The following is a 50,622-nucleotide window of genomic DNA, read 5'->3' as shown; positions in this document are numbered from 1 at the left end:
ATAAAATAAGTTAAACTAAAATGCTGCGGAATTTAGGGTAAGTAAAAAACAATGTAAAATATAACAAATAAGTGTAACTACTAGCAATATAGATGTAGATATGTCTTTGACCAGAATGCATTAATGGAGCGAAGTCGATTGCTTTATGAAATTGTAAAAGTAATATGGGAGGTTTCGTAATTTTTCGAATCTTCCCGTTTCCCTATCGAAGGTTGGAAAGGCGCTGTAAAATTCTTATGATAGAGGCTCCTTTAGCTTCACTTATATTTTGATAATTAAAAGATTACTATAATGTTTTGTTTAAAATCTTTGGAGATTTTCGGTAGTAAAGCGGAACTCGCCTCGCTGCCAGAGGGCAAATTGCTCATTAATACGATTAATGCTCATTCCTATAATACGGCTCGGAAGGACTCGCTCTTTGCTGAGGCGCTGACGAATGGGGATGTGCTGCTTCCGGATGGAGTGAGCATTGTGATGGCGTGTAAGTGGATTAAGGCAAAGAGCCTGCCGAAGGAACGTATCGCGGGATGGGATTTGTTTGCTTTCGAGATGGAAAAACTTGAAAGAGAAAGTGAAGAGTTAAGAACGAAGAGTGAAGAATCCAAGATTGTGATGTTTATGGGTAGTTCACAGAAGGTGCTTGACCTGATTGTGAAGCGTGCTGCTGAGGTGTATCCTCACTTGAAGGTGGTGACGTATTCGCCTCCGTATAAGCCGGAGTTCTCGGATGAGGATAACAAGGCGATTATTGATGCCATCCATGCTGCCAACCCAGATCTCCTCTGGATTGGTATGACGGCTCCTAAGCAGGAGAAGTGGACTTATTCTCATTGGAAGGAGTTGAATATTCATTGCCATGTGGGGAGTATTGGAGCTGTGTTTGACTTCTTTGCCGGTACCATGAAGCGTGCTCCAATGTGGTGGCAGGAGCATGGCTTGGAATGGCTCTATAGATTGCTCAAAGAACCGAAGCGCATGTGGAGGAGATATATTATTGGCAATGCACTGTTCCTTTGGAATATGGTGAAAGAGAAATGTTGAATGAAGAAAATCAAACTTCTTTATTTCCTATTTTTTCTGAATGTAATAAAAGAAAAGGAGTAAATTTCTTTTTTTGCATCATCTATTTCTTTATGCTGTTCTTTGTCTATTATTTCCCAGTTTTCTGAATTGATAGAAGGGAAATATGTGTCTGCTTTTGGCATTTTTTTATCTACTATCGTGAGATACAGATTATCGGCAAGATGCATACATTGCTTATAAATACTTTCACCTCCTATGATGAATATGATGTCGTCTGTACATTTTTCAAGCGCATCTGTCAATGAGTGATACACCTCACAGTTTTCCAGTTGTATTTCCTGTTGTGTTATCACTATGTTCCGTCTCAAAGGGAGTGCGCCATGGGGGAGAGATTCGTATGTTTTCCTCCCCATGACTATGGTATGATTCAATGTAAGTTGCTTAAATCTTTCCATGTCCTTTCTGATATGGAAGAGCAGTCGGTTCTTGTAGCCTATCGCACCGTTTTGGTCCAGGCATGCTATGATATTGATTTGCATTTCAGAATATGATTATCACCCTCTGGTATGTGAGAACTTTTAATCTTCCATTCCTGTGGGTACAGATTATTGGCACGATTGCCTATATTTTTCATCCAACCTAATGGGACATTCTGATAAGTTACTATCATGTATCCTTTAGGTGTTGTTGGAGGCAAAGTAATCGCTTCTTTACGAAGATAGTTGATTGCATCTTCGTATGAGAGTTCTACTTGTGGAATATCAGTCTTATCCAATTCTGTCGATAAGGCAAGTGACTGTGCTGGGATCAGATCCTTACCTTTTATACTTCCGATTTTGATTCCTTCGTGAAGTACTCTTAGTGATTGGTTTGCTTCTTTTACAGCCTCTGTCCATTTCTTGCTGATAGCATATACATCATTTTCTGTTAATGTATAATTCCATTCATCCTTATTTCTTAACCAGTTATTTTTTAATGTGAAAGGTTCTTTGGTCTTTCCTTTAGCGTTCTTCTTGCCAAGATTCTTTTTCTTTTTATCGCCTTCATATATGCCATTTTTGCGTAATACGGCAATAAACAATCCTTCTCCACGGCTTATACCAGGGAAGAAATGATACATGGCTTCATCATTGATAAGACTCTTGGTAATATTCCAACTTTTTTCGATATTCAGAGGAAGAATTTCTGCTCCAAGTTCCTCTTTTATCCATTCTACGTTTTCCTCATCTTCATGGGCATTAAAGGTGCAGGTAGAATAAATCAGTATTCCACCAGGCTTCAAGCAGTTCCAAATGTCACTTACGATTTCCCGTTGAAGTTTCCAACAATTATTTACATTGGCTTTACTCCATTCATTGATGGCTTCTTCATCTTTTCTAAACATGCCTTCACCCGAACAAGGGACATCGGCAAGTATCACATCAAATTTCAATTTTGATTTTTTGTAATCTTTTGGATAATTGTTGGTGACAACAACGTCCGGATGCCCAAACTTTTGAATGTTTTCTGATAAAATTTGAGCCCTTGTCTTCATGGGTTCATTGCTGAAAAGAAGACTTCCTGCTGGAAGAGCAGCTCTTACGCATGTAGATTTGCCACCTGGTGCAGCACAGAGATCCAGCATGGTGACAGGTTCTTTGACATATTGTCGGATGGCTAAATCAACAATCATGGATGAGGCTTCCTGTACGTAGTATAGACCCGCATGGAAAAGAGGATCGAAAGTGAAGTTCTTTCGTTCCGATAAATATTTGCCTGTTGAAGGGCACCAAGGAATTATTTCAGAGGTAGTTCCTTCGTTTAAAACCGTCTCTTCAGAACATTTGAATGGATTGAGACGAATGCTGACAGTTGCATTCTCATCAATTCCTTTCATCAGTTGATTGAAGAGGTTTTCCCCCATAAGTTCTTTGGTATAAGTTTTGAAATCCTCTGGTAATTTTGTGCTTCTATCTGTTGTCATCTTGCCATTTATTTTCTTGTTAATTCAAAATCATTTGCAAATTTAAAAAATATTTTGTTTCTTTGCAACCAGTTAGCTTCATTCTTATTCAAATATAAACAAATCTTCCTCTTCTTTGGAAATCTCCTGCTTCTTAGGCTTAGGAGGATTTTTTAAGTTGCCTTTTTCATCAAATAACCCATAAGTCGTTCTGAGTACGATAAACTCTGTGCGACGGTTCATTTGATTGCAGATTTCCTGATTTCCTTTATTCTGTTTCAGAATGAAATCCGTTGTCAGTTTATCGCCTTCCTTGAGCCATGGATATTTAGCAGCCATCTTTTTGCTGATAGTCTTAGGTTGCTCTTTTCCATAGCCTACTGGTGTAAGTCTGTCTTTGGCAATTCCGTGCAGGATCAGATAGTTGACTACCGATTGTGCTCTCTGTTGAGAAAGGTGTTTATTATATTCAGCACTTCCTTTATAATCACAATGCGCACTAAGTTCGATGGTGACATTTGGATTTTCTTTCAATAAGTTTACCAATTCATCCAGTGCTTTTGTACTGTTGGCAGTAAGGGTAGCCTTATCAAAATCATAGAAGATATTATCTATTAATACCGGTGCCGTGATGGAAGCCAATGGGAATTGTAAGGTATATTCCTTACTTTCCTTAGCAGAATCTACTCGAATTTCTTCTTTGTGATTGAGGAATCCTTTGCAAGAAGCCATCAGGAGATAATCTACCTGTGGTTTGATGACCATACTGAATGAGCCATCACCTTTGACTGGTAGTTTCTTATATGTTCCATCGTTTCCGACAACCATTACTTGGGAAGCCGGTAACTCATAACCACCCATTTCGTAAACCCAGCCTTTGATGGTTGTTACAATTTCCGGGTTTTCAAAAGAATAGATGTGGTCGAAACCTCTTCCGTCCTTTCTGTTGGAAGAGAAATAGCCTCTGTTGTGTGGACCTTCGAAAGTCATTCCAAAGTCGTCACCTTCCGAGTTGAGAGGGTAGCCAGGATGGAAAACCTTATATTTTTTAGTTTTTGGGTCCACTTTGGCAATATAGATGTCCAATCCACCCATTCCAACATGTCCATCGCTACTAAAGTAAAGGTCTCCGTTGGGTCTGAATGTAGGGAAAGATTCATTTCCTGGAGTATTGATAGGTTCCCCCAAATTCTCAACACCTCCCAAGCCTGCAGCTGTAATTCTTACTCGCCAGATATCCAATCCTCCCATTCCTCCAGGCATGTCTGAAGTAAAGTACAACCATTCTCCATCAGGAGAGATGGCAGGGTGTGCCAAACTGCTGAGGGTATCTTTGGTAATTTCCAGTTTTGTGGCTTTTCCCCAAGCCGCATCGGAACGTGGGGAGGTTACTATTTGTGCATATCTTGGAGAAGACGGGTCGGTAGTGCATTGTGTAAGATACATTTCCCGTCCATCAGGTGTAAAGCAGCAAGCTCCTTCATCATATTCCGTATTCAGCCCCGTACTGATGGCTTCTGGTTTGCTCCATTTTCCTTTGTCATCTTTTTCAGATATGAAAATATCGCCGTTTTTTGTTCCTGTAATACCACTCAGTTCATCTCCAAGCGCTTCATTTCTGGTAGATGTAAAATAGAGTTGGTCAAATTCATCACCCAAGAGCATTGGTGAATAGTCTGCTCTTCTGGAATTGAAAATATCCATTTTCTTCACCGTATATCTGCTCCCTTTTTTCTTCCATTCTGGTGCAGCTTGTGCTGATTTCAGTCCGTTTCGTGCTAAAATATCATAGCCACTTTTGCTCATTTCTTCATTTGGGAGAGAATCTAATATGGATTTAAATTCTGTTTGAGCAAGTTTGTAATCGCCGTTTTTTAGAAGTTGCCGAGCATAATTTAAGCGATTCAGGATATTGGCTTGTCCATATCTGATAGCATTTCTATAGGCTGCTACAGCTTTAGGAGTAGCATTGATTTTCTCATAGCAGAGCGCCATTTTTAAGGCTCGCTGCCCTCTTTTTTCTCTTTCTTTTGTCGGCGTTTTTGTATATGCCTGCTTAAATTGGTCGGCAGCATCATAATACTCACCTAAAGCAAGATACTTTTCTCCCTTTTTGATATTCTTATCAATACCGCATGCGGTCAATAGTAAGCTACTTACTAATATTGACAAAAATGCTAAGCCGATATGAGATTTATTCTTCTGTTCCATGTTTTTAAATAAACTCCAGTTGTTATTGCTGACTGAATGGTAATCTGAACTGACAACCGCCTTTCCAGTTGCTGCAACCATATGCCGTTTTTCCTTTGATAATGGTTCCTTGCCCACAGATAGGGCAAGTTTTTCCGATGATACTGTCATCTGCAGGAAGATTTGGAGATTTTGCCTCTGTTTTTTCTGCCGTATTACCCTGTTTGGGTGATTTCTTTGGAGCGGTTTTCTTTCTTGGCTCTTTTTTCTTGAGGTCCTCTTCCGTTGTAATCGTCACATGGCGAGCACTGTTGTCAGACAATACGTCATTGACGATTTGGGTGATTTGTTCTTTCAGACCATTGATAAAGTCGGCTGGGTCATAGGTCTTATGCTCGATGTCTCGGAGCTTTTTCTCCCAAATACCAGTCAACTCACAACTTTTCAACAGTTCCTCGTGGATGGTGTCGATGAGTTCGATTCCAGTAGGAGTAGCCATCAAGTTTTTTCGTTGGCGCTTGATATAGTGGCGCTTGAAAAGCGTCTCTATAATGCCGGCGCGTGAGGAAGGGCGTCCAATTCCGTTCTCCTTTAATGCCGCACGCAGTTCTTCGTCTTCGACGAATTTTCCTGCGGTCTCCATTGCTCGGAGCAAGGTTGCTTCTGTATAATACTTAGGTGGAGTGGTCCATTTCTCTGTGAGAGTTGGTGTATGTTCACCCGATTCGCCTTTTACGAAAGAAGGGAGCGTTCTTTCTTCTACCACTTCCTTCTTGGCGTTATTTCCGCCATCGTTTCCGTTGGCATTATCAGTTGCATCATCGTCATCGGCATTTTTCGCATCCTTCGCATAGACAACTCGCCATCCTGGTTCCAGAATTTCCTTGCCGCTTACCTTGAATTCGATTTTCTCTGGTTTAGGTCCATCTTCATTGATGACTTCGCCCAATACGGTGGTCGTAGAGAATTTACAATCCGGATAGAACACACTGATAAAACGTTTGGCGATAAGGTCATAGACATTTGCCTCCATATCGGTGAGTCCTGTAGGTGGAACACCTGTTGGGATGATGGCATGGTGGTCGGTCACCTTACTATTATCAAATACCTTCTTGCTTTTTGGCAACTTTTTGCCGGTAGCGGCGAGCTGCTGGACAAGCGGGAGGTACTTTTGCTGGCTCATGATCTTGGCCTGACTTACTCCGTTGAGTATTTGTGGGCATTTCGGATAGATGTCATCTGTCAGAAACTGTGTATCTACACGAGGATAAGTCGTGTATTTCTTCTCGTATAGACTCTGGATGAGTTTCAGCGTAATATCAGCAGAGTAAGCAAATTTCTTGTTGCAATCCACTTGAAGTGAGGTGAGGTCGTAGAGGTGAGGTGGAGCTTCATTTCCCTTTTTCTTGCTCACGTCTGTAACGGTGAAAGGTTTTCCTGCGATGGTGCTGAATGCTTTTTCACCTTCCTCCTTGCTGGTAAACTTGCCGCTGGTAGCCGTAAACTGAGTATCGCGATAGATGGTAGCAAGTACCCAGTATGGTTCGGAAACGAAATTGTCGATTTCCTTCTGTCGGTTTACGATGAGGGCAAGGGTAGGGGTCTGTACTCGACCGATGCTGAGCACCTGTCGATTCTGACCATATTTCAAAGTATAAAGTCGGGTGGCGTTCATGCCGAGAATCCAGTCTCCAATGGCACGTGAAAGGCCTGCGAGGTAGAGCGACTGATATTCGGTCTGGTCTTTCAGTTCCTGGAAACCCTGCTTGATGGCTTCATCAGTCATGGATGAAATCCACAATCTCTTGACCGGGCATTTGGCTTGTGCCTTTTGCATCACCCATCTTTGGATGAGTTCACCTTCCTGTCCGGCGTCACCACAGTTGATGATACTGTCAGCGGCTTGCATAAGCCTTTCGATTGTATTGAATTGCTTGCGGATTCCTTCGTCGTTAATCAGTTTTATTCCAAAACGCTGGGGAATCATAGGCAATGCGGACAGGCTCCAGCGTTTCCACATTGGAGTATAATCATCCGGTTCTTTCAGCTCACAAAGGTGGCCGAAAGTCCAGGTTACTTGGTAACCATTACCTTCCATATAACCGTCGCGCGCAGTTGTTGCTCCAATAATCCGGGCAATATCTTTAGCTACGCTTGGTTTCTCTGCAATACAAACTATCATTCTTTATTATTTCCTTTTCTGTTTGCAAAGGTACAATAAAATAATGAGAAAGCCATCATTTCGGCTTCTTTTTCTCATGGCAGAGAATAAAAAAGCCCCGTAAGGCTTGGGCACAATCTGGAACTTGTGCCTTGCCTTACAGGGCGTATTTTATAAATATCTGCGTAATCTGCGTGAGAAAAATTAATCCCGCGTGAGATTACTCGTACTCCTGCCAACTCTTAATCTGCAACTGATCCTGACTCAATGTGCAGAATGCCTCGATGAAGGCTGAAGCTAAGCGGGCATTGGTGAACAGAGGAATGTTGTGGTCGATAGCGCCACGACGGATTCTGTAACCATTGGTGAGCTCACGCTTGGTGTGATTCTTAGGAATGTTGACGATGAGGTCGAACTTGTGATTAGCAATCATCTCCATCACGTTAGGAATATCCTTGTGCTCCTCATCAGGCCATCCTACGGCTGTAGCCTTCACGTTGTTCTCGTTCAGGAACTTCGCTGTACCGGCTGTAGCATAGATGGTGTAACCGTTCTTCACCAGCGCCTGGGCAGCATCGAGCAGGGAAGCCTTTTCCTTTGCACCACCGCTTGAAAGCATGATGCCCTTATCCTTAGAAGGAATCTTGTAGCCGGTGGCAATCAATGAGTTGAGCAATGCCTCCTCGAAAGTATCACCCATACAACCTACCTCACCGGTAGAGCTCATATCCACACCGAGAACAGGGTCTGCGTTCTGCAAACGGGCGAATGAGAACTGTGAAGCCTTCACACCCATGCGGTCGATATCGAAAGCAGACTTGTCTGGCTTCTGATATGGAGCGTCGAGCATGATGCGGGTAGCAGTCTCGATGAAGTTGCGCTTCAATACCTTGCTCACGAATGGGAATGAACGGGATGCACGGAGATTACACTCGATCACCTTCACATCACGACCCTTAGCCAGGTACTGGATATTGAAAGGACCCGAGATGTTGAGCTCCTTGGCAATGGCACGTGAAATCTTCTTGATCTGACGGGCTGTAGCGAAGGAAATCTGCTGAGCAGGGAAGGTCATGGTAGCGTCACCGGAGTGAACACCCGCATACTCTACGTGCTCTGAAATACCATACTCTACAATCTCACCGTTCTGAGCCACACCGTCGAACTCGATTTCATTGGTCTCTGTCATGAACTGAGAGATAACCACTGGGTACTCCTTGGAAACCTCAGAAGCTGCCTCCAGGAAGCGACGCAACTCGTCATCGTTGTGGCAAACGTTCATGGCTGCACCGGAAAGGACGTAAGATGGACGAACGAGAACAGGATAGCCTACCTCGTCGATGAACTTCTGAACATCCTCCATAGATGTGAGGGCGCTCCACTTAGGCTGGTCGATGCCGAGCTTATCGAGCATGGCAGAGAACTTACCGCGGTTCTCGGCACGGTCGATGTTGACAGGAGATGTACCTAAGATTGGCACAGACTGGCGATGGAGCTTCATAGCCAGGTTGTTTGGAATCTGACCACCTACAGAAACAATCACACCACGTGGTGACTCCAGGTCGATGACATCGAGTACACGCTCGAATGAAAGCTCATCGAAGTAGAGACGGTCGCACATATCGTAGTCGGTAGATACGGTCTCTGGGTTGTAGTTGATCATGATTGACTTGTAACCCAACTTGCGGGCTGTATTGATGGCGTTTACTGAACACCAGTCGAACTCTACAGAAGAACCGATGCGGTAAGCACCCGAACCGAGAACGATGACAGACTTCTCGTTCTTGTAGTAGTTGACGTCGTAACCCTCTACGGCGTAAGTCATGTAGAGATAGTTGGTAAGGTCAGGATGCTCGCTTGCCACAGTAGGGATGCGCTTTACGGCAGGAAGAATGTTCAGCTTCTTACGCAGAGCACGAACTGCGAGAACTTCCTTCTCCATGTTGGTATCCTTGGTCTTCAATACGAAGCGGCCAATCTGGAAGTCAGAGAAGCCCAATACCTTAGCCTCGCGCAATACCTCTGCAGGAATCTCCTCCAAAGTATTATATTCAGAAAGCTTATGCTTGTAATCTACGATATTCTTCATGCGCTCGATGAACCAAGGATCAATTTTGGTTAACTCCTCGATGCGCTCGATGGTGTAGCCTTCCTCCAAAGCCTGAGCGATGGCGAAGATACGGAGGTCTGTAGGGTTGGAAAGCTCCTCATCCAAGTTGTCGAACTTGGTGTGGTCGTTGCCAACGAAACCGTGCATTCCCTGACCAATCATGCGGAGACCCTTCTGGAGCATTTCCTCGAATGAGCGGCCGATAGACATGATTTCGCCTACAGACTTCATGGAAGAACCGATCTTGCGGCTTACGCCGGCAAACTTGGTAAGGTCCCAACGAGGAATCTTACAGATCATATAGTCGAGTGATGGAGCCACATAAGCTGAGTTTGGAGTACCCATCTCGCCAATCTGGTCGAGTGTATAACCGAGCGCAATCTTAGCAGCAACGAAAGCCAAAGGATAACCTGTAGCCTTAGAAGCAAGGGCAGAAGAACGGCTCAAACGAGCGTTGATCTCGATGATACGATAATCGTTGGTCTCAGCGTTGAAAGCATACTGGATGTTGCACTCACCCACGATGTTGAGGTGGCGAACGCACTTCACGGCGATGTCCTGCAACATCTTCACCTGCTCGTCGGTAAGAGAACAGGTAGGAGCCACCACGATAGACTCACCAGTGTGAATACCTAATGGGTCGAAGTTTTCCATAGAGGCAACGGTGAAGCAACGGTCGTTGGCATCACGGATGCACTCAAACTCAATCTCCTTCCATCCCTTCAAGCTCTCCTCAACGAGAACCTGAGGCGCAAAAGTGAAGGCAGATTCAGCGATTTCCTTGAATTCCTCTTCAGTCTTGCAGACACCAGAACCGAGACCACCCAAAGCATAGGCAGAACGGATCATGATAGGGTAGCCGATATTGCGTGCCGCAGTCACAGCTTCTTCCATGTTCTCGCAAGCATGGCTTACAGGAACCTTGAGGTCAACCTTGTTGAGCTCCTTCACGAAGAGATCACGGTCTTCAGTATTCATGATAGCCTCTACAGAGGTACCTAACACATCTACACCGTACTCCTTGAGCACACCGCTGAGGTAAAGTTCTGTACCAACGTTCAAACCAGTCTGTCCACCCCAAGCGAGCATGATGCCGTCTGGGCGTTCCTTCTTGATGATTTCAGTCACAAAAAAAGGTGTCACCGGCAAGAAATAAACCTTGTCAGCAATACCTTCACTGGTCTGAATTGTAGCAACGTTTGGATTGATGAGGACTGAACTAATACCTTCCTCACGCAAAGCCTTGAGAGCTTGCGAACCGGAATAGTCAAATTCACCTGCCTGGCCGATCTTCAAAGCACCGGAACCCAGAACGAGGACTTTCTTAAGCTGTTTCTTCATATTTAATAACTATAAGTATATTCTAACTATAAGTAATAAACTCTATAAGTATCATCTGAAATGTCTTATGCTTAGTTTTGCAATTTGGGTACAAAAGGCAAATACACTATTTCGGGTTGCAAAGTTACGACATTTATTTGAATTTACCAAATTTTTCTTGTGCCAGTTCTTCGTTAAATAATATCAATTATTACTTTTTATTTTTTTATAATGTCTTATTTTTCGGATAATTTTGTTACTTTTGCGCTCGCTATGCAAAATTGTAGCTTAAGAAATTAACATAGAACAAGATTTGATATAATAATGAGAGTCGGTTTATTTGTCCCTTGTTATGTAGATGCCTTATACCCTGAAGCTGGTGTGGCTACATACAAGTTGCTCAAACACTACGGTGTGGATGTGGACTATCCAGAGAAACAGACTTGTTGCGGTCAACCGATGGCGAATGCTGGTTTCCAAAACAAGTCAGAGAAGGTCATCGAGGCTTTTGATGAACTTTTTAGAGACTACGATTATATTGTAGCTCCTTCTGCCTCGTGTGCAGCTTATGTAAAAGTGTATTATCCTAAGATTCTGGAGGGTAAGCATGCGTGTGTATCTTCCGGTAAGATAATGGATATAGTGGAATTCCTGCATGATGTGCTGAAAGTAGATCATGTGCCGGGCAAGTTCCCTCATGCCGTGAGTGTTCACAACAGTTGCCATGGCGTCAGGGAATTGGGGTTGTCATCACCTTCAGAGAGAAACGTCCAGCCGTTCAATAAGATTATTGATTTATTGAATATGGTGGATGGAATTACCATTCATGAACCAGAACGTAAGGATGAATGCTGTGGATTCGGTGGTATGTTTTCTATCGAAGAGCCCGCTGTTTCTACCCGTATGGGTGAGGACAAGATCAGACGCCACATGGCAACGGGAGCTGAATATGTTACCGGTCCGGATTCTTCCTGTCTGATGCACATGGCAGGCATTGCCAAGAAGGAGAAAATGCCTATTCAATTCATTCATGTTGTACAAATTTTAGCTGCAGGACTATGAGTACAGAACATTCCAAGAGAGCCGCTAAGTTTACGGCAGATGTAGAAAAGACCACCTGGCATGATGCTACCTTCTGGTCTGTAAGACAAAAGAGAGATAAGATGGCGCATGAACTTCCGGAATGGGAAGATCTTCGCGAACTGGCTTCTGAAATTAAGATGCATACGATTACCCATCTGGCAGATTATCTTGATGTTTTTTCCAAGAATCTGGAGAGTCGTGGTGTCAAGGTGCATTGGGCAAAGGATGCGCAGGAATTTAATGAGATTGTGCTCGGCATCCTGAATGATCATCATGTGAAGAAAATGGTGAAATCAAAGTCTATGCTTACCGAAGAGTGTGAGATGAATCCTTACCTGGAAAAGCATGGTATTGATGTGGTGGAAACCGACTTGGGTGAGCGTATTATCCAACTCTTAGGTCAGAAACCGAGCCATATCGTGATGCCTGCCATCCATCTCAAGCGTGAAGAAGTGGGCAAGATGTTTGAGGAGAAAGGAATCTCTAAGGAAATAGGAAATTATGACCCAACTTATCTCACCCGCTGTGCCCGCCATCATCTTCGCGACCAGTTTATGGAGGCTGGAGCAGGAATGACTGGATGTAATTTTGGAGTGGCTGAAACGGGTGATTGCGTGGTTTGTACCAATGAAGGTAATGCTGATATGACGACTTCCATGCCTAAGCTTCATATTGTGGCGATGGGTATTGAAAAGTTGGTTCCTGATTACAAGTCTTTGGCGGTATTCCAGCGTCTGCTTTGCCGTTGTGGTACAGGTCAGCCTACTACGGCTTTTACTTCTCATTTCCGTCAGGCTCGTCCGGGTGCAGAAATGCATGTGGTTCTGGTGGATAATGGCAGGAGTGATATTCTGGCAGATAAAGACCATTGGCAGACTTTGAAGTGTATGCGTTGCGGTGCCTGCATGAATACTTGTCCTGTCTATCGTCGTTCCGGTGGATACAGTTATACTTATTTCATTCCTGGTCCTGTGGGTGTGAATCTGGGTATGCTGAAGAATCCTCAGAAATATGCGGATAATGTTTCTGCCTGCACCTTGTGTCTGTCGTGTGATAATGTCTGTCCTTCCAAGGTGGGTCCGGGTTCCCAGATTTATGTCTGGCGTCAGAGCCTTGACAAATTGGGCAAGGCTAATCCTATCAAGAAGGCGATGTCCAGCGGTATGGAATATCTCTTCGACCGTCCTTCACTTTATACCACAGCCTTGAAATTTGCGCCACTTGCCAATCTGATTCCAGAATGTTGCACACATTTCAGTAATTGGAATGCTTGGGGTATTGGCCATGCCATGCCTGAGTTTGCGAAGAAGTCGTTTCATCAATTATGGAAGGAGGGGAAAGTAAAATGAAAAAAGAAGATTTCCTGAATAAGTTGCGTAAGAATACGCATGTTCAATTCGATAAGCCTTCTGTAGAAATCAAAGGCATTCAGTATGAGGATACTTTGCAGCAGTTTGTTGCCATGAGCCAGTCTGTGGGTGCTCATGTGATGAGAGCCAGCAAGGATGACGATATGCTCAACGAGATTGTGAGAATGGCTTATCCTCAGGCGAAGGTGTTTGCCAGCAATCTGCCAGATATTCAGTTGGAAAAATTGCAGGCTTTTACTCCTGATGGGGGAACGGATGAAGTCGTTTTGCGCAATCCGGATACTGTGGCTGAGGCCAACGAACTGAATGGTACGGATGTCTGCGTAGTCCGTGGACAGTTGGGCGTAGCTGAAAATGGTTGCGTCTGGATTCCTCAGACCATGAAGGAGAAGGCTGAACTTTTTATTTCAGAATACCTGGTTATTATCCTTGATGAGAAGTCTGTGGTAAACAATATGCATGAGGCTTATGCCCGCATCGAGATGGATCCGAAATATAATTTCGGTATATTTATCAGTGGACCGAGCAAGACTGCAGATATTGAACAGGCTCTTGTTATGGGAGCGCAGGCTGCCAGAGGTGTGACAATCGTGCTTTGCTAAAAAGTCATAGGTATATAAAAAACAACTGTTAACTGTTGACTGTTGACTTTTTGCAGTTCATTTAGCAGAATCTATATATAAAGAAAATCCCGGAAACTCAGTCAAGATGTTTCCGGGATTTTCTTTATATTGTTCTTTCTAAAGTTTCTATTTTCAAGTATTTGAGAATTCCTACAGTTCCCATTCGTAAGTATCATAAACGACGCCTCTTCCTCCAAATCCTTCTTTCTGGTGGATGAGATTCTCATTGAGATAAGTACCTTGCTGCTCGGTTGATTTTCCAAAATCAAAATAGGTCGTATTCCATTGCTTTTGGTTGATCAACTCATCAAAGAGCAGGTCGAGTGCTCCCTCTTCTTTCCCTTGAGGTGATGCTGCGATGTATTGGGTATGCGTCACTTGCGGGGTGATGTAGATGAGGCTTCCTGCGAGAACGTTGTGGTTTTCTGCATCCTTTACCACATAGCCCTTGATGTTTTCTGGGAATCGTGTCATCAGAAGTTTCAATTCCTCATAGGTGTGAACTGGAGCCGTATGATATTTGTGCTGGAGATTAGTATTGAGAATGTTCCAGAACTCCCAGATATCATTCATGTTTGCTTCATGGATAGTCAAGTTGCAGCGGTTGGCCTTATGAATTCCTCTTCTTCTTTGTTCGGAAAAACGCAGTTTATGCATCAGGGGAATGGTGGTGGAGATTTCTCTTGCCAATAACCGGGCCTTACATGTTTGCATGATGGCATAGAGATCTTCCTCCGATGGAATGTTGTGGTAAATCCAAGGTATTGCTTTGTATATGACTTTCTGAAAACCTCTTTCTTTCAGATAGATATTGATAGCATCAAATACCTGACAGGTGATGGCTGCCGTCATTTTGTTGCAGGTCAGCAGTCCGCCGTATGTGAGTCCCTGATGTGAAACAAGGGTTTTATCTACAACTTCATTTGCAGGCAGCAAAGCACAGAGCTTTCCGTTATAGAAAATCATCAGGGAATGGTCATGAAATCTGTCCTGATGATAATCCATATAGTTTCTGTCAAAAAGAAACGTACCTTGCCTGGATTTTGCCACGAAGTCATTCCAGTCTTGTTTCTCTTGGGGTGTATATCTTTTGATTTCTATCATATTATCTTCTGATTTCTATCATTTTAGCTGAAGTTTTTATTTCCCGGCTTCTCTTTCTTGGATGTAATCGATGAAGTCTTCATATTCATAGAGATAGTCTTCCGGCTCATACAGTCTGGAGGCTAAGACCAGACAGACGGCACCTGATGAGAAATCATCAATGGTTCGCCATATTTCCGTATCGAGCAGAAGTCCTTGGTCAGGGCGGTTCAGGAAGTAGTCCTTTTTCTCATGTCCATCGTCCAGATGAACGGTAAAGGAACCGCTGGCGGCTATGATGATCTGCTTCAGCTTTTTGTGAGCATGTCCTCCGCGGCTTTCTCCTCCCGGCACGTCGTATATCCAGTAGAGGCGTTTGGGCACGAACGGCAGACCTGCATCCTTGTCGGTGCAGGAACAGTAACCTTCTTCCTCCTTTTTATTTAATTGTATGATTCTTCCTAATTCTTTCATGACTTAATATACTCGCATTTATAGAAAGAACGCATAATCGGCGAGTTTATTGTTTGCCGTTGATTCTTTGTAACTCTTCTGCTATCATTTTAGAATAAATATCAGCTCCTGTTTCATTGAGATGATTGGCATTGTGAAACCATTCTCTGTGCTTTGTGAAGCGTTTGTCGCAGAAATGATTCAGCAAAGGAATCTTCTGAGCTTTGCAGATCTTTTTCAGCGGTATGAACACCGAGTCGCTCTGGTATGAGAGTTGGGGAGAGGCGGCAAATATCAGTTGGATCTGCTGTTGCTGGCAGGTCGTGATGAGTTTCTGCAGGTATTCATATTTCAGTTTGTCATGCTTGTTTTGCGGCAGGTTTTCCGGTATGATGGCCTGGCAACCCTCGTAGGGCACAAATCCCTTTTTGTCTGTAAGGTCTTCTGCTCTTGTATCTGCGAGAAGTTTCAGCAGGCACGAGTTGAAAGGGTAGAACGGAAATAGCATTTTGAAGCGTTCCGTTGCATCCACGTCATGGAAGATAGAGCTGATATGATCGCGCCAATAGTAAGGACGCAGATTGCCGAGATACGTTGTGTTGTCATCTTCCAGCAGGTCGTAGTCTGGTTCCACGTCGTAGATAATGGATTTCACCTTGTTCCTTTCTTCTACCAGTTGCAGCCTGCCATAATTGAAAATGATTCCCATGCGGTCTTCCCCTATATTATAATAAGGTGTAAGATATTGGGGATTATAATGGTGAAGGGCGCGCGATGAACCCATGATCAGATGATCTGCTTTCAACTGGTCATGGATGTATTTCAGTCTTCCACTTTCCCCTTTTGCATGTGATTCCAGAAAGTAAAAGCCTGTGCTGAGGGCTACATAGATGAGTGCCATCAACAGGACGAATACCGATATTTTACCAAAAAACTTTCTCATGACTTTAAAATCTGGCATAAATGAATTGACCCGCATCGAAAACTCCGAAGAGTAGGATGCTTGTAAAGATGAATAGATAGGTGGCCCATCTCACCCATGTCTTTGAATGATAGAACGGATTGCAGGAAGGACGGATTTCGTCTATCAGATCCTTGATGAATACGATGGCGATAAAGACATAGATAAACTTCTCGCAGATTCCGAAATGCATGTCCTGACTGGTAAATATCTTTTCTATCACGATCCATGCATCTTCTATCGTATTCATGCGGAAGAAAATCCACAGGAATGTGATGAGGAAAAACGTAAGGACGATTCTTGCCAACCGGATGCTTCTGTTTTTCATGGAGAAATATCTCGGCTTGAGGGCGGAGGATTCTATGTCGGTAGAAGAGAGTTTGGATTCTTTCTTTTTTTGTAAACCGAGCATTTTTTCGATGACCAGGAACAGTCCGTGCAGTAGTCCCCATACGATAAAGGTCCAGTTGGCTCCATGCCAGATTCCGCTTACTGCGAATGTAATGAGGATATTGGCATAGTTCCGTTTTTTCGAGCAACGGCTTCCTCCCAGTGGAATGTAGATGTAGTCTCTGAGCCAATGTGCCAAGGTAATGTGCCATCTGTGCCAGAAGTCTGTGATTCCGATGGAGAAGTAGGGATTGTGGAAATTCTGTTTGAGATTGTAGCCTAATGTGGCTGCTGCGCCTATGGCTATGAGCGAATAGCCGGCGAAGTCTGTATAGAGTTGGATGGAATAGAGAATGGCTGCCATCAGGAGTGATGAACCGCTTTCCTGGAGAAAACCATCAAAAACCGGGTCGATATAGAGCTGCAATCTGTCAGCAATCACTACCTTGAGAAACATTCCCCAAAGTATCATTTTCAATCCTTTTTCTGCCAGTGGACGGTTGAAACCCTGTACCGTGTTCAACTGGGGCATCAGTTGGTCGTATCTGTTGATCGGACCGGCTATCATGGAAGGGAAGAAAGCCATGTAAGTGAGATAGTTCGACAGATTTTGCTCGGCTGGATATTTCTTGCGGTAAACATCGAATACATAGCTCAGAGCCTGGAAGGTGAAGAAGGAAATGCCTAATGGGGCAATGATGGAGAAATGGCTTTCATCCGAGATGAAGCCGAAACTATCCGTGAAGGAACTAAGATTTTCCGAGATGAAGTGCCCGTATTTGAAAACGACAAGCGGAAGAATGGTTGCTATGACTCCTGCACAGATTGTTCCTTTTCCGCAGATAGTTTCTTTCCCGCAGTTCTTCTTGTCCGGGTCTTTCATCAGGTTCTTTATCAGGTCTTTCTCTAAATCTTTCTCTTGGTCTTTCTCCAGATACTTGTTCTGATTCCTTTCCAGATATTTGGCAAAGAAGTAGGAGATGAGGCTCACGGCGATAAGAGTGAGGGTCATCCATTTGTTGTAATAGATGTAAATGCCGTATGAGACTATCAGAAAAAAATATTTGCGATAGGGAACAGTAAGATTGTTCCCTACCATAAAAATGATAGGGAACAACCAAATGAATAAAAATGAATTATATACCATCTAATGTTTGTAGGGTTAGATGTGTCTTATTCTTTTAAGAATTATTTCTTCATATAAGGATCGGTGCCCAAAACGGTCTTTGCCAGGCGCTTTGCCTTGTCGCGAAGCTGATTGAGGTCAGCATCCTTTTCTCCGTAGCAGAGAACGACGCCCATACGGCGGCCTACGTGAGCCTCTGGTTTTCCGAAAATGCGGATACGGGTATGATCTTCCTTCAGCGCATCCATGAAATTGTAGTTGAGCGGCTCGGTGCTTTCTTCCGGTGAGAGAATAACGGCAGAGCATCCGGCGTGCTCCAGGTGAATGCCTGCTATTGGCAAGCCCATCACAGCACGGAAATGGAGCTCAAACTCGCTCAGGTTGGTGGTGTGACCGAGAGTTACCATACCTGTATCGTGTGGACGTGGACTCAACTCAGAGAAAATCACTTCACCCTGCTTGCTCAGGAAGAATTCTACACCCCAGAGACCAGCACCGGTCAAAGCCTTGGTCACTTCGGCTGCAATATGCTGTGCTTTCTTCAATGCTTCCTCTGGCAACTGGAAGGGTTGCCAGCTCTCGCGGTAGTCGCCACCTTTCTGGATGTGTCCGATAGGAGGGCAGAAGAGGGTAGGACCATCCTTCTGGGTTACGGTGAGGAGTGTGAACTCAGAGTCGAAATCAATGAATTCCTCGATGATGACTTCCTTCACATCGCCACGACCTTCCTCCATAGCTTCCTTGTAAGCCTCCACGAGTTCGTCGTCATTGTGTACATAGCTCTGTCCATGACCGCTGGAACTCATCAATGGCTTCACTACACATGGAAAACCGATTTCGTCGGCTGCATTCTTGAATTCCTCGAATGTCTTAGCGTAGAAATACTTGGCTGTGCGCAGACCCAGTTCCTTGGCGGCCAGATCGCGGATGGCACGGCGGTTCATGGTGTAGTTCACGGCACGGGCAGAAGGTACAATCTGAATGCCCTCTTTCTCGAAGTCGAAGAGACGCTCTGTACGGATAGCTTCAATCTCAGGCACGATGATGTCTGGATGATGTTTCTCAACCACTGCGGTCAATGCGTCGCCATCGAGCATTGAGAACACTTCTCGCTCGTCAGCAACCTGCATGGCAGGAGCATTGTCATACTTGTCGCAAGCGATGACATACTGTCCAGCACGCTTTGCGGCGATGGTAAATTCTTTGCCCAGTTCGCCTGAGCCCAAAAGCATAATCTTCTTCATTATATTGTGAGTTAAATTTCTTATGAATTGAATTTCTTATGAGTTTTCTTCTGAGTCTGAATTCTTATTCAGTTGAATTTCTTTCTGAGTCAGATTTCTTATAATTTGAACTTTTTTCTGATAAACTCTTCGATGAATTTCTCAGTCTCTTCCAGTCCCAGCAGGCTGCTGTTGATGCAGAGATCGTAACTCTCGCTGTGTCCCCATTTCTTGCCGGTATAGTAGCCATAGTAGGAAGCACGTTCTTCCTCATGGTTGGTGATGAATTTGCGGGCAGCGGCACGGTCGATGTTCTTGCGCTTGCAAACGGCCTTGATGCGGTCGTCGATATTGGCGGTGATGAAAATGTTAATCACGTTCTTATAGTCGCGCAGCACATAGTCGGCTGTTCTTCCTACAAATACGCAGTTGCCCTCATCGGCAGCCTTTCTGATGGCATCGCTCTGAAATTTATACAGACCTTCCTGTGAGAAATCATTGTGATAGAAGTTGCTGTCGCTCAGGAAAGGGAGATGGGTATGGAAGAGTGCTTTGAAAAATCCCTTCTGCTCATCGTTCTGCTCGAAGAATTTCTCAGAGAATCCACTCTCCTTGGCTGCCAGATTGAGAAGTTCACGGTCGTAGCACTTGCAACCGAAGGCTTCTGCCAGCTTCTCTGCGATAATATGGCCACCGCTTCCTATCTGGCGACCTACGTTTATGATGATTTTAGTCATAATTCTCTATTTTATAGTTGATGAATGTATGATGATGCTTTATCCTTCCGTCATTTCCTGCTGCAGCAGATTTTCTCTGTGCATTCTTTTCAGTTTCTTCATATACCATGACATGACGATGGCGGCAATCACGGCGGCAGAGAAATCAGAGATTGGCATACTGTACCAGACGCCTTCTATATCCCAGAATAATGGCAGCAGTCCCAAGAGTGGCAGGAGAATGAGCAACTGTCTTGACAGAGAGAGGAAGATGCTGATCTTCACTTTGCCGATGCACTGGAAGAAGTTGGTGATGACCATCTGGAAACCGATGATCGGGAAGCAGCACATCACGATGCGGATGGCCTTGATGCCTAATTCTATCAGCGCCTTGTCGGTAGTAAACATTCTGGCGCAGTAGTATGGCAGGAACATGGCTATCAGCCAACCGGTTACCATAATGCCTGTAGCAGCGATGATGCTGAGGTTTAAAACCCTCATCAGTCGGTCTATTTTCTGAGCTCCGTAGTTGTAGCCGGCGATAGGCTGCATTCCCTGGTTGATGCCGAACACGAACATGACGAATACCATGGCAATACCATTGGCAATGCCGTAGGCACCCACAGAGAGATCGCCTCCGAAACGCACCAGTTGGTTGTTGATGAAGATGACGACGATGCAGGCGCAGACATTCATCAGGAAAGGCGAAATGCCGATGGCGAGGATGTTCTCTACCAGTTTCTTTCTCAGTCTGTAAATACCTTTCTTGAGGTGGAGCAGTTCGTTCTTATTGCTGAAGAGTTTGAACTGCCACATCATCGCCATCAGCTGCGAGAGGATGGTGGCGATGGCGGCTCCCTGTATTCCCCATTTGAACACGATGATGAAAAGTGCATCCAGTATCACGTTCATGATCACCGTGAAGATGGTGGCGTACATGGCCTGCCGCGGCTTGCTGGCTGCCCTGAGCAGCGCATTCATGCCGAAATACATGTGGCTCACCACATTGCCCAGCAGGATGATGACCATATAGTCACGTGCATAGACGAGTGTCTGGTCGCTGGCTCCGAAGAATCTCAGGATAGGGTCGAGGAAGAGCAGACAGATAATGCTCAGTCCGATACCGATGATGAGATTCAGAGAAATTGTGTTACCCAGAATGTTTTGGGCTGTAGTATAATCCTTTTGTCCCAACTTCACGCTGATGGCTGTTGAAGCTCCTACGCCCACGCCGGCTCCGAAAGCGGCTGTGAGGTTCATGAACGGGAAGGTGATGGCCAGACCGGAAATCGCCATTGCTCCCACACCCTGTCCGATGAATACACGGTCCACGATGTTGTAAAGCGAAGCGGCGGTCATGGCAATCATGGCAGGCAAGGCATATTGTACCAATAATTTGCCCACCGGTTTGGTGCCCAATTCTAATGTTGCTTGTTTATTTTCCATTGATGTTTGAATACTTTGACTGCAAAAGTACAAAAAATATTCCATACCTTATTATATATATAGGGAAAAACTTACCAATCTTTCAAAAACTTTACTTTTCTTTTGGCATTCTCATTTGAAAACATTACTTTTGCAATTCGTAATCAACAATATTTCTATCGGATGAAATGCTGGCAACAACGATTGGATGATCAGAAATCATCGACTGTAATGTTGGCTTTCATCGACTGCGACACAATGGCCGTAGAACAAAGACTGAACAACAATAGAAACAACATAAACAACAATAGAACAATAAGAAAACCTGATAAAGATGAAAAGGTATTTGATGCTTTATGCATTTCTGATAATGGCTCTTTCTTTGATGGCTCACGAAGATAGGGCTTTTCGTATCACAGAGACGGATATGGTTTCCTTCCCTGGCGGCAGATGTATGATGTATCGTTTGTATCTTCGTGATAAGGACCTGCAGCATACTCCCTTCTCGGTGAGCCGTCCGGAGCAGTTTCTTTCTGCCCGTTCGATAGAGCGCCGTAAGCGTCAGGGACTTTCGGTAGATGTCACAGATCTGCCTATCGCTCCTGCTTACCTCGATTCTGTGAGCAGGACGGGGATTGAAATCGTGGGACAGAGCAAATGGAACAATACCTTGCTGGTGAAGATTCACAAGGAGAAAGAACTCAACAAGCTCAATTCCCTTTCTTTTATCACCAGAAAGTTGAAAGTATTTTCCTCGCCCGATTCCATCACCGAGCGCAAGCGTTCCAGTTTCCGCAAGGAACTCAATAGCTGGGAGTCTGGGCCTACCCATTATGGGGCTGCTGCCGAGCAACTGAAGTCTATAGGCGGTCAGCGTATTCATGAGCGGGGATTCTATGGCAACGGAATGATGATAGCCGTTTTAGATGGCGGTTTTATGAATGCGGACAGGATTCCTGCCCTGCATGGGGTAAAACTGGCTGGGTTGAAGGATTTCGTAGTTCCTAAGTCCAATAATATCTTCGAAGAGATGGAACATGGCACGATGGTGCTCTCCACGATGGCTGCCAATGCTCCCAATCTCTATGTGGGCGTGGCTCCTGAGGCGCAATACGTGCTGGTACGCTGCGAGGATGAGCGTACGGAAAGTCTTGCCGAGGAAGACTACTGGGCTTCTGCTGCCGAGTATGCCGACAGTTTGGGAGTTGATGTCATCAATTCCTCTTTGGGTTACCACGACTTTGATGATGTGAAGACGAATCATCTATACTGGGAACAGGATGGCGAGACGGCACTGATTTCCCATACGGCCTCGATGTGTGCTGATAAGGGAATTATCTGCGTGAATTCTGCCGGCAATGATGGTATGGGAGTGTGGAAGAAAATCAATTTTCCTGCCGACGCCAAGGATATTCTTACTGTGGGCAGCATCAACGAGCAGGGCAAGAATGCTGCTTTCAGTGCCGTGGGACCTACTGCCGACGGGCGCATCAAACCGGATGTGATGGCGTTTGGAAGTCCTGCTTCCGTGATTACGGGCAGAGGGGCCATCATCAATGATAACGGCACCTCGTTTTCCTCGCCTCTGATAGCAGGAATGACGGCTTGTCTCTGGCAGGCGCTTCCGCATAAGACGGCCAAGCAGATCATCAAACTGGTGAAGATGGCTGGCAATAACCAGCAGCATCCTGATAATATCTATGGATATGGGGTGCCTGATTTCTGGAAGGCTTACCAGACTGGAAAGGCGATTAAGTAAGTGAAGAGATTTTAGTGAAGAGTGAAGAACGAAGAGTGAAGAATTCTATAGCGAAGTATTGTATGGTGAAACATTTATCACTTTTTGAGTTGAATTCGATAGTCAGTGAGATTATCTCGATGTCATTGCCCGACAGTTATTGGGTAGAAGCTGAACTTTCTGAGGCCCGTGAGGCTTACGGAGGGCACTGCTATATGGAACTCATCGAGAAGGATGAACGGTCCAATACGCCTATAGCTAAGGCTCATGCTTCCTGCTGGCGAAACAGATGGATGCTGATCAAGCCACATTTCGAACGGGTGACCGGACAGAGAATTCATGCCGGAATGAAGGTGCTGCTCAAGGTACATGCGCAGTTTCATGAAAACTACGGCTTCTCATGGATTGTGAATGATATTGACCCTAATTATACCTTGGGCGATATGGCGAGAAAGCGGCAGGAGATTATCCAAACCTTGAAGGAAGAAGGAGTCTTTGAACTGCAGAAAGAGCTGAGGCTCCCGATGTTCTGTCAGCGCATCGCCGTTATTTCCAGTGCTTCGGCAGCCGGATATGGAGACTTCTGCAACCAGTTGGCTGATAATGGATATGGATTGCAGTTTGTCACATCCCTCTTTCCTGCCACGATGCAGGGCGAGGGAGTAGAGCAGAGCGTCATTGCTGCCCTCAATCAGATCAATGCTGAGTGGGAACAGTGGGACTGCGTGGTCATCATCCGAGGTGGAGGCGCAACCAGCGATCTGTTGGGTTTCGATACCTTAGCCTTGGCAGAGAATGTGGCCAATTTCCCATTGCCTATCATCACGGGTATCGGACATGAACGGGATGAAAGCGTGCTCGATATGATTTCCTTCCGCCGTGTGAAGACCCCTACGGCAGCAGCGGCTTTCCTCATCGACCATCTCACGGAAGTGTATGTTCGCGTGATGGATGCTCAGGAAACCATCGTGCAGAATGTGAAGCACAGACTGCAGGTGGAGCGAATGAGGCTCGAAAGATTGAGCAGCGGAATTCCTGTGCAGTTCTCATTGGTAAAGACAAAACAGGGTGCAAGGCTCGACCGACTGATGGCTCGCCTTTCCTCTCATGTACAGGAAAAACTGTCGCGGGCGCAGCGCCATCTCGAAATCCTTTCGCAGAATGTGCAGCCGATAGCCGAAAGAAAACTGCTCAATGAAAGTCACAGACTGCAGATGCTCGCCCAGCGCATGAAGGCGCAAGACCCGGAATTGCTGCTCAAGCGCGGCTATAGTATTACCTTGAAAGACGGGAAAAGCGTGCGCTCGGCAGGGCAGTTGAAGGAAGGAGACATCATAGAAACGAAATTTGCGGATGGAGCAGTCAAGTCGGAAGTATCGAAAAACTAACTAGAATAAAGGCATAATAATCAGATAAAGCGTATGGCAAAAGAAGAAATCAAATACGAGCAGGCTGTTAGAGAGCTTGAAGAAATCGTAGAGAAAATGGAAAATGATGAACTGGATATTGACCAGCTCTCAGAGCAGTTGAAGCGTGCCAAACTGCTGGTAAAACTTTGCAGGGACAAACTCACCAAGGCCGACGAAGAAATCAAGAAACTGCTGAACGAAGAATCATAAAAAGAATCTTCAAAAGTGAAAGAAAAATGGAAGAAGGAATAAATGCGTTGCGTAAGAACATACATAAATCTATGTAAAAATGCATTTTGCGTAAGAAAAAACGAATAATAATAACGTTTTTGCTAAATATTAAGCGAAAAAGTTGCAGATTAACGGAATATTTTGTAATTTTGCGGCTAAATATTAGTAGAACATTTAAAAATAAGATGTTATGAAAGACTTGGATTGGTCTAATTTGTCATTCGGCTATCGCCAGACTGACTACAATGTTCGCTGTTACTATCGCGACGGCAAATGGGGCGAAATAGAAGTTTGCTCTGATGAGTATTTGAAATTGCACATGGCTGCAACTTGTTTGCACTATGGTCAGGAAGCTTTCGAGGGTTTGAAGGCTTACCGTTGCCCTGATGGCAAGGTGCGCGTGTTCCGCATGGACGAGAACGCTGCCCGCTTGCAGAGCACATGCCGTGGTATTCTTATGCCAGAGGTGCCTACAGAAATGTTCGAGGAAATGGTCAAGAAGGTGGTTCGCCTCAACCAGGAATGGATTCCTACCTACGAGAGCGGAGCTACACTCTATATCCGTCCGCTGCTCATCGGTACAAGCGCTCAGGTGGGTGTGCACCCTGCTACTGAGTATTGCTTCCTCATTTTCGTAACTCCAGTGGGTCCATACTTCAAGGGTGGATTCTCTACCAACCCATACGTCATCATCCGTGATTTCGACCGCTCTGCTCCTCTCGGAACAGGTATCTATAAGGTGGGTGGCAACTATGCTGCTTCTCTTAGAGCCAATTCTATCGCTCACGAGAAGGGTTATGCTTGCGAGTTCTATCTCGACGCCAAGGAGAAGAAATACATGGACGAGTGTGGAGCTGCCAACTTCTTCGGTATTAAGAACAATACATACGTAACTCCTAAGAGTACCTCTATCCTCCCATCTATCACCAACAAGAGTTTGATGCAGTTGGCTGAAGACTTGGGTATGAAGGTAGAGCGCCGACAGATTCCAGAGGATGAGTTGGATACATTCGAGGAGGCTGGTGCTTGCGGTACTGCTGCAGTAATCAGTCCTATCAGCTACATCGACGACTTGGATACAGGCAAGCGCTACAACTTCGGTGAGAAGCCAGGTCCTATCTCTAAGCATCTGTATGATACCCTCCGTGGAATCCAGTATGGTACCATCGAGGACAAGCATGGTTGGACAACTGTGGTTATCGAATAATGATAAAGAATTTTGTTATAGGCAAAATATTAAAAAATGAATGAGAGCGCACTCTTCGGGCTGTGATGCTTGAAGGGGACGCTTTTTTTGATTTATGTACGATAACTTACGATATTATATCTAAAGTCTAATTTATTAATTAACCCCTTAACATAAGAATCTGTATGAGAAAAAAAGTCATCCTAACAATGGGATTGATGTGTCTTTCCTTAGTTTCTTTTGCACAAGGCAAGCGTACCGTTTTGAGTGCCAATATTGATGGCTATCAAAGAGATATGGTGTATTTCGACTGTGTGCAAAGTCCATTTATCAGACAAGAGTTCCATACCAACCCAGGTGAGGAGCATGTGTATTCATTCAACAGCGACCAGATGGTATCGATGATTATCAATGGACGAACTACCGTCTTGTTGATGCCAGGAGATAGTTTGCATGTGGATGTGCAATATCTTGGAAAGCAAGTGAAGAATCTTTCTTTCTCAGGAAGCGAGAGTGCAGTTGCTGCCAACCAACTTTATGCCGCCTTCAATGATTTCAAGAAGAGCATCCGTTATAAGTCACAACTTTTGGCTTGTATTGTTGTGGATGTGAAACCTGTGGATAGAATCAAGGACTCCGAGAAGTTGCTAGTCAAAGCCAAGCAACTAGTAGCGGAATCCAAGGCAAAGGTAGCCGATGAGGTAGCCAATTACGTAATGGCTGAGGCAGAAGGACAAGCCTTTTCTTCTTTCATCGAGTATCCTCCAATGTATGAGGAAACTCGTAAACTTCCTATTGCTCAGCAGGGTGTTGGCGATTATTGGAACATATTGAAGGACGTTACTTTACGTGATGATGCCGCCTCTTTAAACTGTCCTGACTATTGCTCTTTCTTGCTTTTGAATATGGCTTACGAGAAATCAAAGGCAGCTCAAAAGAAAGGAGAGAAATATGAGCGTCCTAATGAGTTGGAAGCTATGTTCAATGAGTTGGCTTCCTATTATGATGGAGCACGAAGAGATGCTGTACTATATTCGGTGTTGACCAATTATATTCAAGGTGGCAAGAACATAGAGCGTGTAGAACCTCTGCTAAAAGCCTACAAGGAAAAGTATTGCACAGACAAACATCATGCAGACATCCTTGACGCCTTGATGCAATAATAGAAATAATAAATATAAACAACATAAGAGAGAGTTCAATTAAACGAAAAGTTCATGAAGCAAAGAGAATTCTTATTGAAATCTACTTGTCTCGCAAGCCTTTTGGTAGGAGCGCCTGTTCAGATGTTCCCTCCACTTTCAGCCAATGCGCAAAAAGTACGTCCTTCTGATGATGGATGGAAAGAGGAAAAGGTGACATTGCGAGTAAGTAATGAGACATTGGGAAGTGTGCTGAAGAAAGTAGCCAAGTCGGTCAATGCCGATTTAATCTTCCAGGGTGTGACACTTGTGGGTATCAATGATCTCACCACCTTGAATGTCAAGGACAAACCACTTGACAAGGTGCTGGGCGAATTGATTGGTAACCAAAATGTTCGCATCGACTACCAAGGTGGACACCGTGCCATCGTCATATCTTCTTACGAACGACAAGAAGACGATGCGCAGAGTTTTATTATTGGTGGTGTTATCATTGGAGGTGACGACCACCAACCATTGGTGGGTGCTACCGTATCAGTCACCAATGGAACCAAGCAGAAGGGCGCTTCTGGATGTATTACCGATGAGGATGGTAAGTTCAGTTTGCGCATCAACCGTAAGTCATCCATCAGAATTTCTTATATCGGTTACGAGACCAAGTCTATCCAGATTCTTCGTCCAAATCGTGATATGAAGATTGTGTTGACAGCCAATGCCAACAATATGGATGAGGTGGTTGTTACAGGTATCAGCCGACGCAACAAGAAGAGCTTTACTGGTAACTATGTTACGGTGAAGGGTGACGAATTGCGCCGTATCGATCCAAACAATATATTGAAGAGCCTTCAGTTCTTTGACCCTAGTTTCAAGGTGAAGGAGAACAACTCGAATGGTTCTGACCCTACTGCGCAGCCAGAGTTTCAGATGCGTGGTGACCAATCGTTGGGTTCTGTGTCTAACATGAATTCTATGGACTTGTTGCTTGACAACGTATCAAGTCGTCCGAATACACCTTTGTTTGTACTCGATGGTTTCGTAGTACCTATGACTCGTATCCTTTCCCTCGACCCAGAGCGTATTGACGATGTGACAATCCTCAAGGATGCTGCCGCTACCTCTATCTATGGTTCGAAGGCAAGTAATGGCGTTGTGGTTATCACTACAAAGGTGGCTCCTGATGGCGCCTTGTCTGTGGCTTACAATGGAACATTGACTATTCAGTCACCAGACTTGACCGATTATAACATGATGAATGCAGCCGAGAAGTTGCAGACTGAGTGGATGGCAGGTGTTTATGACCCTAATAGCGTAAGCAGCATGAACCGCTATAACGAATTGCGTCGCAATGTGTTGGCAGGTGTTGATTCCTATTGGCTCTCACAACCTTTGCGTACAGCCGTACAGACACGTCACTCCTTGACTGCCGCAGGTGGTACGGATGTGTTCAGATATAGCTTGGGTGTCAATGCAGCCTTCCAACCAGGTGTGATGAAGGGATCATCCAACAATACCAAGGGTGTTGACTTCTCCATGACTTATCGTAAAAAGCGTGTTACCGTAGGAGCCAACATCAACTTGTCGGAAGCATCTGGTAACAATTCTCCATACGGTTCCTATTCATCTTATAGTCAGGCAAACCCATACTACCGCATGACCAATGCGCAAGGAGGTTATGACCAGATATTGGATAACTTTACTGCTGCGGGAAGTACTACCGTAACTAACCCACTTTACAACTCAAATATCGGTGTCAAGGACTTCTCTAGAAGCCTCAGCATAGCCAGCAGTTTGAACTTCGAGTACATGATTCTCGACAACTTGCGCTTCACGGAGTCTTTGCAATATACTCGTGGAACTGCACGTACAGAGAGATTCTTGCCTGCTGACCATACAGACTTTGCCAACGAGACAGACAAGACTTTGAAGGGTAGTTATACCAAGAACACTGGTGAGTCCACCTCTTGGTCTAGCAACATGGGTATCAACTACAACTTGCCTATCGACAAGCACTTGATCAGTATGTTTGCCAACTGGACTGTGAATGAGGATCGCAATAACTATGTGAACCTTTCTGCCACTGGTTATCCTGACCGTCACATGGATGATTTCATCTTCGGTAACAAGATGTCAACCAATCCAAGTGGTTCGGAAGCCATATCACGTACCATGAGCTTTATCGGACAGATTTCATATAGCTATGACAATAGATACTCTGTTGATTTCAACTTGAGTGAGGAGAACTCCTCTCGCTATACCAATAATAACTTTACCCCATTCTGGTCAACCGGTGTACGCTGGAATGCTTATCGAGAGAAATGGCTCGAAGGTCGTATCTCCAACTTGGTGTTCCGTGCTACTTATGGTGTGACTGGTGAGCAAAGTTCTAGTCCTTACGAGACCATTGAGTTCTATACCTTCACCAATACGATGAAACCATACAACTCATTCGGAACCTTGGGCGCAATGTTGCAGGGTTTGAACAATCCTGACTTGAAGTGGGCTAAGACCGACCAGTTGAGCTTGGGAGTTGACATCGGTTTCTGGAAGAACCGCATCAATGCTTCGTTCAACTACTACAACAACATCACTCGCCAAATGATGACCCAGTATGACTTGGCTCCATCTACCGGTTTCAACTCTCAGAACATCAATGCAGGTGAGTTGCAGAACCGCGGTTTCGATGTGTCTTTGAATGTCATCGCTTACCAGAACTTGCGTAAGCAACTCTATTGGACCATCAATGCCAACGCCAACCATAACAAGAACAAGATTCGTAAGGTCTCGGATTATCTCCGTAAGATCAACGAGCGCCAGTTGGCTTCCAAGAGTGCGCCACTGCCAATCTTGCAAGAGGGCTATTCTACCACCACCTTGTTTACGGTTCGTTCCTTGGGTATCGACCCTGTGACAGGTAAGGAAGTGTTCTTGACACGTGATGGACAGAAGACCTTTGAATGGAACAGTAATGACAAGGTGCCAGTAGGTGATACCAATCCAAAGGTGAGCGGTACCATCAGTAGCTCACTCAACTATAAGGACTTGACCTTCAATGTCGGTTTCACTTATAAATGGGGTGGTATTGTATATAACTCTACCTTGGTGGACAAGATTGAGAATCGTAACATCGCTTACAACTTGGACAAGCGTGCTATGACCAGCCGTTGGCAGAAGCCAGGAGATGTTACCTATTTCAAGAAGTTCTCCTTGGATGCCAGTGCTAGTCAGACAGAGCAGAGTACCCGTTTCATCATGGATGATGACGAGTTGAAGATGTCAACCATGAGCGTGGGCTATCGTATGCGCTATGAGAAGTTCAACTTCTTGCGCAAGATGAACATTGATGTCTTGTCGCTCAACTTCACGACAAACGACTTGTTCAGACTGTCTCGCATCAAGATGGAGAGAGGTTTGGATTATCCATTCGCTCGCTCATATACATTATCTCTGTCACTTATCTTCAAATAATATTGTAAATTATGAAATTCAGATTATTATATATAGGTGTAATAGCAGTGGCTTCTGCCTGCCTGACCTCATGCTCAGACTGGTTTGATGTCAGTCCTAAGACCGACGTGAAGGCAGAAGAGTTGTTTGAGACACCAGAGGGTTTTGAGAGTGCCTTGGCTGGTATCTATATCTCCTTGACGGATGAAGACAGCTACGGACACGACATGAGCTTTGGCCTTATCGACCAGTTGGCTCAACTTTACGACTGCATTCCAGACGGAACTACCGATCGTGAGGCAATCTATCAGTATGAACAGCAATCAGATGGCTACTACACCAAGTCTCGTTTGGCAGCAATTTGGCTGAAGTCTTACAACTTGATTGCCAATGCCAATAACCTCATCAAGTGGTTGGATAAGAATGGAACACGAGTTCTCGATGAACAGACTCGCAACCTCTACTATGGTGAGGCATACGCCTTGAGAGCTTATCTCCATTTCGACTTGTTGCGTGGCTGGGGACCTATGAATTATCAGACAGGTAAGTCAACCTTGACAATTCCATATCGTGAGGTAGCAAACAGTGAGAAACTTCCTCGCCTCTCAGCCGAGACTATCGTACAGAAAATAGAGGCAGACTTGGAGAAAGCCGAGCAATACCTGGCAGCAGACAAGGCTACCAACCTGGCAGACAATGAGCGTAGAAATCGTATGAACTATTATGCGGTGAAAGCTTTGGAGGCTCGTGTGGCTTGCTATGCAGGAGAGGCAGACAAGGCTATCGCCAGTGCAGAGGAGGTAATCAACCATAGTGGTTTGGCTTTGCAGACTTCCAATACCAATGATCCTGCTCAATATACAGAGACACTCTTTGGCATCAACAAGTATCAGATGAGCGACAATATCTCGTCTTATTTTGCCGAAGGACCTAGCTTCACTACTCAGTATTGGACAAGTTTGGCAAACTATAAGCGTATCTTCGAGGCTGAGGGTAACGAGCGTGATGCTGACATCCGTGCCCGTCGTGGTGCTGGAGTTTATGTATATGATGGAGTGAGTCGTGTCATCAGTCGTAAGTATCTGAAGAATGACGATGGCATCATCCCATTGGTTCGTCTTCCGGAGATGTATTACATCCTTTGCGAGATGTCACCATTGGCAGATGCACCACGATATATCAACATCGTAAGAAGTCGTCGTGGTATCTCCAACTCTTCAGCTTATACCTCATTTGCTAATGAGGATGCTAGAACTGAGGCTTTGAGCAAGGAATATCGTAAGGAGTTCTATGCAGAGGGTCAATACTTCTATTTCTTGAAACGTCATGGTATCACCTCTCTTGATTACTCTCACGATGTAAATACCGATGATGTCGTGAGCATGTCGGAAAACCGTTATGTATTCCCATTGCCAGATGGTGAGAAGGAATATGGATGGACAGATGAGGAATCTAACAATACATCAAACAATTAATTATGAAACGACATTTAAATACATTATACATATTGGGAATGGTCATCTTCGCAGGTGTCTTCTCTGCTTGTAGCAAGGAAGATCCAACCTTGTTTGAAGGTGAATCGGATGGCTTCTACTTCAATTATGACTCTAAGGATGACTTGACTTCCACTATCAACTTCGCCGACTCTGTAGTTACAGAGCCAGAGGTGGGATATGTACCTGTTCGTATCCGTCTCTTGGGTCATTTGTCAGACAAGGTAACTCCTATTACCCTCAAGGCTGATGCTGTAGATGGATATGATGAGGCTTCGGTTACTTTGCCAAAGGTGGAGTTGAAGGCAGGTGCATACGACACTACCGTGTATGTAGCAGTAGCTCGCCCTGCACAAGAAAATGTCACTTATGCGGCAAAGATTTCCTTTGAGCAAGGGGATAAGAGCATGAAGGACTTCGACAGCTTCATTATCTATACTACAGAGTCATATACCGAGCCATCCAATTGGGATGATGATATCTATGGCGCTTATAGCAAGGATAAGTATAAGTTTATCGCCAAGACTTTGAGAAAGGCTGATTTCTGCAATGATAGAAGTGACGTGCAGTGCAATACTTACAATCCAGCTTTGATTACTGCCGTAAGAGAGTGGCATAAGGAAAATCCTAACGAAGCGATTCCATACGACATTCCTTTCTTGGGTGGTGATTACTATTATGGTGAGTACGACCAACCAGATTATTGGGGTGCTCTTCAGGACAAGTACTTTGGCTATTATGATGGTTATGGCTTTGGTACTTTGGCTTCAAGCTTGGGTATTAATACTCAGAATGAGGAGCAAGAATTGGGATCTAATAATGAGCAAGTTCTTGTGGCAGCCAACAAAAATGCCGTTCGCCTCATGATGGAGAACTACAACAATCTGTTTGAGCAAGGCTACAACTTCTGGGGATTCAACTCTGCGTTTAGTGTTCCAATGGTGGATGGCGTAGATTATGACGTTGTGGAACCAGCCTTCTGGACAGATGAGCAGACTAAGCCTATGATAGAGAAATATTATGGTGCTTACTCCGCAGACAAGTACAAGAAGATGATTCAGATAGCCAAGCAAGAGGCAGGTGATAGTTTCAAGCCATTCACACTCTTCCCAGTGTCATTGCAATGGGATGATGCCAGTATGCAGAATGTTCCAGTATGGGACGCTAATGCCAACTGGAATTGGATGTACCATGGCGAGCAGGTCATCTATTATCTCTACACTATGTTTAAGGCAGCGGAACCAAACTTGTTCCCTAATGGTGTAGTAGAGCCAGAAGCCAAGAGCCAGAAGAGAAAATAAATATTCTAAAACAGAAGGATTATGAAAAAAATACTATATGTTGCCATGAGTGCTTTGATGCTCACTTCCTGCTATGAGGATAAAGGCAACTATGATTATCATTTCGATGATCTCAACAAGGTCGATATCAGTGATGTGACCTACACGCCGAGTGCATACAAGGGCGTGTCGGGTAGCGTCATCGAAATCCAGATGCCTATGACGGAAGACAAGGTGCAGAGAGTGGAAGCCAATTTAAAGCAGACCTTGGCTGACAACTATGACAACCTTGACTTCACTTGGTATTCTTCCTATACGGTAACGGAAACCAATCCGATGACAGGTCGTGAGACAACCAAGACGCTCCGTGACACACTTCATACAAGAGGTTATGTCGATTTGAAATTCCCTGTCAATACCGATAGAAGTTATAACTTGATGATGGTAGTAAAGGACAAGACCACCGATTTGGATTACTATGCCCACTTGAATGTAAAGACTCGTCTCTTGTTCAAGAATAGCTTGTTCTTCTTGCATCAGAAGGGTAGCGAGACCTACTTGGGTAACGTGGAGAAGATAGGAAGCAGTTTGGAGAGTAGAAGCAATGCTTATCAGACTGCCTTTCCAACAACTACCGATAATGTATTCTCTAATGCCATTAAGTTGGGCTTCACCACTTATATTTCTTCCAGAACGGCAACGGCTGCTTTGATGGTGTTCAATGCTGATGGACGTGGTTATTCTTACAATACCTTGAAAGGACTCCAGCGCTTTGATGTGCCATTGGTTCCGACAGGGTCAACCCCTTTTGTGGCTAGCCGACTCGTTGATGTGGGCAGTAGTGCTACGTTTAATAAGTTTGACTGTTTGATTTCTCGTGATGGTCAGTTCTATATTGGCAAGATGGCTCCTTACTTCATGGTGCCTGGTGCTGCTTCCTATGATAACACACTCCATCCTGGTGATTATCAGGTGACCGCAGCTACTGTTACGGCAGACAACTTCGTCTTGTGGGATGCCAAGAACAACCGATTCATCTATCAGTCGAATGGTGACTATGTTCCTGCTTGGAGTATGGATGGCCTTGCTGGTACACAGAGTTCTATGGCGGTCAAGGATGCTCATGTAGATTTCTCTTCCTTGGGTTCGTTGTCACCAGTGGGCAAGCAGGCTGTATATGCTTTCATCGCTTCTCACTCTGAGTTTTTCGAGGATGCCAAGCCACAATTCATCTTCAAGGACAATGCAGACAACTTCTATCTCTATGAGTTGACTTCTGTCGATGGTGGAAAGAATAGTAAGGCGAAGGCTACAAGAGGTGGTGACGATGAGGATGCTTCTTCTTCCGAGGCAGCCTATACCATCACAGGCAAGCGCCTTCCTGATTTCCATCCGGGCAGCAACTTGGCTAGCATCACTTACAACCCTTGGTTCTCTACCAACTATATCTTCTATGCCAAGGATGACCAAGTGATTCGTCACAATCTGTCGAATGGTGATGAGGAAGTAATCTATACGGCTCCAGGGGGCTATACAGTAAGCATCATCAAGTTCCGTACTTATGACTCAGAGAGTAATAGTACGTTGTCGTCCAACTTCGGTGATTTAGGTCTTTACCTCAGCATCGGTATGAACAAGGGTGACAATGGTGCAGTGGCAGAAATCAAGCTCACTACTTCTGCCGATGTGGATGAGAGTTATACGATGTTCTGTGACAAGGATGCTGACGGCAATGCCTTCGGCAAAATCCTTGATGTGCAGTTCGCTCACATGTATTCATTTAGTAAAGATAGTCAATGATACAACGCATATCTATGGCACTGCTCGCTTTGGCGAGTGGTGCATTTCAGGTTTACGCCCAGTCTAATATGACCGTGTCGGGCAAGATAGAGGGAATACCATCCGGGCAACTTGTTTTGGTGGCTCAGGTGGGTGAGAATCAAGTGGATACCTTGGGTGCGGCTTCTTTCAAGGCACCTAAGTTTCAGTTGAAAGCGATGGTCAAGGAACCTGTCATGGTGCAGTTGGTTGTGAAAGGTTATGGTGGTGGTTTCAACTTCATTGCGGAACCTAATGCCAAGTACCAAGCTTTCCTCTGCAATGACAATAGAGCCTATGTCAAGGGAGGCGCTCTGCAAGATGAGTGGACGGCTTTCTCCAAGCGCTCGGCTGAGTTGCATGAGCAAGCCAAGGCAATGCAAGAGCGTTACGATGCTTTGAGAGCTGCCAATAAGTTCCGCAGTGCCAGTGCTACCAACGACTCTCTGCAAACGCTTCGTCAGTCGGTTCATACCGAGACGCAGGCTTTCTTGCAGAAGCATGACGATGTGTTGGCTGCCTATACTTACAATAGCAATGCCTTGATGGCAGAGTTGAATCTAGAGGAAACTCGTCGCTTATATAACTCCATGGGTGAGGGGGCTAAGAATACCCCTAGCGGCAGAATCATGTTGCAGCGCATCCAACGCATGGAGAAGGTGACGCAAGGCAAGAAGGCTCCTGACTTCACTTTGCAAGACCTACAAGGCAATGTCGTTACCCTCAGTCAAGTGAAGACGAAGGTGAAAATCGTTGATTTCTGGGCTTCTTGGTGCGGACCTTGTCGCCTCAACAATCCTTCGTTGAAGAAGATTTATGAGAAGTATCATGAGAAGGGATTGGAAATCATCAGTGTTTCGCTCGACAACGTGAAAGACCGTTGGGAGAAAGCGGTGAGACAAGATGGATTGCCATGGATCAATGTCAGTTCCCTGAAGGGATGGAAGTGCGAGGTGGCACAGACCTACGATGTGAAGAGTGTGCCTGCTATCTTCATCCTCGATGGCGAGAACCATATCATCGCAACCAACCTCAGAGGAGATAAGTTGGATGCTTTCCTCAATGAGAAACTAACAAATAACTAACAAGATAATAATTATGAAGAAGAAAAAGATTATGTTATTAGCACTCGGCATCATGGGCGTTTTGCCACTGATGGCGCAAGGCTCCCGACATTTCACCATCGATGGTGAGATGACTCGTGACTCTATGCGTTATGAGCCGAAGGCTATCCAGAAGGTGTATCTCAAGCATATCGTCAATGGTGAGGAGGTGCTCTTGGATTCTGCTATTGTCAAGAATCGCCGTTTCCATTTCGAGGGCACTGCTCCTGAATTTACGGAGGCTGCCATGATTACGGGCTTTGACAATGGTGCAGTACAGCTTCTCTTGGAGCCAGGAAATATCAAGGTGCTTCCTTTCGATGCCCATTTCCCTACAGGTGCCAAGGCAGAGGGAACGACTAACAATGACATATTCAAGGGGTATGTCTTGTTGCACGGCAAGAATGCTGATGATGCAAAACGCAATATCGACAATTTGCGCAAGTCTTTGCCAGATAGCATCATCAAGGATGACATGAAATACATGCCATATCATAGTGCGATGTTCAATGCCAATGGCGTATATTATAAGGTAGATGTGATGGACTACTTCTTGAAGCACATCGACAGCGAAGCTGCCCTCTTTATCTTGAAGTACGACCTCTATTATATGTATAAGCCACAGGTGCTGCATGATGTCTTCATGAAGGCTATGCCTGAGAGATTGCACGAGCATCCTATCTACAAGGAATTGGCAAATCAGCTCCTTACCAACCAGATGGGAGAGGGGAGTGCCGCACCTGACTTTTCTGCAAAAGGTCTAGATGGTAAGTCTTTGTCGTTGTCTCAGTTGAAGGGCAAGTTTGTCTTCTTGGACATCTGGGCTTCCTGGTGTGCGCCTTGTCGCCGTGAGATTCCTTTCGTGAAGCAAGCATTGGCTGAGGCTGCATCTTCCGACAACTTCAAGGTGCTCAGCTATTCCATCGACAGTAAGAAGGACGAGTGGGTGAACTGCATCAACAAGAATCAAATGACCGACAAGAACTGGATTCATGTCTCTACCTTGAAGGGATGGGGCTCCGACATCGTACGTCTGTACAATGTGCGTGGTGTACCTCATACCGTGCTGATTGACCCACAGGGAAACATCGTCAAGTTTAACTTGCGTGGCGAAGAATTGGTGAAGACAGTGAAGGACATCCTCAGCAAGCCTTTCAAGGCTAAGAAGGTAACTGCTAATAAGGAGGTAGAACTTCCTACTGTTGAGATGCCAAAGTATGTGGCATCTACTGATGCCGACAAGAAGGTGGCAGCTGAGTATGAGAAGATAGCCAAGCAGAAAGGGTTGTCTCCAATCAGTATGTTGGAGAATAAGTTGAAGTTCATCCTCGACCATAACAACTCTTCTTTCGCTCCATACGCATTGGAAAGAGACTTCTTCAACATTCTGGACAAGGCTTATAACCAGCGTCTCTCAAATGCTTTCTCTCCTGACATCCAAGACTCACCTTATTATAAGTCTTACGTGAACAAGGTGGCTGCTTTGTTGGAAGATGATGATAAATAAGTAACATTATATATTTATGTTTAATTTGAAAGCTAATAAAATAGGCATTGCCATCCTCTCCTTGGGGATGACATTGCAGGTTTCAGCGCAAGGGAAGGGGAGCGACTCGCTCCTCACCACCCTCAAGCAGGAACTGAAGTATAGCATGGAGTCGCTCAGCAAGCAGAAGACGGCTCCTTATTTCATGAGTTTGCGACTCCAGGACTCCAAGATGGTGGTGGTACAGAGCAACCTTGGTGTGGCTTCTGCCGATAGTAGCCGACAGAGAATGGTGACTCCACAGATTCGACTCGGTAGCTACGAACTCGACAACTTCAAGTACAAAAACCAGGGCAGTGGCGCTACCGGACAGAATGCTCGCAATGGACAGGGCGTGCTCATCCCACTGAGCGGACAGGTGATTCCTGCCATGCGTCAGGCTATCTGGAAGGAGACACTCCGACGCTATGACGTGGCGCTCGGCAACTTGGAGCAGGCGAAGTCGAAGACCTTGACAGGTCAGGACAACGAGGACAAGGCTCCTTGTTTCTCCAAGGCTCCGGTGGAATCCTACTACGAGGAGGACTTGGCAGAAGGACAGAAGCACATCGACATCAACTTTTGGCAAGACCGCTTGAATAAGATTACCAATGTGTTCAAGCAGTATAAGAATATCGAGCAGGGTACTGCCAATATCCAGTTTGAGGTATATCGCAACTACTTCGTCAATACCGATGGCTCTGAAATCGTGCAGAACCGTCGTGTGGCTCGTGTCATGATTTCCGCTTCGGTGATGGCGCCCGATGGCATGAACTGTCCGCTCAACCAGGACTATCTCTCCTATACTCTCGAAGACTTCCCAAGCGAGGCTCAGATGATAGCTGACGCCAAGAACATGGTGGAGCGATTGGAGGCTCTTCGCAATGCACCTATCGCCGACCCATATACCGGTCCTGCCATCATGTCGGGTCCTGCCAGTGGTGTCTTCTTCCATGAGATTTTCGGTCACCGCTTGGAGGGTCATCGCATGAAGTCGGGTGGTCAGACCTTCAAGAAGATGATAGGTCAGAAACTCTTGCCTGAGACTTTCAATGTGTTCTGTGACCCTACCTTGCAGTACTATCATGGCAATGCCTTGAATGGTTACTACAAGTATGATGACGAGGGTGTGAAGGCGCAGAGAGTGATGAATGTCACAAATGGTGTGCTTACCAACTTCCTGATGAGCCGTGTGCCGCTGGAGGGCTTCCCTCAGAGCAATGGACATGGACGTATGGTGGGCGGAAACGACCCGGTTTCTCGCCAGTCTAACCTCATCGTAGAGACTTCCAAGCCTTATACAGATGCGCAGCTCAGAAAGATGCTCATCGATGAGGCCAAAAAACAGCACAAGCCTTATGGCTATTTCTTCAAGACCGTGACCAGCGGCTTTACGCTCACTGGTGAGGGCGGTAGTCTGAACTCCTTCAATGTGACTCCTATCGAGGTCTATCGTGTGTATGTCGATGGCAGAAAGGATGAACTCGTGAGAGGTGTGGATATGATCGGTACGCCTCTGTCTATGTTCTCCAATATCGCTGCGGCTGGCAATAGCATCAGTACCTTTACCGGTGTGTGTGGTGCAGAGTCGGGTTGGGTTCCTGTATCGGCTTCATCGCCTATGATCTTCGTTTCCAAGATTGAAACCCAGCGCCGTCAGAAGGAAGATCAGCAGGCTCGCATCCTCCCTGCTCCTGAATTGAAGAATACAGAGGTGAAGGTCGCTGAACCTACTACTGATGTGAAGGCCAAGCGTGCTGCCGACGACAAGACGATTTTTGCGGCGATGGCTGACGAGTTGCAGCGCACCCAGCAGAAACTCTTCTATCCTAACTATCCGAAGGCATTCTACGTGGATTACAATATGGCCCGCAGCCAGGAATTCGAAGTGATGGCTTCTTTAGGTGGAATCGTCAAGGCACAGAAGAATCCTGTCATTGCCATGGGTGGTATTTCTCTGAAATTGGGCGATTATCAGAACACCAGCGATATGAAACCGGGTCAGTTTGCCAACCTCTACTTCAGCAGTGAGGTAGATTACGACAATATCCGCCGTGAACTCTGGAAGGCTTCTGACATGATGTATAAGTACAGTCTGAATTCTCAGGCTTACAAGCAGAACTACATGCAGAACAATCCTCGTCCGGAGGAGGAAAAGGGCATTCCTGATATGCTTGCGATGAAGCCAAATGTGAATGTGGATGCGCAGCCTAAGGACCCTATCAGCTATCAGAAGCTGGAAAATCTAGCTCAGAAACTCTCGGCTATCTTCCTGAAATATCCTGCTCTCTACAATACGTACGTGAACATTCACTGCAAGAACAGCGACATCTACCGTCTCAATACGGAAGGCATCAAGCAGAAGGCTTGCAATGGCTATGCTGAAATCAGTGCTCACGCTAATGTGCGCACCAGCAGCGGTTCTACTTTGAACGACCGCTATTACCGTATGGTTACGTCTGATAAGGAGTTGGATGAGGCTGCCTTGATTGCCGACATCGAGAAGTTTGCCGAGCGACTGATGGAGGTGAAGCAGGCTACTCCGCTCAACGATTTCTATATCGGTCCGATGCTCTTCGAGGGCGATGCTGTGGCTAAGGCTGTGGCTAATTATATCTATCCTATTATCGTTTCCTACCGATCTGTACAGGAAAACAGCAGTATGGGAAGCCTTGTTTGGGGCAAGTGCATCATCGATAAGAAACTCTCGCTCACCCAGCGTGGTGATCTTGCCAACTACAAGGGCATGGGTCTTCTGGGCTATTATCAGAACGATGCTGACGGACTGAAGCCTCAGGCTAACTTGCCGATTATCAAAAATGGTATCTTGGAGCACCTGATTTGTGGTAGAACGCCTTCTATCAACTGCATGGAAACTACTGCCAACGACCGCTTCTATACAGATCCTACCAATGTGATCGGTACGGATGCAGTGCCGGGCGTGGTTGCCCTGACAGGAACAGGTTCCATGTCGATGAACAAGATAAAGCAGGCTTTCCTGAAGGAGGCTAAGGCGCAGGGACTCTCTACTGCCTATATCGTGAGAGAACCTGCCGGATTCTCATCTTGCCTGTATAAGGTGGATGTAAAGACCGGTGCAGAGCAGATGGTGCTCGTACAGGATATTCCACAGTTGGGTAAGTCTGATTTCATGCACATATTGGGTACTTCCAGCGATGAGAATGTGCTCAATACCGTGAGAAAGGCTGTCGGTACTACGGTGATTGCTCCACGTGCCATGATCGTGGAAAGTATTGAGAAATATCTGAAAAAGCCAAAGACTGACAAACCTTTCCCTGTAGAAAATCCTTTGGAAAAATAAGGAATAGAAAGTTAACAGTTGACAGCCTCTATTAAGATTAAAGCGAGCCATCTATTACGACCAAGCTCGGTCGTAATAGATGGCTCGAATTGTGTTTAAATAGAACTTAAAAGCCTGTTATCTTTTCTCATTTATCTGACTGGAATCACGTAATATTCTCTGTCCACATCAAAGTCGAGTATCCACTGGTCGAGGATAATATGATCATCCAAAGCCTTGATTTCTACCACATGATTTCCCTTTTTGAGTGTGGTAAAGAAGTTCTTTCGGGTCTGTCCGCGCCAAATATCCATCTTCCAGTTGTTGTGATTATACGCATCTTTGAGCGAAATCGTAACGGGTTCCTGGTCGTCTATCATGACGCTGATTCGCATATCTCCTTTCTGGTTGGTATAGTCAGGAATCGCTCCTATGGTGAAACGGGCATCGCCTTCCATGTCTGTATTCACCACGTATTTCAGGATGGCACCCTTGTTCATGGAGACGGCTTGCGTACTGTGTCCCGTGAAAGGCAATAGCTGTATGCTGCTCTGTGTGGCTGAAGTCCACTGGTAGGCATTCTTCGCAATTACATCCTTGATGAGCGCATAGCTGAACGGCTTCAGGTCTTCCGATCTGTCGAAAGCATCCTGCAGACTTTTCTTGATTTCTGCTGCCGTCATCGTGCCTGGAAGCACTGGGGGCTGGGCAGAAGGTTCGATTGCTTTCAGTTTCTGATAGGCGGTAAGACTCAGCGCTGCGGCAGCCTTGGCTTCATCATCCTTGCTGAAAAGTCCCGGACGGGCAATGTGGCGTGCCTCTTGTGCCTCCAATTCTTTCTCGGCTGTGAGGGCTGCTATGAGGATAGGATTGAGTATCATGTTGCGGAATCCTTGCTGCTGATAGGCCGTGAGGGTGTTTTCTACGTTGGTTGCCTTGGTCTTCAGCAGGTCGTAATCATACAGATATCGCTCCAGTTCGTTGCAGAATTCGCCCGAATGAAACTCGTATTCGCCGAAAGGCATGGTCATGTATCCGGTAGGACGGATGTTGACGAGCCGGTAGTATTCCTTCATGAGCGGCATCAGTTTTCTTCCCATAGCGGCGCCGAAGAGTTTGCTGAGCCATTGCTCATAGTGCTTCTCCAGGTTGGCAGCGGTGGCTGCATTCCTGTTCCAAGCCTGCTCCATGAAAAGGGAAAGCTGGTAGGCGCCTGCCTGAGGATTGTTGACATCGGCTATCCAGGCCTCGTCTTCATGACTGCGGGAACTGTGCGACTTGTGGGTCTTGCCTTTGCGGGAACCGTTGTCCTGACTGTCTGCACTGAGTTCGTTGAGCATCAGAGCTGGCGAAAGGTCAGAAAAAGAGAGTTGTTTGTCTTCCCAAATCAGCTTGGTGAGTTCCAGACTTTTCTTATGTTTCTTGTTGCGTTTCTTGCCGATAACGGTCTCAGTCACCTTTCCGTTCTCTGCCACGAGAATGTCGAAACTGTCAGTTACCTGTTTGTCGATGTTCATATCATGCTTTCCGGTACTTGTCTCATGCTTTCCCGAAGTTTCCCCATGCTTTTCGCCTTCCCATATCGTATTGGCTCTTAGGCGGAGCATCAGTCGGCAGAGACGGCTCTGGTTCTTTCTGCCCATCCATGCATGGCCGTTGAGCATGAGTCCGCGGTAGGTTGTGGCTGGAATCTGCAGGGATTCAAATCCTGCGGCAAGGGAGAGCGTTTTCTTCTGCAAAGGAGCCACATGATAATAGTTGGTCCAGGGTGAAACACCAGCCAGACTGGAGAGTTCCATGATGCCGTAGGCAGTTCCTCTGGCGTTGCTTCCCACGACGATGATTTTGCCCTGACGGGTACCGATCCAGAATGCATCTTTCTGGGTGATAAACTGGTGGAGCGGAACTCCAAGCTTCTCGATGGAAGAAAACTCCTTGTTGGAAAGCTGGTCGAGCTGGTAAATCTGAATGTTGGCATTTGATTTCTCTTTTGCCGGATAACCTAAGATGGCCTTCATGTCGTCTGAGAACATATTGAGGGCTATCTTGACAACTGGAGAAACATTGGCGTTCTTGCTGTAGTAAACCTTGCCGTAAACATCGTTCCAATAAATCTTGGAAGGAGCTGGGACGGCTGGTTCTTTTCTCTTGCTGGTTGCCAGTACTGAAATGCCGCCAAGAGCGACAAAAGCAGCAGACAATAAAATCTTCTTAATGTTTATCATTGTTTTAATTGATATTTCTTGCGTTGGTATATACAGATTTCTGCAAAGATACATAAAAGTGTTTAATATCTGAAATTATTTAGTTTTTATTTGCTTATTACATATTTTATTGGTAATTTTGCACAAAACAAATACATAAATATAATGACATTATATCCTAAGTTGATAGAAGAGGCTCTTGCTACTGTGATTTATCCTGGTACCAAGAAGAACCTCATCGAGAGTGAGATGTTGGCAGATACGCCAAGTATCAATGGCATGAAGGTGAAGGTAGTTTTGCTTTTCCCTCGTGATACAGATCCTTTCCTCAAGAGTACGGTGAAGGCAGCTGAGGCTGCCATCCATTATCATATTTCTCCGGATGTGGAGGTGGAGATTGTTACTGAGTATAAGTCTGCTCCGCGTCCTGAAGTGGGCAAATTGCTGCCTCAGGTGAAGAATGTGATTGCCGTTAGTTCTGGTAAGGGTGGTGTTGGTAAGAGTACGGTTTCTGCCAATCTCGCCATTGCTTTGGCTAAGCTCGGCTATAAGGTGGGCTTGCTTGATACGGATATCTTCGGTCCTTCTATGCCTAAGATGTTCGGTGTAGAGGAGGAGCGTCCTTATTCTGTTCACAAGGATGGCAGAGATCTCATCGAACCTATCGAGAAATATGGTGTCAAGCTGCTCAGTATCGGTTTCTTCGTGAGCCCTACTACTGCTACGTTGTGGCGTGGCGGAATGGCTTGTTCTGCCTTGAAGCAGTTGATCGGTGATGCAGACTGGGGCGAGCTGGATTATTTCATCCTCGATACTCCTCCTGGCACCAGCGATATTCATCTTACCCTGCTTCAGACTCTTGCCATTACGGGTGCGGTTATCGTAAGTACTCCTCAGCAGGTGGCTCTGGCTGATGCTCGCAAGGGTATTGACATGTATCAGAACGACAAGGTGAACGTACCTATCCTCGGTCTTATCGAGAATATGGCTTATTTCACTCCTGCTGAGTTGCCAGAGAACAAGTATTATATCTTCGGCAAGGAGGGCTGCAAGAATCTCGCTAAGGAGATGAATGTGCCTTTGCTCGCTCAGATTCCTATCGTTCAGAGTATCTGCGAGGGTGGTGATGATGGTGCGCCTGCGGCAACCAAGGTTGATTCCGTTACCGGTCAGGCTTTCCTGAGTCTTGCCCAGAGTATCGTGACGGTGGTTAATCGTAGAAATGCCGAGAAGGCTCCTACCAAGATTGTTAGTACACATAAGTAATATTTTTCTCCCTGCCCACGCAAGAATTTTTCCGTGGGCAGGGAAAAATAAAAGTGGGTACATCATGGACTTATGCACGCCCTCTTTTCCCTTTTTTTTCCTTTCTGTTTTTCCAGAGCCTGAGGATAGTTCTCTGACTTTTTCAAGTTGAGAATCAGGTTCTTTATTTTAGAAAATGTCAACAGTCAACAGTTAACAGTTCGATTTTCGATGGTTGTATCGTCAATCCCCAACTTTTACCTCTTGTTTTTTGATGAGCTCTTCCGCTTCATCCTCTTCTTCGGCAACTTCGGCAGGGAGGTTTGCTTTGATTCTTGCAGAGCGTAACTGCTGTCTGAATACCAGGCAGGTGGCAAGGAAATAGATGCCCGCCTGTAACCATAATGCTCTGAATTCTGGGAGGATATCTGTAAGACTTGCGCCCATACTGCTGATTCTCAGGAATCCTCTGATGCCGAATGTGGATGGGAATACCCAGGCGAAACCTTGCCAGAAAGCTGGAATATTGCTCTGAGGCCATGAAATACCCGTCATGAAAAGCAGAGGCACGGAGGTGAATACTACCAGAAGCATCACATTCTCACGGTATCTTACCAGGCACGAGAGCATCAGTCCAAAGAAAACACACGACAGAATGTAAGGCAGGAGGAAACCTAAAATCGTGGTCCACGTAACCATACTTACAAAGCCAAACATCTTCGGAACTACCAATGTGAGATACATACCCAATACGGCATAAACCATGAAATAAACCAGCGCCTTGCCAAATACAATTCGGAAAATACCGCCATAATGCTTGCTGATAGGAATCAGTTCGCGATTTCTGTTCAATTCTCTCGAAGTACCTGCCGCCATTCCGATGCCTAACAACATGGTTTGCTGCAGGATGAGTACCAGCACACCCGGCAGAATGGCATTGCCATAGCCCACGGTGGTGTTGAATATCGGAACCTCATCAAAGGCCAATGGTTCGGTAGTGATTTCGTCATCTCGATCCGTAAAACCACCACTTTTCGAAATCTGAATGCCAGAGTTGATATGGCTTGCTACAGCTTGGGCAGTCTGATAAATCGCCTTGTAGGTGAGCATCAGACTCATGTCGCAATAGACTCCCACATGTGCCTGTTCGCCGCGGTTCAACTTCGTGTCAAAGTCGGCAGGAATATAGACAATGCCGTGTACCGCCTGCTTCTGTACCAGTTGCTTCGCCTCATCGAGACTGTTGCAATAGTAAGTGGCTTTGGTGTCTGGAGCAGCATCGTAATCGCGGATAAAGTCACGGGAGGTATGGGTGTGGCTCAAATCCACAATAGCCGTATCGACTTCTCTCACCACCTCGTTGTTGTAAATCCACGAGTAGAGAAGCGGATAGCCTAATGGAACCAGGACGCAGAAGATGAGTACACCTTCGTCGCGGAACACATTGCGCATTTCCGTTTTCCAGATGTAGCACATATCCCAGATGCCATTGATGATCTTATATAATAAACTACTTTTTAACATAGAATATTGGACTTTTAACATTGAACTTTATGATTAGTAAAGCCGTTGAATTCTTCACTCTTCACTTCCCGTTCTTCACTCTCCTACGGCAAGTACTTGTAAACCAGCATTGCCTTCTTGATGTTCCAGATGGTGAGGATAGGCAGGGAACAGAAGAGAACGAGGGCGCTCCAGTGGAGTATTGCATCGCTCATTGGGAACCCATTGAAGATATTCATCTGGTAAATCATATAGTAGTGGCGCATCGGAAAAAGTTGTCCGATAGCCTCGATTGGTGAATCCATGGCAAAGAGTGGGTAGGTGGCTCCGCAGATGGAGAAACTTACCACGCCCCAAAGTGAGCAAATGCTCATCGACATGCGCAGGGATGGCATCAGACCGAAGGCAAAAATGCCAAAGCATTGGCAGGATAATACACTCAGAATGCCTAACAAAATGATAGGCGCTGCGCCACCCGGATGAGGAAATCCCAATACATAATAGATGTAGAACTCGAATAGCAGGAAGATGCTCAGGAAGATGAGTGTCTGGGGCAGCATCTTACCCGCGATGGCGAGATAAGGATTGTTGCCTGCCATTCGCATCCAGTCTCTGCCCCTGTTGAACTTCAGTTCCGTACCTATAGAATAAGGTGTAATCAGGAAGATGAAAAGCATGATGAGTCCCGGAACCATCACGGTAGAGAGATAGTAATTGTAATTGGCGTATGGATTGCCAATCATGTGCAAATCTACGGCGATAGGTTGCAGGAAGGTCATAATCTCGTCATTCGTCTTGCCTAATGCAGAAAGCTTGGCCATTCCTGCTGCGGCTCCTCCTAAAGTGGAGATGGTCTTCAGATCGCGGAAGAGTAGGGAACCGGCTGCCAGAGATACACTACTGTAGTAGAAGGAAATCTTAGGTTGGCGGGAAGCCATCAGACCGGCTTCCGTGCCACTTGGAATGACTAAGAAGGCGTAGATTTCGTTCTTCTGTATCGCATGTCTTGCTTCAGCAATGTTCTCGTAATGAGACACAACCTTTGTGGTCTGGAAGGCATCGAGCTTCTGCACCAACTGGCGGGATGTGGCAGAATGGTCCTGATCTACAATGCCCACAGGCATATCGGTAGGCACGCCATCCTTCATCAGGGTGGTGAAGAAAATCACCACTGCGATGGGGAAGATGATCATGCAGAAGAAATAGATAGGATTCTTCCACATGATGCCGCATTCTCTGAGGGCAATATGATATAATTTCTTAAACATAGAACTTTAAAAGTTGAACTTTGAACTTAACGGACTGTCTGGAATTTATGTTATAAACAATTGAATTCTTCGTTATAAAACAATTGAATTCTTCACTCTTCGTTCTTCACTCTTCACTTTTTTCTCTTTACTTTTTAATGATCAAAGACATTCCTGGACGCAGACCATCCAACTTGGTGATAGGACGAGCCTTTACCTCAAAGGTCTTGCGGTCGTAATCGCCATTATCCTTGGTTGCCTTCCATGTAGCGTAAGAGCCCTGGTCTTTCAGATAATATACCTTCATCTTGATGTCCTTGTTGAAAGCAGGAACGAATGCTGTGAATTCTGCACCCTTGTTGAGACCAGCCAGACGGTCTTCTCGTACATTGAATGTGCCCCACATATCGTTCATGATGGAGATACTCATAATAGGAGATCCCAAGCCTACCAGTTCGCCAACCTTAGGATAGACAGAACTAACTTCGCCTTCTACTTGTGCCACCTGAATGGTCTCCTTGAGCAAGTTCTTGACTACATCCACTGCATTTTTAGAAGCTTTAGTATTGCTGGCAGCCACTCTCTTCTCTTGCTCTCTGGCACCATTCTTGGCCATTTCGTATTGGCTTTTGGCGGCCTGCACCTGAGCTTCTGTGGCCTTATAGGCAGCAAAAGCTTCATCGCGCTTCTGACCGCTCATCACTCCCTCATCGAAGAGATTCTGGATGCGGGTGTAGGTTTTCTTGGCTATTTCTGCAGCAGCCATCGCCTGCTGGTAGAGCTGATAAGCGCCCTGTACCTGTTCCTTGCGGGCACCGGCATCCGTTAAATCCTGCAGCGCCATGGTTGCTTCATTGGTAGCCTGGAGCATTTTCTCTTGAGATTTTACCTCTGGAACTTCGAGAATGGCGAGCGTATCGCCTACATGCACGTAGTCGCCTTCCTTGACACGAATCTCTACGATACGGCCTGGCAACTTGCAGGAAACTCTATACTCAGAAACCTCGATTTCTCCCTGAATCGTTTCGTCATCGTGCTCTAAAGTGAAGAAACCGATAACGCCTACGATGATGACTACAGCAGTAAAACCGATTACTGCCAATAGTATGTTATTGTGTTGTGACTTCTTAGACATAATCTTTATTGCTTATATTTAATAATGTGTTGAATCCTATTTCTTGTTTGATATTTTATTTGAATTTCAATTTTCTGAATCCCTTTTCAATTGAATCCCAATTTTAAGAATCCCTTTTCAAACGAATCCCAATTTTAAGAATCCTTATTTCAATTGAATTTCAATTTTCAGAATTCTTTTTTTTAATTGAATTCAGATATGCTGTCAACAGAGTTAACAGTTAACAGTTCTTTTTTGGATGATCCAAACTGTTTATCCCCTGTTTATTGTAAAATACCCAATGCCTTGTTCAAGCCGATTTGGGTAAGTTTTACATCAATTTCAGCATCGATTTTCTGACTTTGGGCTTTCTGCCAGGCAGTCTGTGCAGTCATAACATCCGTAATATCCATCACTCCTTCCTTGAATCCTAAGTTAGCGCATCTCAGATTCTCTTCAGCACTCTTGATGTTCTTTTGTGCCATATTGAGCTTCTTTTCTGCTTCCTTTACCTTGAATTGACTTTGGGTGATTTGAAGATGGATTTTTTCGCTCGTATCATCCAAATTCATTTGAGCAATTTGGGAGGTTGCTTTTGCTGCACGTACTTTATAGGTGCCGTCAAACCAGTTCCATACCGGTACTTGTACGAGGACACCTACATTCCATACTCCTGAAAATTTCTTCTGAAAACCGTTGAAAACGTTAGGATTGGAAATCGTATAACCGCCAGTCAAAGCTACATGTGGCAAATAAGCAGCACGTATCAATTTCACACTTTCTTTGGAAAGGTCAATCGCATTCTGAAGCATCTTCAACTCTGGACGGGTACTCTTGGCTGAATCTGATGCTGCCGCTTCTTGCTGATGAATATCTATCGCCTGACCGGAAAGGGCAAGTGATTCTTTATCTTCGTCAGCCAACTGAATGTCCTGATTCATCGGAATACCGCAGAGCTGACAGAGCAGCATCTTGGAGAGGGTCAGACCATCTTCTACCTGCATAATCTGCATATCCGCTTCGTTTACCTTCACATCGACTTTGAGACCGTCTGCCTTTGTAGCTACACCCTGTTTGATCATTTTATGCACATCATCATCCAGTTTCTTGACTAAATCTCTATAGCTGGTGGCAAGTTTCTGCTTCTGTCTCAAGGAAACAACCATCCAGTATGCCTGGTCGATATTGTAAAGCGTATTTTGCGTCTGCATGTCAATATCGTTTGCAGCCATTTGCTCGCCAATGTCAGCTATCTTGTTGGCTGCAATGATGGCTCCTCCCATATAAATAGGTTGACGGAGCATAATGCTGCCGGCCCAGATATTTCGGGTATCCGTGCGGAAGGCATCTACCAGATTTTGACCAGCTCCATTAAGTTTTTCTGTTACTCCCGGCAACTTGCTTCCGAGTGCCTGACCAATCTGCTGGGCAGCCTCCTGAGAGATAAGTCCCTGACTGACAAGCTCGCCCAACATGGTGCTCAGGTTGTTGGTAACTCCAGCTCCTAAGTTGGATCCGATATTGCTGATGGCACTTTTCTGGTTACTGTTGAGAAGGGAAATCTCACGATTGAACCATTCATATCCGCCCAGCGCATCTACTTTGGGGAGATACTTGGTTCTTGCTGATTTCTTCAGGTTGTAAGCGATATCCTTCTTGAGTCTTGACGCATTGATTTGCTTATTATTGCGCAATGCCATGGCTCTGCAACTGTCAAGGCTCAATACATTTTGAGCCTTCATAGGGAGCATTGCGGCAAATAACAGGCAAAAAGTTACAATCTTTTTCATTACACAAAAAACTATATGAGTTATATTATTTTTGTGCAAAATTATGGATAATTTCTTAAAAATCAAAGGTTTTTTGTATTATCAATTCTTAATAATTGAAAAATATCTATATTTGTGGAAAAATGGAACATCTAAGATTGATGAACGATTATATTATAACGAACTGAACTTTCGCATATCAGGAAGTTAAAGGAGTTAAGGAAGTTAAGGAGTTAAGACGTATGTCTTGCAGCTCAAGACAGGTAAGATGCAAGGTGGATGCTTAAATATCGTATGCATGCATATAGCAGATGTATGTGGATGAACCTCCGATGGATGGTAATATTCCAGGTTTCAACATTTCAAAGATCGATATTTGCCCTTTTGGGGTCTATCAGAGAAGCTTTCGGCTCTTTCAAGGCGATTTCTCGAAAGATATTCACCAGCGGAGCCGATTGCTATGTTTCACTCAGAATGACCACACTGGTCAGACTGAATTCAAAATATGCCCCTTTTTAAAGTGAGCTCAATTAATATTTCCAATCCTTCGATTGATAGCGCAAAGTTACACAGATTCTCCGAGTTACTTATCCCTTTTGATGCTTTTCTATGCTTTTCTATCCCTTTCTATCCCTTTTGATGCTTTTCTATGCTTTTCTATCCCTTTCTAT

Annotated in this window: 34 protein-coding genes; 17 read left to right on the top strand and 17 right to left on the bottom strand. The window is 45.2% G+C overall.

What is annotated here, in order from left to right; genetic code table 11:
- Positions 1 to 291 precede the first annotated feature (291 nt).
- Complete coding sequence (locus DW917_RS08495; RefSeq protein ID WP_118117793.1) at positions 292 to 1,041, top strand: WecB/TagA/CpsF family glycosyltransferase; 750 nt, start codon at positions 292 to 294, stop codon at positions 1,039 to 1,041.
- A gap of 20 nt (positions 1,042 to 1,061) precedes the next feature.
- On the opposite strand, the gene DW917_RS08490 is transcribed toward DW917_RS08495, so the two are convergent.
- The 5 genes from DW917_RS08490 to carB all read right to left on the bottom strand — a co-directional run bounded on the left by DW917_RS08490 (position 1,062) and on the right by carB (position 10,767).
- Complete coding sequence (locus DW917_RS08490) at positions 1,062 to 1,562, bottom strand: dihydrofolate reductase (protein ID WP_118117791.1); 501 nt, start codon at positions 1,560 to 1,562, stop codon at positions 1,062 to 1,064.
- On the bottom strand, positions 1,544 to 2,986 hold the full coding sequence (locus DW917_RS08485; protein WP_118117789.1) for a hypothetical protein: 1,443 nt from the start codon (positions 2,984 to 2,986) through the stop codon (positions 1,544 to 1,546). Before DW917_RS08485 ends, DW917_RS08490 begins: the two co-directional genes overlap by 19 nt.
- Positions 2,987 to 3,070: 84 nt before the next feature.
- Positions 3,071 to 5,176, bottom strand: a complete 2,106-nt coding sequence (locus DW917_RS08480) for an OmpA family protein (RefSeq protein ID WP_118117786.1) — start codon at positions 5,174 to 5,176, stop codon at positions 3,071 to 3,073.
- A gap of 22 nt (positions 5,177 to 5,198) precedes the next feature.
- Complete coding sequence (locus DW917_RS08475) at positions 5,199 to 7,337, bottom strand: DNA topoisomerase 3 (protein ID WP_118117784.1); 2,139 nt, start codon at positions 7,335 to 7,337, stop codon at positions 5,199 to 5,201.
- 199 nt (positions 7,338 to 7,536) lie between these two features.
- Positions 7,537 to 10,767, bottom strand: a complete 3,231-nt coding sequence (carB, locus tag DW917_RS08470) for a carbamoyl-phosphate synthase (glutamine-hydrolyzing) large subunit (protein WP_118117782.1) — start codon at positions 10,765 to 10,767, stop codon at positions 7,537 to 7,539.
- A gap of 303 nt (positions 10,768 to 11,070) precedes the next feature.
- On the opposite strand from carB, the gene DW917_RS08465 reads away from it, so the two are divergent.
- From DW917_RS08465 to DW917_RS08455, 3 genes are read left to right on the top strand one after another with little or no spacing between them, the layout of a single operon-like run.
- A complete protein-coding gene (locus tag DW917_RS08465; RefSeq protein ID WP_118117780.1) occupies positions 11,071 to 11,808 on the top strand; it encodes a (Fe-S)-binding protein in 738 nt (245 codons plus the stop codon).
- On the top strand, positions 11,805 to 13,178 hold the full coding sequence (locus DW917_RS08460) for a lactate utilization protein B (protein WP_118117777.1): 1,374 nt from the start codon (positions 11,805 to 11,807) through the stop codon (positions 13,176 to 13,178). The genes DW917_RS08465 and DW917_RS08460 overlap by 4 nt, the downstream gene beginning before the upstream one ends.
- Complete coding sequence (locus DW917_RS08455) at positions 13,175 to 13,801, top strand: LUD domain-containing protein (RefSeq protein ID WP_022110733.1); 627 nt, start codon at positions 13,175 to 13,177, stop codon at positions 13,799 to 13,801. Before DW917_RS08460 ends, DW917_RS08455 begins: the two co-directional genes overlap by 4 nt.
- Positions 13,802 to 13,972: 171 nt before the next feature.
- On the opposite strand, the gene DW917_RS08450 is transcribed toward DW917_RS08455, so the two are convergent.
- From DW917_RS08450 to DW917_RS08420, 7 genes are all read right to left on the bottom strand, one after another.
- On the bottom strand, positions 13,973 to 14,926 hold the full coding sequence (locus DW917_RS08450; protein WP_118117775.1) for a GNAT family N-acetyltransferase: 954 nt from the start codon (positions 14,924 to 14,926) through the stop codon (positions 13,973 to 13,975).
- Between the two features lie 36 nt (positions 14,927 to 14,962).
- Positions 14,963 to 15,379: an FdtA/QdtA family cupin domain-containing protein gene (locus DW917_RS08445; RefSeq protein ID WP_118117773.1), complete on the bottom strand. Its 417-nt coding sequence runs from the start codon at positions 15,377 to 15,379 to the stop codon at positions 14,963 to 14,965.
- 46 nt (positions 15,380 to 15,425) lie between these two features.
- Positions 15,426 to 16,301, bottom strand: a complete 876-nt coding sequence (locus DW917_RS08440) for a hypothetical protein (RefSeq protein WP_147344147.1) — start codon at positions 16,299 to 16,301, stop codon at positions 15,426 to 15,428.
- A gap of 4 nt (positions 16,302 to 16,305) precedes the next feature.
- A complete protein-coding gene (locus DW917_RS08435) occupies positions 16,306 to 17,808 on the bottom strand; it encodes an MBOAT family protein (protein WP_158570090.1) in 1,503 nt (500 codons plus the stop codon).
- Positions 17,809 to 17,897: 89 nt separating this feature from the next.
- Positions 17,898 to 19,079 (bottom strand): formate-dependent phosphoribosylglycinamide formyltransferase, encoded by a 1,182-nt coding sequence (gene purT, locus DW917_RS08430; protein ID WP_118117767.1) that lies wholly within the window; start codon positions 19,077 to 19,079, stop codon positions 17,898 to 17,900.
- 98 nt (positions 19,080 to 19,177) lie between these two features.
- Positions 19,178 to 19,795, bottom strand: coding sequence for an AAA family ATPase (locus tag DW917_RS08425; protein WP_022110739.1), 618 nt, complete (start codon positions 19,793 to 19,795; stop codon positions 19,178 to 19,180).
- A gap of 39 nt (positions 19,796 to 19,834) precedes the next feature.
- A complete protein-coding gene (locus DW917_RS08420) occupies positions 19,835 to 21,220 on the bottom strand; it encodes an MATE family efflux transporter (RefSeq protein ID WP_118117765.1) in 1,386 nt (461 codons plus the stop codon).
- Between the two features lie 313 nt (positions 21,221 to 21,533).
- Here DW917_RS08420 and DW917_RS08415 point away from each other — a divergent pair, with 313 nt between their 5' ends.
- The 12 genes from DW917_RS08415 to DW917_RS08360 all read left to right on the top strand — a co-directional run bounded on the left by DW917_RS08415 (position 21,534) and on the right by DW917_RS08360 (position 40,890).
- A complete protein-coding gene (locus DW917_RS08415) occupies positions 21,534 to 22,958 on the top strand; it encodes a S8 family serine peptidase (RefSeq protein WP_118117763.1) in 1,425 nt (474 codons plus the stop codon).
- Between the two features lie 62 nt (positions 22,959 to 23,020).
- Positions 23,021 to 24,325: an exodeoxyribonuclease VII large subunit gene (gene xseA / locus DW917_RS08410; protein ID WP_118117761.1), complete on the top strand. Its 1,305-nt coding sequence runs from the start codon at positions 23,021 to 23,023 to the stop codon at positions 24,323 to 24,325.
- 33 nt (positions 24,326 to 24,358) lie between these two features.
- On the top strand, positions 24,359 to 24,556 hold the full coding sequence (xseB, locus tag DW917_RS08405; RefSeq protein ID WP_118117758.1) for an exodeoxyribonuclease VII small subunit: 198 nt from the start codon (positions 24,359 to 24,361) through the stop codon (positions 24,554 to 24,556).
- A gap of 211 nt (positions 24,557 to 24,767) precedes the next feature.
- Positions 24,768 to 25,784 carry a branched-chain amino acid aminotransferase gene (locus DW917_RS08400; protein WP_118117756.1) on the top strand — a complete coding sequence of 339 codons (1,017 nt, stop codon included), beginning with the start codon at positions 24,768 to 24,770 and terminating at the stop codon, positions 25,782 to 25,784.
- Positions 25,785 to 25,948: 164 nt separating this feature from the next.
- Positions 25,949 to 26,926, top strand: a complete 978-nt coding sequence (locus DW917_RS08395; RefSeq protein ID WP_118117754.1) for a hypothetical protein — start codon at positions 25,949 to 25,951, stop codon at positions 26,924 to 26,926.
- Between the two features lie 54 nt (positions 26,927 to 26,980).
- On the top strand, positions 26,981 to 30,370 hold the full coding sequence (locus DW917_RS08390) for a SusC/RagA family TonB-linked outer membrane protein (protein WP_233524680.1): 3,390 nt from the start codon (positions 26,981 to 26,983) through the stop codon (positions 30,368 to 30,370).
- 11 nt (positions 30,371 to 30,381) lie between these two features.
- Positions 30,382 to 31,824, top strand: a complete 1,443-nt coding sequence (locus DW917_RS08385; RefSeq protein WP_118117752.1) for a RagB/SusD family nutrient uptake outer membrane protein — start codon at positions 30,382 to 30,384, stop codon at positions 31,822 to 31,824.
- Positions 31,825 to 31,826: 2 nt separating this feature from the next.
- Complete coding sequence (locus DW917_RS08380; RefSeq protein ID WP_118117750.1) at positions 31,827 to 33,143, top strand: DUF4843 domain-containing protein; 1,317 nt, start codon at positions 31,827 to 31,829, stop codon at positions 33,141 to 33,143.
- Between the two features lie 21 nt (positions 33,144 to 33,164).
- Positions 33,165 to 34,922 carry a PKD-like family lipoprotein gene (locus DW917_RS08375; protein ID WP_118117748.1) on the top strand — a complete coding sequence of 586 codons (1,758 nt, stop codon included), beginning with the start codon at positions 33,165 to 33,167 and terminating at the stop codon, positions 34,920 to 34,922.
- Positions 34,919 to 36,025 (top strand): TlpA disulfide reductase family protein, encoded by a 1,107-nt coding sequence (locus DW917_RS08370; RefSeq protein WP_118117746.1) that lies wholly within the window; start codon positions 34,919 to 34,921, stop codon positions 36,023 to 36,025. Before DW917_RS08375 ends, DW917_RS08370 begins: the two co-directional genes overlap by 4 nt.
- Positions 36,026 to 36,038: 13 nt before the next feature.
- Positions 36,039 to 37,550 (top strand): TlpA disulfide reductase family protein, encoded by a 1,512-nt coding sequence (locus DW917_RS08365; RefSeq protein WP_118117744.1) that lies wholly within the window; start codon positions 36,039 to 36,041, stop codon positions 37,548 to 37,550.
- Positions 37,551 to 37,566: 16 nt separating this feature from the next.
- On the top strand, positions 37,567 to 40,890 hold the full coding sequence (locus tag DW917_RS08360) for a metallopeptidase TldD-related protein (RefSeq protein WP_118117742.1): 3,324 nt from the start codon (positions 37,567 to 37,569) through the stop codon (positions 40,888 to 40,890).
- Between the two features lie 131 nt (positions 40,891 to 41,021).
- Here the strand turns inward: DW917_RS08360 and DW917_RS08355 are convergent, their stop codons facing one another.
- On the bottom strand, positions 41,022 to 43,094 hold the full coding sequence (locus DW917_RS08355) for a glycosyl hydrolase 115 family protein (protein ID WP_158570089.1): 2,073 nt from the start codon (positions 43,092 to 43,094) through the stop codon (positions 41,022 to 41,024).
- 144 nt (positions 43,095 to 43,238) lie between these two features.
- On the opposite strand from DW917_RS08355, the gene DW917_RS08350 reads away from it, so the two are divergent.
- On the top strand, positions 43,239 to 44,339 hold the full coding sequence (locus DW917_RS08350; RefSeq protein ID WP_118117738.1) for an Mrp/NBP35 family ATP-binding protein: 1,101 nt from the start codon (positions 43,239 to 43,241) through the stop codon (positions 44,337 to 44,339).
- Positions 44,340 to 44,561: 222 nt separating this feature from the next.
- On the opposite strand, the gene DW917_RS08345 is transcribed toward DW917_RS08350, so the two are convergent.
- The 4 genes from DW917_RS08345 to DW917_RS08330 all read right to left on the bottom strand — a co-directional run bounded on the left by DW917_RS08345 (position 44,562) and on the right by DW917_RS08330 (position 49,972).
- On the bottom strand, positions 44,562 to 45,842 hold the full coding sequence (locus tag DW917_RS08345) for an ABC transporter permease (protein WP_118117736.1): 1,281 nt from the start codon (positions 45,840 to 45,842) through the stop codon (positions 44,562 to 44,564).
- Positions 45,843 to 45,925: 83 nt separating this feature from the next.
- Positions 45,926 to 47,089, bottom strand: a complete 1,164-nt coding sequence (locus tag DW917_RS08340) for an ABC transporter permease (RefSeq protein ID WP_118117734.1) — start codon at positions 47,087 to 47,089, stop codon at positions 45,926 to 45,928.
- A 127-nt stretch (positions 47,090 to 47,216) separates the two neighbouring features.
- Positions 47,217 to 48,203: an HlyD family secretion protein gene (locus tag DW917_RS08335; protein ID WP_118117732.1), complete on the bottom strand. Its 987-nt coding sequence runs from the start codon at positions 48,201 to 48,203 to the stop codon at positions 47,217 to 47,219.
- Between the two features lie 263 nt (positions 48,204 to 48,466).
- Complete coding sequence (locus DW917_RS08330) at positions 48,467 to 49,972, bottom strand: TolC family protein (RefSeq protein ID WP_199545518.1); 1,506 nt, start codon at positions 49,970 to 49,972, stop codon at positions 48,467 to 48,469.
- Positions 49,973 to 50,622 lie beyond the last annotated feature (650 nt).

This window comes from Prevotella sp. AM42-24 (genome assembly GCF_003461825.1).
GTDB lineage: Bacteria > Bacteroidota > Bacteroidia > Bacteroidales > Bacteroidaceae > Prevotella > Prevotella hominis.
Note: the sequence above shows the minus strand (reverse complement) of the source record. Positions and strands in the feature narration are given on the sequence as shown.

What these genes read in the sequence shown, in the direction of transcription:
- DW917_RS08495 (WP_118117793.1), top strand. Translation starts at nt 292, where the DNA reads ATGTTTTGTTTAAAATCTTTGGAGATTTTCGGTAGTAAAGCGGAACTC.
- DW917_RS08490 (WP_118117791.1), bottom strand. Translation starts at nt 1,562, where the DNA reads ATGCAAATCAATATCATAGCATGCCTGGACCAAAACGGTGCGATAGGC.
- DW917_RS08485 (WP_118117789.1), bottom strand. Translation starts at nt 2,986, where the DNA reads ATGACAACAGATAGAAGCACAAAATTACCAGAGGATTTCAAAACTTAT.
- DW917_RS08480 (WP_118117786.1), bottom strand. Translation starts at nt 5,176, where the DNA reads ATGGAACAGAAGAATAAATCTCATATCGGCTTAGCATTTTTGTCAATA.
- DW917_RS08475 (WP_118117784.1), bottom strand. Translation starts at nt 7,337, where the DNA reads ATGATAGTTTGTATTGCAGAGAAACCAAGCGTAGCTAAAGATATTGCC.
- carB (WP_118117782.1), bottom strand. Translation starts at nt 10,767, where the DNA reads ATGAAGAAACAGCTTAAGAAAGTCCTCGTTCTGGGTTCCGGTGCTTTG.
- DW917_RS08465 (WP_118117780.1), top strand. Translation starts at nt 11,071, where the DNA reads ATGAGAGTCGGTTTATTTGTCCCTTGTTATGTAGATGCCTTATACCCT.
- DW917_RS08460 (WP_118117777.1), top strand. Translation starts at nt 11,805, where the DNA reads ATGAGTACAGAACATTCCAAGAGAGCCGCTAAGTTTACGGCAGATGTA.
- DW917_RS08455 (WP_022110733.1), top strand. Translation starts at nt 13,175, where the DNA reads ATGAAAAAAGAAGATTTCCTGAATAAGTTGCGTAAGAATACGCATGTT.
- DW917_RS08450 (WP_118117775.1), bottom strand. Translation starts at nt 14,926, where the DNA reads ATGATAGAAATCAAAAGATATACACCCCAAGAGAAACAAGACTGGAAT.
- DW917_RS08445 (WP_118117773.1), bottom strand. Translation starts at nt 15,379, where the DNA reads ATGAAAGAATTAGGAAGAATCATACAATTAAATAAAAAGGAGGAAGAA.
- DW917_RS08440 (WP_147344147.1), bottom strand. Translation starts at nt 16,301, where the DNA reads ATGAGAAAGTTTTTTGGTAAAATATCGGTATTCGTCCTGTTGATGGCA.
- DW917_RS08435 (WP_158570090.1), bottom strand. Translation starts at nt 17,808, where the DNA reads ATGGTAGGGAACAATCTTACTGTTCCCTATCGCAAATATTTTTTTCTG.
- purT (WP_118117767.1), bottom strand. Translation starts at nt 19,079, where the DNA reads ATGAAGAAGATTATGCTTTTGGGCTCAGGCGAACTGGGCAAAGAATTT.
- DW917_RS08425 (WP_022110739.1), bottom strand. Translation starts at nt 19,795, where the DNA reads ATGACTAAAATCATCATAAACGTAGGTCGCCAGATAGGAAGCGGTGGC.
- DW917_RS08420 (WP_118117765.1), bottom strand. Translation starts at nt 21,220, where the DNA reads ATGGAAAATAAACAAGCAACATTAGAATTGGGCACCAAACCGGTGGGC.
- DW917_RS08415 (WP_118117763.1), top strand. Translation starts at nt 21,534, where the DNA reads ATGAAAAGGTATTTGATGCTTTATGCATTTCTGATAATGGCTCTTTCT.
- xseA (WP_118117761.1), top strand. Translation starts at nt 23,021, where the DNA reads ATGGTGAAACATTTATCACTTTTTGAGTTGAATTCGATAGTCAGTGAG.
- xseB (WP_118117758.1), top strand. Translation starts at nt 24,359, where the DNA reads ATGGCAAAAGAAGAAATCAAATACGAGCAGGCTGTTAGAGAGCTTGAA.
- DW917_RS08400 (WP_118117756.1), top strand. Translation starts at nt 24,768, where the DNA reads ATGAAAGACTTGGATTGGTCTAATTTGTCATTCGGCTATCGCCAGACT.
- DW917_RS08395 (WP_118117754.1), top strand. Translation starts at nt 25,949, where the DNA reads ATGAGAAAAAAAGTCATCCTAACAATGGGATTGATGTGTCTTTCCTTA.
- DW917_RS08390 (WP_233524680.1), top strand. Translation starts at nt 26,981, where the DNA reads ATGAAGCAAAGAGAATTCTTATTGAAATCTACTTGTCTCGCAAGCCTT.
- DW917_RS08385 (WP_118117752.1), top strand. Translation starts at nt 30,382, where the DNA reads ATGAAATTCAGATTATTATATATAGGTGTAATAGCAGTGGCTTCTGCC.
- DW917_RS08380 (WP_118117750.1), top strand. Translation starts at nt 31,827, where the DNA reads ATGAAACGACATTTAAATACATTATACATATTGGGAATGGTCATCTTC.
- DW917_RS08375 (WP_118117748.1), top strand. Translation starts at nt 33,165, where the DNA reads ATGAAAAAAATACTATATGTTGCCATGAGTGCTTTGATGCTCACTTCC.
- DW917_RS08370 (WP_118117746.1), top strand. Translation starts at nt 34,919, where the DNA reads ATGATACAACGCATATCTATGGCACTGCTCGCTTTGGCGAGTGGTGCA.
- DW917_RS08365 (WP_118117744.1), top strand. Translation starts at nt 36,039, where the DNA reads ATGAAGAAGAAAAAGATTATGTTATTAGCACTCGGCATCATGGGCGTT.
- DW917_RS08360 (WP_118117742.1), top strand. Translation starts at nt 37,567, where the DNA reads ATGTTTAATTTGAAAGCTAATAAAATAGGCATTGCCATCCTCTCCTTG.
- DW917_RS08355 (WP_158570089.1), bottom strand. Translation starts at nt 43,094, where the DNA reads ATGATAAACATTAAGAAGATTTTATTGTCTGCTGCTTTTGTCGCTCTT.
- DW917_RS08350 (WP_118117738.1), top strand. Translation starts at nt 43,239, where the DNA reads ATGACATTATATCCTAAGTTGATAGAAGAGGCTCTTGCTACTGTGATT.
- DW917_RS08345 (WP_118117736.1), bottom strand. Translation starts at nt 45,842, where the DNA reads ATGTTAAAAAGTAGTTTATTATATAAGATCATCAATGGCATCTGGGAT.
- DW917_RS08340 (WP_118117734.1), bottom strand. Translation starts at nt 47,089, where the DNA reads ATGTTTAAGAAATTATATCATATTGCCCTCAGAGAATGCGGCATCATG.
- DW917_RS08335 (WP_118117732.1), bottom strand. Translation starts at nt 48,203, where the DNA reads ATGTCTAAGAAGTCACAACACAATAACATACTATTGGCAGTAATCGGT.
- DW917_RS08330 (WP_199545518.1), bottom strand. Translation starts at nt 49,972, where the DNA reads ATGAAAAAGATTGTAACTTTTTGCCTGTTATTTGCCGCAATGCTCCCT.